The organism is Amycolatopsis sp. NPDC049688 (genome assembly GCF_040674975.1).
Taxonomy (GTDB): Bacteria; Actinomycetota; Actinomycetes; order Mycobacteriales; family Pseudonocardiaceae; genus Amycolatopsis.
This window is the reverse complement of record NZ_JBFANY010000003.1, coordinates 851,331-906,774: the sequence shown is the minus strand read 5'-3', so window position 1 is coordinate 906,774 and position 55,444 is coordinate 851,331. Positions and strand designations below refer to the sequence as shown.

The 55,444-nt window shown below is 72.1% G+C and carries 51 protein-coding genes (2 of these 51 only partly in view); 22 read left to right on the top strand and 29 right to left on the bottom strand.

The features are described from left to right. From AB0J55_RS15255 to AB0J55_RS15245, 3 genes are all read right to left on the bottom strand, one after another. Positions 1 to 844: the 5' portion of a glycosyl hydrolase gene (locus AB0J55_RS15255; RefSeq protein ID WP_364248155.1), read on the bottom strand. 329 nt of this gene lie to the left of the window's left edge; the window shows 844 of its 1,173 coding nt (coding positions 1–844); its start codon is at positions 842 to 844; its stop codon lies off the left edge, out of view. A 168-nt stretch (positions 845 to 1,012) separates the two neighbouring features. After that, entirely contained in the window at positions 1,013 to 1,387 is a 375-nt protein-coding gene (locus AB0J55_RS15250) for a VOC family protein (protein WP_364248153.1), read from the bottom strand. Continuing rightward, positions 1,384 to 2,106: an ArsR family transcriptional regulator gene (locus AB0J55_RS15245; protein WP_364248151.1), complete on the bottom strand. Its 723-nt coding sequence runs from the start codon at positions 2,104 to 2,106 to the stop codon at positions 1,384 to 1,386. The genes AB0J55_RS15250 and AB0J55_RS15245 overlap by 4 nt, the downstream gene beginning before the upstream one ends. 53 nt (positions 2,107 to 2,159) lie before the next feature. Here AB0J55_RS15245 and AB0J55_RS15240 point away from each other — a divergent pair, with 53 nt between their 5' ends. Beyond that, on the top strand, positions 2,160 to 3,311 hold the full coding sequence (locus AB0J55_RS15240; RefSeq protein WP_364248149.1) for an acyl-CoA dehydrogenase family protein: 1,152 nt from the start codon (positions 2,160 to 2,162) through the stop codon (positions 3,309 to 3,311). 364 nt (positions 3,312 to 3,675) lie between these two features. On the opposite strand, the gene AB0J55_RS15235 is transcribed toward AB0J55_RS15240, so the two are convergent. Beyond that, complete coding sequence (locus tag AB0J55_RS15235; protein ID WP_364248147.1) at positions 3,676 to 5,961, bottom strand: LuxR C-terminal-related transcriptional regulator; 2,286 nt, start codon at positions 5,959 to 5,961, stop codon at positions 3,676 to 3,678. Positions 5,962 to 6,109: 148 nt separating this feature from the next. Between AB0J55_RS15235 and AB0J55_RS15230 the strand changes: the two genes are divergently transcribed. The 3 genes from AB0J55_RS15230 to AB0J55_RS15220 are packed head-to-tail and all read left to right on the top strand — an operon-like array spanning position 6,110 to position 9,396. Continuing rightward, positions 6,110 to 7,135, top strand: a complete 1,026-nt coding sequence (locus AB0J55_RS15230; RefSeq protein WP_364248145.1) for an amidohydrolase family protein — start codon at positions 6,110 to 6,112, stop codon at positions 7,133 to 7,135. Then, positions 7,132 to 8,025 carry an amidohydrolase family protein gene (locus AB0J55_RS15225; RefSeq protein ID WP_364248143.1) on the top strand — a complete coding sequence of 298 codons (894 nt, stop codon included), beginning with the start codon at positions 7,132 to 7,134 and terminating at the stop codon, positions 8,023 to 8,025. Before AB0J55_RS15230 ends, AB0J55_RS15225 begins: the two co-directional genes overlap by 4 nt. 18 nt (positions 8,026 to 8,043) lie before the next feature. Continuing rightward, positions 8,044 to 9,396, top strand: coding sequence for an MFS transporter (locus AB0J55_RS15220; protein ID WP_364248141.1), 1,353 nt, complete (start codon positions 8,044 to 8,046; stop codon positions 9,394 to 9,396). Here AB0J55_RS15220 and AB0J55_RS15215 read toward each other — a convergent pair. After that, positions 9,393 to 10,196, bottom strand: coding sequence for a spore photoproduct lyase family protein (locus tag AB0J55_RS15215; protein ID WP_364248139.1), 804 nt, complete (start codon positions 10,194 to 10,196; stop codon positions 9,393 to 9,395). The two genes, AB0J55_RS15220 and AB0J55_RS15215, sit on opposite strands and share 4 nt — an antisense overlap. 301 nt (positions 10,197 to 10,497) lie before the next feature. After that, entirely contained in the window at positions 10,498 to 11,268 is a 771-nt protein-coding gene (locus tag AB0J55_RS15210; protein WP_364248137.1) for a DUF1932 domain-containing protein, read from the bottom strand. A 78-nt stretch (positions 11,269 to 11,346) separates the two neighbouring features. Here AB0J55_RS15210 and AB0J55_RS15205 point away from each other — a divergent pair, with 78 nt between their 5' ends. The 3 genes from AB0J55_RS15205 (at position 11,347) to AB0J55_RS15195 (ending at position 14,168) form a co-directional block, all read left to right on the top strand. Further along, a complete protein-coding gene (locus AB0J55_RS15205) occupies positions 11,347 to 12,021 on the top strand; it encodes a GntR family transcriptional regulator (protein WP_364248135.1) in 675 nt (224 codons plus the stop codon). Positions 12,022 to 12,423: 402 nt separating this feature from the next. Further along, on the top strand, positions 12,424 to 13,128 hold the full coding sequence (locus tag AB0J55_RS15200) for a 4-carboxy-4-hydroxy-2-oxoadipate aldolase/oxaloacetate decarboxylase (protein WP_364248133.1): 705 nt from the start codon (positions 12,424 to 12,426) through the stop codon (positions 13,126 to 13,128). Continuing rightward, on the top strand, positions 13,125 to 14,168 hold the full coding sequence (locus AB0J55_RS15195) for a 4-oxalomesaconate tautomerase (protein ID WP_364248131.1): 1,044 nt from the start codon (positions 13,125 to 13,127) through the stop codon (positions 14,166 to 14,168). The genes AB0J55_RS15200 and AB0J55_RS15195 overlap by 4 nt, the downstream gene beginning before the upstream one ends. Positions 14,169 to 14,301: 133 nt before the next feature. Here the strand turns inward: AB0J55_RS15195 and AB0J55_RS15190 are convergent, their stop codons facing one another. Next, entirely contained in the window at positions 14,302 to 15,297 is a 996-nt protein-coding gene (locus tag AB0J55_RS15190; protein ID WP_364248129.1) for a LacI family DNA-binding transcriptional regulator, read from the bottom strand. An 83-nt stretch (positions 15,298 to 15,380) separates the two neighbouring features. Here AB0J55_RS15190 and AB0J55_RS15185 point away from each other — a divergent pair, with 83 nt between their 5' ends. Both AB0J55_RS15185 and AB0J55_RS15180 read left to right on the top strand, forming a co-directional pair. After that, complete coding sequence (locus AB0J55_RS15185) at positions 15,381 to 16,238, top strand: phytanoyl-CoA dioxygenase family protein (RefSeq protein ID WP_364248127.1); 858 nt, start codon at positions 15,381 to 15,383, stop codon at positions 16,236 to 16,238. Between the two features lie 41 nt (positions 16,239 to 16,279). Next, positions 16,280 to 16,420, top strand: a complete 141-nt coding sequence (locus AB0J55_RS15180) for a hypothetical protein (protein ID WP_364248125.1) — start codon at positions 16,280 to 16,282, stop codon at positions 16,418 to 16,420. Between the two features lie 61 nt (positions 16,421 to 16,481). Here the strand turns inward: AB0J55_RS15180 and AB0J55_RS15175 are convergent, their stop codons facing one another. Further along, positions 16,482 to 16,604: a hypothetical protein gene (locus tag AB0J55_RS15175; protein ID WP_255410324.1), complete on the bottom strand. Its 123-nt coding sequence runs from the start codon at positions 16,602 to 16,604 to the stop codon at positions 16,482 to 16,484. Between the two features lie 182 nt (positions 16,605 to 16,786). Between AB0J55_RS15175 and AB0J55_RS15170 the strand changes: the two genes are divergently transcribed. After that, complete coding sequence (locus AB0J55_RS15170) at positions 16,787 to 17,539, top strand: ZIP family zinc transporter (RefSeq protein WP_364248123.1); 753 nt, start codon at positions 16,787 to 16,789, stop codon at positions 17,537 to 17,539. Positions 17,540 to 17,657: 118 nt separating this feature from the next. On the opposite strand, the gene AB0J55_RS15165 is transcribed toward AB0J55_RS15170, so the two are convergent. From AB0J55_RS15165 to AB0J55_RS15135, 7 genes are all read right to left on the bottom strand, one after another. Next, the gene (locus AB0J55_RS15165; RefSeq protein WP_364248121.1) at positions 17,658 to 18,473 is read right to left on the bottom strand and encodes a trypsin-like serine protease; all 816 of its coding nucleotides are present in this window, start codon (positions 18,471 to 18,473) and stop codon (positions 17,658 to 17,660) included. A gap of 111 nt (positions 18,474 to 18,584) precedes the next feature. After that, on the bottom strand, positions 18,585 to 19,463 hold the full coding sequence (locus tag AB0J55_RS15160) for a CU044_5270 family protein (RefSeq protein ID WP_364248119.1): 879 nt from the start codon (positions 19,461 to 19,463) through the stop codon (positions 18,585 to 18,587). Further along, complete coding sequence (locus AB0J55_RS15155; protein ID WP_364248117.1) at positions 19,456 to 20,046, bottom strand: RNA polymerase sigma factor; 591 nt, start codon at positions 20,044 to 20,046, stop codon at positions 19,456 to 19,458. The genes AB0J55_RS15160 and AB0J55_RS15155 overlap by 8 nt, the downstream gene beginning before the upstream one ends. A 102-nt stretch (positions 20,047 to 20,148) precedes the next feature. Further along, entirely contained in the window at positions 20,149 to 20,622 is a 474-nt protein-coding gene (locus tag AB0J55_RS15150) for a MarR family transcriptional regulator (protein ID WP_364248115.1), read from the bottom strand. A gap of 143 nt (positions 20,623 to 20,765) precedes the next feature. Beyond that, positions 20,766 to 21,110, bottom strand: a complete 345-nt coding sequence (locus tag AB0J55_RS15145) for a hypothetical protein (protein ID WP_364248113.1) — start codon at positions 21,108 to 21,110, stop codon at positions 20,766 to 20,768. A 116-nt stretch (positions 21,111 to 21,226) separates the two neighbouring features. Then, positions 21,227 to 24,370 (bottom strand): family 43 glycosylhydrolase, encoded by a 3,144-nt coding sequence (locus AB0J55_RS15140; protein WP_364248111.1) that lies wholly within the window; start codon positions 24,368 to 24,370, stop codon positions 21,227 to 21,229. Between the two features lie 461 nt (positions 24,371 to 24,831). Continuing rightward, positions 24,832 to 26,073, bottom strand: coding sequence for a hypothetical protein (locus AB0J55_RS15135; protein ID WP_364248109.1), 1,242 nt, complete (start codon positions 26,071 to 26,073; stop codon positions 24,832 to 24,834). A gap of 270 nt (positions 26,074 to 26,343) precedes the next feature. Here AB0J55_RS15135 and AB0J55_RS15130 point away from each other — a divergent pair, with 270 nt between their 5' ends. After that, complete coding sequence (locus AB0J55_RS15130) at positions 26,344 to 26,541, top strand: hypothetical protein (RefSeq protein WP_364248107.1); 198 nt, start codon at positions 26,344 to 26,346, stop codon at positions 26,539 to 26,541. A 13-nt stretch (positions 26,542 to 26,554) separates the two neighbouring features. Here AB0J55_RS15130 and AB0J55_RS15125 read toward each other — a convergent pair whose 3' ends face one another. Further along, complete coding sequence (locus AB0J55_RS15125) at positions 26,555 to 27,544, bottom strand: hypothetical protein (protein ID WP_364248105.1); 990 nt, start codon at positions 27,542 to 27,544, stop codon at positions 26,555 to 26,557. Between the two features lie 13 nt (positions 27,545 to 27,557). Then, positions 27,558 to 28,619, bottom strand: coding sequence for a zinc-binding alcohol dehydrogenase family protein (locus tag AB0J55_RS15120; protein WP_364248103.1), 1,062 nt, complete (start codon positions 28,617 to 28,619; stop codon positions 27,558 to 27,560). 82 nt (positions 28,620 to 28,701) lie between these two features. Here AB0J55_RS15120 and AB0J55_RS15115 point away from each other — a divergent pair, with 82 nt between their 5' ends. Next, positions 28,702 to 29,481 (top strand): helix-turn-helix transcriptional regulator, encoded by a 780-nt coding sequence (locus AB0J55_RS15115; RefSeq protein ID WP_364248102.1) that lies wholly within the window; start codon positions 28,702 to 28,704, stop codon positions 29,479 to 29,481. On the opposite strand, the gene AB0J55_RS15110 is transcribed toward AB0J55_RS15115, so the two are convergent. Continuing rightward, the gene (locus AB0J55_RS15110) at positions 29,457 to 30,032 is read right to left on the bottom strand and encodes a TetR/AcrR family transcriptional regulator (RefSeq protein WP_364248100.1); all 576 of its coding nucleotides are present in this window, start codon (positions 30,030 to 30,032) and stop codon (positions 29,457 to 29,459) included. The genes AB0J55_RS15115 and AB0J55_RS15110 overlap by 25 nt on opposite strands. 52 nt (positions 30,033 to 30,084) lie before the next feature. Here AB0J55_RS15110 and AB0J55_RS15105 point away from each other — a divergent pair, with 52 nt between their 5' ends. Beyond that, positions 30,085 to 31,080 (top strand): hypothetical protein, encoded by a 996-nt coding sequence (locus AB0J55_RS15105; protein ID WP_364248098.1) that lies wholly within the window; start codon positions 30,085 to 30,087, stop codon positions 31,078 to 31,080. Here the strand turns inward: AB0J55_RS15105 and AB0J55_RS15100 are convergent. Further along, positions 31,071 to 31,793 carry an alpha/beta fold hydrolase gene (locus tag AB0J55_RS15100; RefSeq protein WP_364248096.1) on the bottom strand — a complete coding sequence of 241 codons (723 nt, stop codon included), beginning with the start codon at positions 31,791 to 31,793 and terminating at the stop codon, positions 31,071 to 31,073. The genes AB0J55_RS15105 and AB0J55_RS15100 overlap by 10 nt on opposite strands. 183 nt (positions 31,794 to 31,976) lie before the next feature. Between AB0J55_RS15100 and AB0J55_RS15095 the strand changes: the two genes are divergently transcribed. The 3 genes from AB0J55_RS15095 to AB0J55_RS15085 all read left to right on the top strand — a co-directional run bounded on the left by AB0J55_RS15095 (position 31,977) and on the right by AB0J55_RS15085 (position 35,054). Further along, positions 31,977 to 32,771, top strand: coding sequence for a hypothetical protein (locus AB0J55_RS15095; protein ID WP_364248094.1), 795 nt, complete (start codon positions 31,977 to 31,979; stop codon positions 32,769 to 32,771). Between the two features lie 39 nt (positions 32,772 to 32,810). Beyond that, complete coding sequence (locus AB0J55_RS15090; protein ID WP_364248092.1) at positions 32,811 to 34,109, top strand: alpha/beta hydrolase fold domain-containing protein; 1,299 nt, start codon at positions 32,811 to 32,813, stop codon at positions 34,107 to 34,109. A 69-nt stretch (positions 34,110 to 34,178) separates the two neighbouring features. Further along, positions 34,179 to 35,054 (top strand): LLM class F420-dependent oxidoreductase, encoded by an 876-nt coding sequence (locus tag AB0J55_RS15085; RefSeq protein WP_364248090.1) that lies wholly within the window; start codon positions 34,179 to 34,181, stop codon positions 35,052 to 35,054. On the opposite strand, the gene AB0J55_RS15080 is transcribed toward AB0J55_RS15085, so the two are convergent. Further along, positions 35,051 to 35,860, bottom strand: coding sequence for an alpha/beta fold hydrolase (locus AB0J55_RS15080; RefSeq protein WP_364248088.1), 810 nt, complete (start codon positions 35,858 to 35,860; stop codon positions 35,051 to 35,053). The genes AB0J55_RS15085 and AB0J55_RS15080 overlap by 4 nt on opposite strands. Before the next feature lie 72 nt (positions 35,861 to 35,932). On the opposite strand from AB0J55_RS15080, the gene AB0J55_RS15075 reads away from it, so the two are divergent. From AB0J55_RS15075 to AB0J55_RS15065, 3 genes are all read left to right on the top strand, one after another. Continuing rightward, on the top strand, positions 35,933 to 36,532 hold the full coding sequence (locus tag AB0J55_RS15075) for a TetR family transcriptional regulator (RefSeq protein WP_364248086.1): 600 nt from the start codon (positions 35,933 to 35,935) through the stop codon (positions 36,530 to 36,532). Positions 36,533 to 36,600: 68 nt separating this feature from the next. Next, the gene (locus AB0J55_RS15070; protein ID WP_364248084.1) at positions 36,601 to 37,920 is read left to right on the top strand and encodes a hypothetical protein; all 1,320 of its coding nucleotides are present in this window, start codon (positions 36,601 to 36,603) and stop codon (positions 37,918 to 37,920) included. A gap of 158 nt (positions 37,921 to 38,078) precedes the next feature. Beyond that, entirely contained in the window at positions 38,079 to 38,732 is a 654-nt protein-coding gene (locus AB0J55_RS15065) for a GTP pyrophosphokinase family protein (RefSeq protein ID WP_364248082.1), read from the top strand. Here AB0J55_RS15065 and AB0J55_RS15060 read toward each other — a convergent pair. Genes AB0J55_RS15060 through AB0J55_RS15045 form a run of 4 tightly spaced genes read right to left on the bottom strand, consistent with a single transcriptional unit; the run spans position 38,729 to position 43,538 of the window. Then, positions 38,729 to 39,355 carry a TetR/AcrR family transcriptional regulator C-terminal domain-containing protein gene (locus tag AB0J55_RS15060; protein ID WP_364248078.1) on the bottom strand — a complete coding sequence of 209 codons (627 nt, stop codon included), beginning with the start codon at positions 39,353 to 39,355 and terminating at the stop codon, positions 38,729 to 38,731. The two genes, AB0J55_RS15065 and AB0J55_RS15060, sit on opposite strands and share 4 nt — an antisense overlap. Beyond that, positions 39,352 to 40,653 carry a cytochrome P450 gene (locus tag AB0J55_RS15055; protein WP_364248073.1) on the bottom strand — a complete coding sequence of 434 codons (1,302 nt, stop codon included), beginning with the start codon at positions 40,651 to 40,653 and terminating at the stop codon, positions 39,352 to 39,354. The genes AB0J55_RS15060 and AB0J55_RS15055 overlap by 4 nt, the downstream gene beginning before the upstream one ends. Positions 40,654 to 40,698: 45 nt before the next feature. Beyond that, positions 40,699 to 42,882: a hypothetical protein gene (locus AB0J55_RS15050; protein WP_364248071.1), complete on the bottom strand. Its 2,184-nt coding sequence runs from the start codon at positions 42,880 to 42,882 to the stop codon at positions 40,699 to 40,701. After that, complete coding sequence (locus tag AB0J55_RS15045; RefSeq protein ID WP_364248069.1) at positions 42,879 to 43,538, bottom strand: DUF998 domain-containing protein; 660 nt, start codon at positions 43,536 to 43,538, stop codon at positions 42,879 to 42,881. The genes AB0J55_RS15050 and AB0J55_RS15045 overlap by 4 nt, the downstream gene beginning before the upstream one ends. Before the next feature lie 182 nt (positions 43,539 to 43,720). On the opposite strand from AB0J55_RS15045, the gene AB0J55_RS15040 reads away from it, so the two are divergent. Beyond that, positions 43,721 to 46,177, top strand: coding sequence for a M14 family zinc carboxypeptidase (locus AB0J55_RS15040; protein ID WP_364248199.1), 2,457 nt, complete (start codon positions 43,721 to 43,723; stop codon positions 46,175 to 46,177). A gap of 46 nt (positions 46,178 to 46,223) precedes the next feature. On the opposite strand, the gene AB0J55_RS15035 is transcribed toward AB0J55_RS15040, so the two are convergent. From AB0J55_RS15035 to AB0J55_RS15020, 4 genes are all read right to left on the bottom strand, one after another. Further along, complete coding sequence (locus tag AB0J55_RS15035; protein ID WP_364248067.1) at positions 46,224 to 46,829, bottom strand: LysE family transporter; 606 nt, start codon at positions 46,827 to 46,829, stop codon at positions 46,224 to 46,226. A 100-nt stretch (positions 46,830 to 46,929) separates the two neighbouring features. Beyond that, positions 46,930 to 48,021, bottom strand: coding sequence for a DnaJ domain-containing protein (locus tag AB0J55_RS15030; RefSeq protein WP_364248065.1), 1,092 nt, complete (start codon positions 48,019 to 48,021; stop codon positions 46,930 to 46,932). Positions 48,022 to 48,436: 415 nt separating this feature from the next. Then, a complete protein-coding gene (locus AB0J55_RS15025) occupies positions 48,437 to 50,020 on the bottom strand; it encodes an AMP-binding protein (protein WP_364248062.1) in 1,584 nt (527 codons plus the stop codon). A 135-nt stretch (positions 50,021 to 50,155) separates the two neighbouring features. Next, positions 50,156 to 53,356 carry a hypothetical protein gene (locus tag AB0J55_RS15020; protein WP_364248059.1) on the bottom strand — a complete coding sequence of 1,067 codons (3,201 nt, stop codon included), beginning with the start codon at positions 53,354 to 53,356 and terminating at the stop codon, positions 50,156 to 50,158. Positions 53,357 to 53,472: 116 nt separating this feature from the next. Here AB0J55_RS15020 and AB0J55_RS15015 point away from each other — a divergent pair, with 116 nt between their 5' ends. After that, on the top strand, positions 53,473 to 54,426 hold the full coding sequence (locus AB0J55_RS15015) for a TIGR03557 family F420-dependent LLM class oxidoreductase (protein ID WP_364248057.1): 954 nt from the start codon (positions 53,473 to 53,475) through the stop codon (positions 54,424 to 54,426). A 57-nt stretch (positions 54,427 to 54,483) separates the two neighbouring features. Next, positions 54,484 to 54,993: a DinB family protein gene (locus AB0J55_RS15010; protein ID WP_364248055.1), complete on the top strand. Its 510-nt coding sequence runs from the start codon at positions 54,484 to 54,486 to the stop codon at positions 54,991 to 54,993. A gap of 2 nt (positions 54,994 to 54,995) precedes the next feature. On the opposite strand, the gene AB0J55_RS15005 is transcribed toward AB0J55_RS15010, so the two are convergent. Further along, on the bottom strand, positions 54,996 to 55,444 hold the 3' portion of the coding sequence (locus tag AB0J55_RS15005; RefSeq protein WP_364248053.1) for a transporter substrate-binding domain-containing protein. It continues 271 nt past the right edge of the window; only the last 449 of its 720 coding nucleotides appear in the window; its start codon lies off the right edge, out of view — the gene reads right to left on this strand; the stop codon is at positions 54,996 to 54,998.

Here is a 55,444-nt window from a genome sequence, read left to right as displayed (position 1 = left end):
CCGCGTAGTACGTCCAGTCGACCTGTTCGGTGTAGACGCTGTTCCCGCTCGTGTGCCCGGCGGTGTCGATGAACCACATGTTGTAGTTGATCGACATCGGGGTGCGCGGGTACACCGGGTTGCCCTGCGCGTCGGTCGTGTGGTCCGCGGTGAGGACGCCGTCGAGGTAGTACTTCACGTGGCCGCCCGACACCTGCGTGACGATGTCGTGCCAGCCGGCGAAGCTGCGGTTCTGCGCGGTGGACGTGCGCAGGCCGTCCCACGACGGGTTGTTCCAGTAGGTGTACCAGCTGGTCTGGTAGTCGGCCTGGGGGCCGCCCCAGCCGCCGTTGGGCAGGTACTCGGAGAAGTCGAGCTCGCTGTAGAGCGGGTCGCGGTCGTACCGCAGCGGGGAGATCGTGAAGTACGTTTCGTTGACGTGGTCGCCGTCGGGGCCGCTGTCCGGCGCGTCGGTGAAGCGGACCCGGCTGGCGTACGTGCCGTTCAGGAACCGCAGCTGGTTCTGGTACAGCTCGGCGTGCGTGGTGCCCGCCGCGCTGCCGTCCGTGGTCGCGGTGAGCTGGGCGACGCGCTCGCCGCCGACGCTCGGGAAGCTGATGTTGCTGCTCAGCCAGCGCGCGCCGGGCACCCCGGGGCTGCCGACGTCGTTGCGGGTGGTCCAGCCGGCTCCGCCGAACGCGGGATCGGCGGGCGAGGCGTAGTGGAAGTCGTCGAACAGCACGCCGCAGTCGGCGGCCGCGGCCGCCGGGCTGGCGTCGGCCCCGCCGGAGAGGAGCAGGGCGGTCGCGGCCACGGTCGCGACGCTCGTCAGGACTGCAGTGGTGGTTCGGGTTCTGCGGGACATGGGTCTCCTCCTGGGGATGCCGTCCGCGGGGAGCGCCGATTGGTCTAGACGAATCAGGTGGCCAGTACCTTCCTCTTGACCATTGGTAAAGTCAAGAAGGCAGCAGAACTTACCTTTGGTAAGGCATGGCGAAGGGCCCCGCGGACCTCGGGGCGGGGTGGAGTGTGGTCAGCGCGCCGGCTGGAACAGCTCGACGAGGTTGCCCGCCGGATCGGCCAGGAGGATCTGCCGCCCGCCGGGGCCGGAGACCACCTCCGTGCGGAAGGTCAGCCCCGCGCCGGACAGCCGCGCGATCTCGGCGTCGAGGTCGGCGACGACCAGGTGGATGCGGTTGCGCCCGGCGGCGGCGGAGTCCGCGGGCGTGGCCCGGGCGCCCGAGCTGGCCGGCCCGGACAACAGCAGGCGCAGCGGGCCGCGCACGACGTCGGCGAACGCGGGCGCGGCGCTCATCCGCACCTCGAACCCCAGGTGGGTCGTGTAGAACTCGAGGGCCGCCGGGACGTCGTCGACGATGTACCGCACGCTCGCGTACTGCTCGCTCATGACCGGGCCTCCTGGCCGAGGGCCGGCACCAGGTGCCGGACGCGGGTGTCGAGTTCCGCCGCGGTCCTGGCGAACGAGCCGGGGTCCCCCGCGGGTTCGGGAATGCTCCAGTGGCGGCGCCGCGGGTGGTGCGGGAACTCCGGGCAGACCTCGCGGACCTTGTCGCACACCGTGATGACGTGGTCGAACCGGTCCCCGGCGACGGTGTCCAGGTGCCGCGGCCGCTGCCCGGCGACGTCGATGCCGAACTTCTCGCTCAGCACCAGCACCGCGCCCGGGTGCAGGGCGGCCTTCGGGTGGCTGCCCGCGCTGGTCACCGTCACCTGCCCCGCGGTGCGCCGGCGCAGCAGGGCTTCGGCGATCGGGGAGCGGGCGCTGTTGCCGGTGCAGACGAACAGCACGGCGATCCGCCCGGCCGGCGGCGGCGTTTCCGGGCGCAGCGCGGGGTGCAGAGCCGCGCCGGCCGCGGCCAGCGCGCCCGCGCAGCGGTCGAGATCGAGGTGGTAGTAGCTGTCCCGGCCGTCGAAGGTGCTGCGGGAGGCCGTCACGAGACCGCCTTCGCGCAGCAGCCGCAGGTGGTAGGAGACCAGGTTCTGCGGCTCGCCGGCCTGCGCGACGAGTTCCCGGACCCGCAGGTCGCCGCCGGCGAGCGCGGTCAGCAGCGCCCACCGCAGCGGGTGGGCGGCCAGGCGGACGAACGCGGGCGGCTCCGGGGCCATCCGGCGAGATTACATCAAATCGGTTTGATGGAGAAGGCCGTCATGATGAGCGCATGGAGCTGACGGAGGAAGAAGCCGGGATCGTCGCGGTCGTGCGGGACTTCGTGGACCGCGACGTCCGGCCGGTGGCGCGGGAGCTGGAGCACGCCGACACCTACCCCGAAGCGCTCATCGAGCGGATGAAGGAACTCGGCGTCTTCGGCCTCGCCGTTCCCGAAGCGTGGGGCGGGACGCCGGTGTCGGCCCGGTGCTACGCCGAGGTCACCGAGGAGCTGGCGCGCGGCTGGATGAGCCTGGCCGGCGCCATGGGCGGGCACACCGTCGTCGCCGAACTGCTCGCCGGGCACGGAACCGCCGAGCAGCAGGCGCGTTACCTGCCGCGGATGGCCACCGGCGAGGTCCGCGCGACGATGGCGCTGACCGAACCGGGCGGCGGGTCCGACCTGCAGGCCCTGCGCACCACCGCCCGCCGCGACGGCGAGTCCTTCGTGGTCGACGGCGCGAAGACCTGGATCACCAACGCCCGGCGGTCGCAGCTGGTCGCCCTGCTGTGCAAGACCGATCCGCACGCGGAACCCGCGCACGCGGGCATCAGCATCCTGCTCGTCGAGCACGGCCCGGGCTTCGAAGTCTCCCGCGACCTGCCGAAGCTGGGCTACAAGGGCGTGGAAAGCTGCGAACTGTCCTTCTCCGGGTTCCGGGTGCCGTCGAGCGCACTGCTCGGCGGCGAAACCGGCCGCGGATTCGCGCAGATGATGCGCGGGCTGGAGCTCGGCCGCATCCAGGTGGCCGCCCGCGCCCTCGGCGTCGGGCGGGCCGCGCTCGAGGATTCCCTGCGGTACGCCCAGGAGCGCGAGACGTTCGGCAAGCCGATCTGGCAGCACCAGTCGGTCGGCAACCACCTCGCCGACATGGCCACCAAGCTGGAGGCGGCGCGCCAGCTCGTCCACCACGCCGCCCGCCGCTACGACTCCGGCGAGCGCGCCGACCTCGAGGCCGGGATGGCGAAGCTGTTCGCCTCCGAGACGGCGATGGAGGTCGCGCTGAACGCCGTCCGGATCCACGGCGGTTACGGCTATTCCACGGAGTTCGACGTCGAACGCTACTTCCGGGACGCGCCGCTGATGATCGTCGGCGAAGGCACCAACGAGATCCAGCGCACCGTCATCACCCGGCAGCTGATCCGGCGCCACCGCGCCGGCTGAGGCGGGGATCGAGCGTGGCGGGGCCGTGCCGACTTGGGGGGAGGGGAAGGCACGGCCCCGCCACGCTCTGCCGGGCGACGCGAGGTGGCGCCGCGTGCCCGGCTGGTCCGAAGTGCCCTAGCGGGTCCGGTTCGTTCCCGTGTGGACAGTCCAGGGTGGATTGCCGCATTGCGGGCGCCAGGTGCCGACGTGCACCCATTGGCGGCCCCACGCGTGGGACATGAGGACGGTCGGGCGCCGGCACCGGGGGCAGGTCTGCGGGGCCGAGTCGATGGACACTCGTCCTCCTCCGGGCGGTGGCTGGTGGCGGGGAAAAGGATCGTCCGAACGAGACGGGAGCGGACCGGGGAAACTACCCGGATCGCTACCCGGCCCGGCCCGCCAGCCACGACGCCACCTGGGTGCGGGAGGTGAGGCCGAGCTTCACCAGGATGTTCTCGACGTGCCCCTCCACGGTCCGTCCGCTGAGGACGAGGGCGGCCGCGATCTCCTTGTTGGTCATGCCCCGCGCCACCAGCTCGGCGATCTCCCGCTGCCGCCGTGTCAGCCCACCGGGCGGGGCCGCCTCGGCGGCCGGTGCCGCGGGCGGCCGCTCGCCCAGTGCACACCGGACGACCTCGTCGAGGCCGGAGCCGGCCGCCTCGGCGAAGGCCGCGTCGAACGCCTCGGCCCCGAGCGCCTGGCGGGCCAGGGCCGCGCACTGCTCGTCGACGCCCTGGTAGGGACTCATCTCGCCGACTCGGGCGCCGCTGAGCCGCCACACCGAAGCCGCGCACCCGAGCAGCCGGGCCACCCGGTCGTGCGCCCCCTCGGCGGAGCGGCACCACGCGAGCGCCTCCACGAGGAACGCGAGCAGCGTGCGGTCCGGCAGCCGCAGGGCGACGGCCTCGCGCAGCAGCTCCGCCGCCGCCCCGGGTGCGTCCGCTCGCCACCGGTGGATCGCGACCGCCCACAGCGCGTAGCCCCGCGACCACTGGGCCTGGTGCCGGTCGGCCAGGGCGAGCGCCTCCTCGGCGACGGCCGCGCCGCGCGGGTCGCCGAGGAAGAACCGCACCGCGGCGAGCAGGATGAGCGTGTCGAACACCAGCAGGGCGTCCCCGGCCGTGCGGTACCCGGCGAGCGCCCGTTCCAGCAGCGCGGCGCCGCCGGTCAGGTCGCCGGCGAAGAACGTGGCCATGCCGGCGCATTCCGCGTGGCCGGCCCGGAGCCGGTCGTCGGCGAGCTCCTCGGCGAGCTCGGCCAGCTCCGCCAGCAGTTCCGCGTGCGGCGCCCCGGTCTGGATCGCGAGGAATGCCATCGCGTACAGCCCGCGCGCCCGGACCAGCGTGCGCCCGGCACACAGCTCGAGGCCGCGCCGCAGGTGGGCGCAGCCCTCCGGGACGAGGCCGCCGCCGTACCAGAAGTTCCACAGCGACGCGGCGATGTCCAGCGCCTGGCTCGCCCGCCCGGGATCGGCGAGGCAGTGTTCGAGCACGGCCCGGAGGTTGGCGTTTTCGCGCCGGAGCCGGCCGAGCCACTCCGCCTGCCGCGGGCCGAACCCTTCCGCCCGGTAGCGCCGCGCGAGGTCCGCGTAGTACGCGGCCTGCCGGGCCCGCACGCCGGCCTCGCCGCCGCCTCCGGCCAGTTTGGCGCCGCCGTATTCGCGGACGGTCTCCAGCATGCGGTACCAGGCGTGCCGTCCGAAGGTGCCGTTCCGGCGGCTGAGGACGGACTTGTCCACCAGTCCCGTGACGACGTCCAGCGTGCTGCCGCCACCGGCTTCCGCGGGCGCGCAGACCTGCTCGGCGGCGTCGAGGTCGAAGCCGCCGGGGAACACCGACGCCTGCGCCCACAGCCGTTGTTCCGCGGGCGTGCAGAGCTCGAAGCTCCAGCCGATCGCCGCTTCGAGGGTCCGGCGGCGGGGCCGGGCGGCGCGGGGGCCCGCGGTGAGCAGGCCGAGCCGGTCGTCGAGCCGCTCGAGGACCTGGTCGGCCGACAGCACGCGGACCCGGACGGCGGCCAGTTCGATGGCCAGCGGGATGCCCTCCAGCCGGCGGCAGATCCGGCTCACCGCGGCCCGGTTGCCCGGGGTGAGTTCGAACCCGGGCGAGACGGCGGCCGCACGCTCGGCGAACAGCGTCACCGCCTCGGCGGGCCCGCCGTCGTCGTCGTCCGGCGGGACGGGCAGCGGCTCGACGTGCAGGATGTGCTCGCCCTCCACGTGCAGCGTGTGCCGGCTGGTGGCCAGCACCCGCAGCCCGCCGGAGCCCGCGAGCAGCTTCGCGGCCAGCGTCGCGCACTCGTCCGCGACGTGCTCGCAGTTGTCCAGCACCAGCAGCAGCTGCCGGTCTTCGAGGTATTCGGCGAGCCCGGCCGCCTGATCGCTGGTGCCGCGCAGGCCGAGCGCCGCCGCCACGGCGTTCGGCACCAGGCGGGGGTCGCCCAGGTCGGCCAGCTCGACCAGCCACACGCCGTCCGGGAAGGCCCGGCGCACGTCGGCGGCGACCCGCAGGGCCAGCCGCGTCTTGCCGACGCCGCCGGCACCGGTAAGCGTGACGAGCCTGGCCGCCGCCAGCAGCCGTTTCACGGCCCCGACCTCCTGCCGCCTGCCGACGAAGCTGGTCAGCTCCGCGGGCAGATTGCCGGTGCTGCGGCGGGATCGGGCACCCATGCGGAGAGTGTAGGTCCGGACGGGCGAGGCTCAAGCCGGACCGGCGGACGGCCGGAGCCTGCGCGAACTACTTCGTCGCAGATATTGTTAACAATCTCATCGACGATTAGGGTGCGGGTATCGAGACCCGAAGTGACGAGGAACCAGCGTGATCATCGACTGCCACGGCCACTACACCACCGCGCCACCTGCCCTCGCGGCGTGGCGCGACCGGCAGGTCGCCGCCCTGGACGGCGCCTGCCCCGCGCCCACCCGCGCCGGCCTGCGGATCAGCGACGACGAACTGCGCGAGACGATCGAGCCGAACCAGCTGCGGCTGATGGACGAACGCGGGATCGACCTGACGATCTTCTCGCCCCGCGCCTCCTTCATGGCCCACCACGTCGGCGGCTTCGAGACCTCGGCGGCGTGGGCGGCGATCTGCAACGAGCTCTGCCACCGCGTCGCCACGCTCTACCCGGAGCGGTTCGCGCCGGCGGCGATGCTCCCGCAGTCCCCGGGCGCCGACCCGGCGACGTGCATTCCGGAGCTGACCCGCTGCGTCGAGGAGTACGGCGCCGTCGCGCTGAACCTCAACCCCGACCCGAGCGGCGGCCACTGGACGGCCCCGCCGCTCACCGACCGGTCGTGGTACCCGATCTACGAAAAGATGGTGGCCTACGACATCCCGGCGATGGTGCACGTCAGCACCAGCGTCAACCCCGCCTTCCACACCACCGGCGCGCACTACCTCAACGCCGACACGACCGCGTTCATGCAGCTCGTGCAGGGCGACCTGTTCACCGACTTCCCCACGCTGCGGCTGGTCATCCCGCACGGCGGCGGCGCGGTGCCCTACCACTGGGGCCGGTTCCGCGGCCTGGCGATGGCACTGGGCAAGCCGGAACTGGAGGAGCACGTGCTGAACAACGTCTTCTTCGACACCTGCGTCTACCACCAGCCGGGCTCCGACCTGCTCTTCGACGTCATCCCGGCCCGCAACATCCTGTTCGCCTCGGAGATGATCGGCGCGGTCCGCAGCGTGGACCCGCGCACCGGCCACCACTTCGACGACACCCGCCGCTACGCCGAAGCCGCGAAACTGTCCGAAAAGGACTGGGCGGCGATCCGGGAGCACAACGCCCGCGCCGTCTACCCGCGCCTGGACGCGCTCCTGAAGGGCCAGGGCCGGTGACCGCGGCCAAGACACCGGGCTGGCTGGACTGGTGCGCCGAACCGTCCACACCGGACTTCCGGCTGCCGCCCGGCGCGGTCGACGCCCACTGCCACGTCTTCGGCCCGCAGGCGGAGTTCCCGTTCGCGCCGGAACGCAAGTACACCCCGTGCGACGCGGGCAAGGACCGGCTCTTCGCGCTGCGCGACCACCTCGGCGTCTCGCGGAACGTCGTCGTGCAGGCCACCTGCCACGGCGCCGACAACTCCGCGATGGTCGACGCCGTCCGGGCGTCCGGCGGCCGGGCGCGGGGCGTCGCCACCGTCCGGCCCGACGTCGGCCAGGCCGAACTGCGCGAGCTGCACGCGGCCGGTGTCCGCGGCGTGCGGTTCAACTTCGTCAAGAGGCTGGTCGACACCGCACCCCACGACGACCTGGCCGCGATCGCGAAGAAGATCGCCCCGCTCGGCTGGCACGTCGTACTGTACTTCGAGGCCGCCGACCTGCCCGAGCTGGAAGGCTTCTTCGGCACGCTGCCGGTGCCGCTGGTGATCGACCACCTGGGACGGCCGGACGTCACGAAATCTGTGGGAGGCCCGGAATTCGGCCGGTTCCTGGAGTTCGCCGCCCGCCACGACGTCTGGGTGAAGGTGAGCTGCCCCGAGCGGCTCACCGTCACCGGGCCCCCGGCCTACGCCGACGTCGTGCCGTTCGCCCGCCGCGTCGTCGCCGCGTTCCCGGACCGGGTGCTGTGGGGGACCGACTGGCCGCACCCGAACCTGAAGCACCACATGCCCGACGACGGCCTGCTCGTCGACCACGTCCCGCGGATCGCGGACACCCCCGAAGCGCAGCGCAAGCTGCTCGTCGACAACCCGATGCGCCTCTACTGGCCCGGCGAAACCGCCTGAACCCCCGAAGGGCATGCAATGCAGCACGCCAACGCGCTCAACCGGCTGAACCGCCTGCCGATCGCGCGGTTCCACAAGTACACCCTGTTCGCCGTCTCGTTCGCCTACTTCTTCGAGTTCGCCGACATCAACAGCTTCGCCACCACCGCACCCAAGCTGATCAAGCTCTGGGGCGTGACGGTGGACCAGGTCGCTTACGTGACGTCGCTGTCGTTCGTCGGGATGTTCTTCGGCTCGATCATCGCGAGCACCATCGCCGACCGCTGGGGCCGGAAGAACGCGCTCGTGCTGACGACCGTGTGGTTCGGCGTCTTTTCGTTCGCCGCGGTGTTCTCGTGGGACATCGTGTCGCTGGGCGTGTTCCGGGTGCTGACCTCGGCGGGCCTGTCGGCGATGACCGTGGTCGCGGTGATCTACGTCAACGAGCTGTACCCCGCGGCGAACCGCGGCAAGTACCAGGCGTACGCGATCGTGATCGGCATCTGCGGCACGCCGGTGACCAACCTGATCGCGAGCGTCGTGGTCCCGCTGGGCGACTGGGCGTGGCGGCTGGTCTACCTGTGGGGCGCGCTCGGCGTCCTGCTCGTGCTGTTCACGCGGCGGCTGAAGGAGTCGCCGCGCTGGCACGAAAGCCGCGGCGAGCACGCCAAGGCCGATGCGGTGCTGCGGGAAATCGAGGCGCAGGTCGCGGCGGAGAAGGGCCCGCTGCCGGAACCCGCGCCGCCGGCCGGGGAAGCCCCGGTGGCGAAGGCGCCGCTGCGGTTGCTGCTGCGCAAGAAGTACCTGCTGCCGACGCTGTTGCTCACGGTCCTGTGGGTGACGCAGACGATCGGGTTCTTCGGCTATTCGAGCTGGGCGCCGACACTGCTGGCCAAGGAGGGCTTCAGCGTCGAGAAGTCGGTGTTCTACGTGGCCCTCACGACGGTCGGCGCGCCGCTGGGCTCGTACCTGGCGGCCCTCGTCACCGACCGCTTCGAGCGCAAGTGGTGCCTGGTCGCGTTCGGCGCGGTGATCGCGCTGTGCGGGCTGTTGTACGGGCTCACGTTCAACCCCGTGCTGATCGTGGTGTTCGGCTTCCTGGTCAACATGTTCGAACGCGGCTACACGGCGCTGGGGTACGCGTATTCGCCGGAGCTATTCGACACCCGCGGCCGGTCGCTGGGCACGGGCGTGTCGTACGGCCTCGGGCGGCTGTCCAACGCGGCGGGCCCGCTGATCGTCGCCGCGTTGTACACCGGCAGCGGCTACCGGAGCGTGTTCTTCTTCATCGCCGGCACGTGGCTAGCCGGTGCGGTGGTGCTGGCGGTCTTCGGGCCGCGGACGCGGCAGGCGCGGCTCGCGCGCGCCACCGCGGAGCCGGCCGGCGTCTAGAAGGCGTACCGGACGCGCAGGTAGGGCGCGTGGACGGCGATGAGGTCGAGCAGCTCGTCCAGCAGGGCCCGCTTGTGGCCGGCGCGGTAGCGGACGTTCACGCCGCCGCCCTCGCTGCGCTTGGTCTCCTGCAGGTCGGGCCGCCACAGGACCTGCTCCGCCTTCGGGTGCCAGCCGAGGTTGACCTCGTGCAGGCCGCGGTTGTGCGTCAGCATGATCACCTCCGCGGCCAGCTGGGCCTTGGTGGCGTCGTTCGTGGCGTCGCCGAGGTCCTGCAGCAGCCGGGTCCAGTCCTCGAGCCAGCCGTCGTAGACGACGACGGGGCTGAAGTTGACGTGCACCTCGTACCCCGCGGCGACGAAGTCGTCCAGGGCGCGCAGCCGGTCGGCGATCGGGCTGGTGCGCAGGTCCAGCAGCTTGGCGGGCCGCTCGGGCATCAGCGAGAACCGGATCCGGGTGCGGCCGCGCGGGGCGGGCTCCAGCAGCCCGCGGTGGACGTACTTGGTGGCGAAGGACGCCTTCGCCGCCGGTTGCCCGGCGAACAGGCCGATCAGGTCCGCGACGTTGTCGCTGACGAGGGCGTCGACCGAGCAGTCCGAGTTCTCGCCGATGTCGTACACCCACGCGGCGGGGTCGCACTGGTTCGGCTCGCCCTTGCGGCGGGGGACGTAGCAGTAGGCGCACGCCATCGCGCAGCCGTGGGACGTCGACGGGGCGATGAAGTCGGCCGAGCGCCCGTTGGGCCGGGCGGTCATCGACTTCTTGATCCCCACGACGAGGGCTTCGCGTTTGATGCGCACCCAGCGGCGGACGTTGGTTTCGTCGCCGTGCAGCTCGGGGATGCGCCAGTGGCTGCCGACCCGACCTCGACGACGGTCGCGCCGGGGAAGCGGTCCAGCACCTGGCGGCCGCGGGGGAGCTCGGCGGCGGCGGGCTCGACGTAGATGCGCGACGGGGCGAGCAGCTTCTCCCGCTCGAGGGCCGCGTCTGTCAAGGGAGGTTCACCTGCGCAGTCTCGGGGCTGCCGAGTCTACCCGTGCTGCCGGCCGGGGCAGGGGGTCGCACCACCGCGCGAAGTCCGTGACAGTCCACTGGCGACGGTCAACAATCCTGCCGGAGGTGCTGGAGCTGATCGCGGGCGGCGGTGGCGACGTCGGCACGGACGCCGAGCTCGCCGAGCATTTCGGCAGCGGCCGCCATCTCGGCCGTGCGGCGGACCGCGTGCCGGTGGGAGCCGTCGACCAGCCGGTCCACGGTGGCCGCGTCGGCAGCGGTGAGCTCGCCGACGATGATCTTGCGGAGCCAGTCTTCGCAGCCCGCGGCCCGGGCGGCGCGCAGGGCCTCGACCACGGCGGCGGACATGCCTTTGAAGAAGACGCTGCGCAGCAGCTTGCGTTCGGCGGCGAGCCCGGCCTCGCCCGGCATGACCTCGACGGCCGCGCCGAGGGGGTTCAGGAGTGCGGCGACGGTGCCGGCGGCGGGCCCGGTGGCCAGCATCGGCACCCGCAGCCCGCGGCCGGGAACGGGGGCCATGATCGCGACGTCGGCGAAGGCGGCGCCCCGGTCGGCGGCGAGGGTGGCGAGCTGCCGTTTGGTGCCGGGGGAGGCGGTGTTCAGGTCGGCCCACACTGCTCCGGGTCCCAGCCCGGCAACCCCGGCCGCCAGGGCATCGAGGGCGGCCGACGCGCTGTTGACGCTGAGCACGAGGCCGGCCCCGCGGGCGGCGTCGGCTTCGGAGGCGGCGGGCACCACGCCGCCGGGGGCCGCGACGGCCGGGTCGTACCCCCGGACGGTGACCCCGGCCGCCACCAAATCGCGGGCGAACGCGCTCCCCGCTTCGCCGAGTCCGAGTACCGCGACGGTTCCGGTCATAGCAGAATCCTCCTCGCCAGCTACGATCGAGTACACGAAGTGCTCGACAAAATTGTCAACAATAACGGAGCCCAGGTTATGACGGAGAGTGCTGCGGACCGGCAGCCGGGGGAGCGTTCCGTGGTGGCGGCGATCCGCGACGCCATCGTCCGCGGCGAGTTCGTGCCCAACCAGCGGCTGGTGGAGGCTGATTTGTCGGCCCAGTTCGGGGCGAGCCGGGCGACCGTGCGGGCGGCGCTGATCGAGCTGACGAACGAGGGGCTCGTGGAGCGGGTGCAGAACCGGGGCGCCCGGGTGCGGGCGGTGTCGCTGGCGGAGGCCGTCGAGATTTCCGAGGTCCGCATGATGCTGGAGTCCCTGTGCGCGGCCAAGGCGGCGGAGCGCATCTCGGACGCCGAGGTGGGCGAGCTGCGCGAGCTGGGGGAGCGCATGCAGATGGCGGTCGCGGGCGGGGACGTGGTCGGGTATTCGGGCTTGAACCAGCGGCTGCACCGGAGGATCCGCGAAATCAGCGGCCAGCGGACGGCGGCGCAGGTGCTGGAGCGGCTGCGCGGGCAGAGCGTGCGGCACCAGTTCCGCCTGGCGATGCGCCCCGGCCGCCCGCAGGTCTCGCTCCCGGAGCACCTGGCGATCATCGACGCGATCTGCGCGAACAACCCGGAGAAGGCGGCCGAGGCGGCGCGGGTTCACCTGGCGAGTGTGATCGAGGCGCTGAAGGCGGCTGACGCCGAGGTTTCGCCGCTTCACGCCTGACTCGCGCCCGGCAACTCCCCTTTCGCGCCACCTGGTCTTGCTGCGCCCGGTGCCCGGTGCCCGGTGCCCGGCGCCCGACGCGCCCGGCGCCCGACGCCCTGCGCCCGACGCCCTGCGGCCTGCGCCCGGCGCCCGGCGCGCGGTGCCCGGCGCCCGATGCCCGCGGCCCGATGCCCGCGGCCCTGCGCCGGCCGGCCGGCGCAGGGCACCGGCCGCCCGCCCGCCCCGCCTTCGCCTCGCCTCGCCCTCCCGCACCGCTGGGCTCGTGCCCAGAGGGTCGGCTCACGTATCCCGAGGGTCAGTTCGCGTACCTGGAGCGTCGGTTGCCGAGCCTTCAGGCATCCACCAACCTCGCCGCCAAAATTGTTGACAATTTCGTCTACCGGATCGTACGGTGGCCGTATGAAGCCCGTCATCGTCACCGATCCGCCGCGTGCCGACCTCGGTCAGGTTGCCCGTCTCGCGGACTACGGCGTCGCCACCGTTCACGAGGCTCTCGGCCGGTCCGGGCTGCTCGGGCCGGAGCTGCGGCCGATCCAGGCGGGCGCGCGGGTCGGTGGTACCGCCGTCACCGTGCTCTGCTGGCCCGGGGACAACCTGATGATCCACGCGGCCGTCGAACAGTGCCGCGAAGGCGACCTGCTCGTCGTCACCACCACCTCGCCCAACCGGGACGGTCTCTTCGGCGAGCTCTTCGCCACCGCGCTGCGCCGCCGCGGGGTGCGGGGGCTGGTCACCACCACCGGGGTCCGGGACGTCGCCGATCTGCGGGCGCTCGGCTTTCCCGTCTGGTCCGCCGCCGTCAGCGCCCAGGGCACCGTCAAGGCCACCGCCGGTGCCGTCAACGTGCCCGTCGTCGTCGGCGGGCAGCTCGTCCGGCCCGGTGACGCCGTCCTGGCCGACGACGACGGTGTCCTCCGCGTCCGGCGCGAAGACGTCCAAAATGGACTGGAACGAGCCCAGGCCAGGCTGGAAAAGGAAGCCGAGGCCAGGGAAGCCTTCGCGAACGGCCAGCTGGGCCTCGACCGCTACGGCCTGCGCGAAAAGCTCGAAGCCCTCGGCGTCCGCTACCTGACCGCCGAGGAATACGAAAAGGAGCAGGCATGACCGGCGTGCGCTGCATGCTCATGCGCGGTGGCACCTCCAAGGGGGCCTACTTCCTCGCCGACGACCTGCCCGCCGACCCCGCCGCCCGCGACGACCTGCTCCTGCGGATCATGGGCACCCCCGACCCGCGCCAGATCGACGGCCTCGGCGGCGCCCAGCCGGTCACCAGCAAGGTCGCGATCGTCTCGGAGGCCACCGATCCCGGCCACGACGTCGACTACCTCTTCCTGCAGCTCGGCGTGGAGGAGTCCACCGTCTCCGACCGCCAGACGTGCGGCAACCTCCTGGCCGGCGTCGGGCAGTTCGCCGTCGAACGCGGGCTCGTGCCCGCCGGCCCCGAACGCACCACCGTCCGCGTGCGGCTGCTCAACACCGGTTCGATCGCCGTGGCGACTTTCGCGACACCCCACGGCGAAGTCGACTACCGCGGCAGCACAGTCATCTCCGGCGTCCCCGGCACCGCCGCCCCGGTCGAGCTGGACTTCACCGGGACCGAAGGATCCGTCTGCGGCAGCCTCCTGCCCACCGGCCACGTCCGCGACGACGTCGGCGGCGTCGAAGTGTCCTGTGTGGACAACGGGATGCCGGTCGTCGTCGCGCGCGCGGAAGACCTCGGCATCACCGGGTACGAGCCGGTCGAGGAGCTCGCCGGCCCCCGGCTCGCCGAACGGATCGACGCCCTGCGCGTCGAAGCCGGGAAGCTGATGGGCCTCGGCGACGTCCGCGGCAGCTCGGTCCCGAAGACCACGCTGGTCGCCGCGCCTCGCGACGGCGGCGCCATCTGCACCCGCACCTTCATCCCGGTCAAGCCGCACCCCTCGATCGGCGTGCTCGGGGGCGTCAGCGTCGTCACGGCCTTGCTGCTCGACGGCGCCGTCGGCCACGAGCTGCTCGAAACCGGTCGCGGACCCGTGCAGATCGAGCACCCGAGCGGCAAGCTCGCCGTGGCGATCGAATTCGACGGGTCCCGCGTCCGCCGGTCGGTCGTGATCCGCACCGCCCGGAAACTGTTCGACGGCACCGTTTTCCCCCGTTCCTGAGGGGCCGGCCTTGCCCGCACGCCGCCGGTGGCCGAGCCGGGTCGCCTTGTCGACACGGGGACGTTGCGGCCGGGCCGCGGTGGTTCTGCCGGCCCGGCCCGGGCGGCTACCCGGTGAAGCCTGAGCCGCACACTCAGCTCGTCTCGCGCACTTCCAGGTGGTGCGGCGCGACGATGGACCGCGGGGGTGCCGGCTCCGCCGCCTGGCGCGCCAGGCGGTCGAGGGCGAGTTCGGCGATGCCGTCCTTGTCCGGTGACACCGTGGTCAGGGCCGGCACGCTGTAGCGGCCGTCTTCGATGTCGTCGAAGCCCACCAATGCCACCGACTCCGGCACCGCGACGCCGCGGTCGGCCGCGGCCCGCAGCGCTCCCAGTGCCAGCTCGTCGGTGAAGCAGAAGACCGCGTCGGGCGGGGCGCCGGCGTCCAGCAGCCGCAGCATCGCCGCGTGGCCGTCGGCCCGGTGCAGGCGCCCGACCGGCACTTCGAGCTCCGGCTCGGCGGGCAGCCCGGCTTCGGCCAGTGCCTGCCGGTAGCCCGCGAGCCGCTGGCGGGCGGTCGCGTTCAGCGAGCGCGGCTGGATGCCCAGCGCCGCGACGCGACGGCGGCCCGACGCCAGCAAGTGCGCGGTGGCCTCGCGCGCGGCGGCGACGTTGTCGATGGCGACGTGGTCGACGCCGGCCGTGCCGTCGTGCTCGCCGAGCAGCACCAGCGGGACCGGGTCCGTCCGCGCGGCCAGCTCCGCGGGCGCCACCGCCCACGGGCTGAACAGGACGCCGTCGACGAGCTGGCTGCGCTTGCCGTGCAGCAGCTCCTTCTCGCGCTCGGCGTCGCCGTCGGTCTGGTCGATGAGCACCGTCAGGCCGCGGGCGCCGGCCACGCGCACGGTCCGCGCGGCGAGCTCGGCGAAGTACGGCGAGTCGATCTCCGGGATCACCAGCGCGACCAGCCCGGTCCGGCCCTGGCGCAGCGTCCGGGCGGCCAGGTTGGGCCGGTAGCCCAGCGCGTCGATGCTCGCCTGCACCCGCTGCCGGGTCGCCGGGGCCACGTAGCGGAACCCGTTGACCACGTTGGACACCGTGCGCACCGACACGCCGGCGTGCTCGGCGACGTCGCGCAGTTTCGGGTTCACCGCCGCATCGTACCTCTTGCAACGTGGCATGCCACGTTGCAAACTGGCGTCGCCACGCCGTCGTTCCCACGTTGGAGGTCAGGATGACCGCGCACCAGACCGTCCCCGCCCCGCTGCCCGCGGCCGAACTCGCGGCGCTGACCGGCCGCCTGTACGCCGACGGCATCATCGGCCTGCCCGGCGCGTTCACCCGCGACTGGGTGCGGCGGCTCGGCGAAGACATCGACACGGCGTTCGCCGAGGCCCGCGCCCGGCCGGACGGCGCCGTCGGCCGCGGCCCGAACCGCTTCTACGTCGAGATCCACCCGGAGCAGCTGCGCGGGTTCACCGACCTCGTCACCCACCCGTGGATCACCGCGGTCGCCGAGTCGGTGCTGGGGCCGGCGTACCGGATCGTCGAGGTCGGCTTCGACGTCCCGCTCGCGGGCGCGGTCGACCAGCCGTGGCACCGGGACTTCCCGATGCCCGCCGAAACCGCGCGCGACCGCAGGCTGACGTCGCTGGCGGTCAACGTGACCGCGGTCGACACCGAGCCGGACATGGGGCCCTTCGAGATCGCGCCCGGCACCCACTGGGACGACGGCAGCGCGTTCGAGCACGGCATGTTCCCGCCGAGGGACACCTACCCGCGCTACCGCGAGCTCGCCACCCGCAAGTTCCCGAAGATGGGGGACATCTCGATCCGCTCGGCGCTGACGGTCCACCGCGGCACCGCCAACCACTCGGCCCGGTCGCGCCCGGTCCTGGTCCTGGGCCTCGACGCGCCCGGCGCCGGCAACGACGCCCGCCACGACACGGCGGTGACCCACGGGTTCTGGGCGGCACTGCCGGACTCCGTGCGCGCCCACCTGGACTGCCCGGTCGTCGACGTCCTCCGGCCGATCACGCAGAAGCACACGATCGAGGGTCTCGTGATGGGTGAATCGGGGGACGCGGGCTGACCCCGATGTTTGCGTCGCGCGGACGAGGGCATCACGGGGCCATGGCTGAAGCGGGAATCACCGAGATGTCAGGCCGGGCCGGGGTCACCGCCGCCCTGCGACGCGTACTGCTCGCCTTCGGGGTCGGGGGTGCGCTGGCGTGCCTCGCCTGGATGGCGTTGTGGCTGGCCATGCACGTGTAGGTCCCCACCTCCGGTGCTCAGGCTCCGGCCACGTGCGCTGACGCCGTGGCCGGAGCCTGTTTCACTGGCAGGCTTCGCAGTCCGGGTCGTCGATGCGGCACGCGGCACCGTCGGTGAGCGGGAAGTCGAAGTCCTCCAGCACGGGCACGGTGGCGGACTCTTCCGGAGTGGTGGTGGCGGACATGGCCCTCCCTTGTGGACGAACGCTTACTCCTGTGTGTAGCGCCGAAGATCGCCGGGCATTCCGTGACGCGCGCCACACCCTCTCGAAATGTCCGCGCACCTCAGGACCCTGCGTGTTCGGCCGTGGCCACAGTGGGTAGTCCGTTCGTCGGTGACTTCCGGTGCCGGTGAAAGGTGGTTTTCGTGCCGCAGTGGGTGGAGGCGGGGCTGTGGGGCCTCGTCGGCGGGGCCGCGCTCGTGGTCGGCGCCGCCGTGGCGTGGTGGGTGCGCGTCTCGCGGCGGGTGGTCGCCGGGATCATGGCCTTCGGGGCCGGGGTGCTGATCTCCGCGCTCGCCTTCGACCTGGTCGACGAGGCGCAGCAGGCCGGCGGGCTCGGCCCCACCGCGGGTGGTTTCCTCGGCGGCGCGGCCGTGTACGTCCTGATCAACGTGCTCCTCGCGCGCCGCGGCGCCCGGCACCGCAAGCGTTCCGGCGACCAGCAGCCGTCCGAGCAGGACACCGCGGGCAGCGGGGCGGCGATCGCGGTCGGCGCGCTGCTCGACGGCATCCCGGAATCCGTGGTGCTCGGCGTGTCCCTGCTCGGCGGCGGCGGGATCGGCGTCACCGTGCTCGCGGCCGTGTTCATCTCGAACGTCCCGGAAGGGCTCTCCAGCGCGGCCGGCATGAAGGCCGCCGGGCGCAGTGCCCGTTACGTCTTCGGCGTGTGGACCGGCATCGCGGTGGCCAGCGGGATCGCCGCCCTGGTCGGCAACCTGCTGCTGCGGACCGCGTCTCCCGCGACCGTCGCCGCGATCACGGCGGTGGCCGCGGGGGCGATCCTGGCCATGATCGCCGACACGATGATCCCCGAGGCGTTCGAACGGACCGAGCTCTACACCGGCCTCCTGGCCACCATCGGCTTCCTGACGGCATTCGTCATCGGGCACGCCGGCTGAGCGCGACCGCGACGACGACCCCCCAGCTGCCAGGCGGTGCGGGCCGGCGCCCTCGATGTGCTCTCGCTCGAGCCGGCCGGCCACTTCACCGGCATGGGGTTCGACCCGGACCTGCCGATCACCCGGTCTGTTCGCGGATCCAGTCCGCCACGACGTCGACCCTGGCGATCGTCTCGGGCCCCGGCTGGGGGCACGGCGGCCCGGTGTTGACGATGCCCACCAGCGTCCCGCCGCGGTCGTCGTCCGACACGAAGAACGGGCCGCCGGAGTCCTCCGGGCACGGGCCGTTCTCCACCGTGCGGGTGCCGACCGGCTGGGCCTCCAGGGTCGCCTGGCCGAGGCCCGACACCCGGAACCGCCCGCGTTTGAGGTGGTCGGACGGGCCGAGCACGGTCGCCGAATGCGAACCCCAGCCGGCGAACTGCAGCTGCTGGCCGATCGCCGGACGCCGGTCGGCCAGCGTCACCGGGGCGATGTCCTCGATCGGGCGGCCGAGCTTCGCCACCGCGAGGTCGTTCACCGGCGACTGCCGGACGTCGACGACCTCGGTCGTGTACCCGCCGGGATCGGTGTCCTTCAGCCGCCCGACGGTCACGGTCATCGTGTACGGCGGCTTCCCGCCGATCCGGGCGTCCTTCAGGTCGTGGAAGCAGTGCCCGGCGGTGACGATCCACTGCGGCGCGACCAGCGAGCCGCTGCAGGCGCCGCTGCGCACACCGCCGCCCGGGACGGGGATGTCCTCGGACGTCAGCTTCGCGTTGAAGGGCAGGACCGGGTTCGGCGCCGGTGGTGGGGGAGTGGTGGTCACCGGCGCCGTCGTGCCGCCCACGCCGTACCCGCCGGTCGCCGCGGCCAGCACGGGTCCTGCGGCCGGAACGCCGGTCACGGTGTGGGCGAACGCGAGCCCGGCCCCGGCCAGGAGCCCGGTAGTCATGGCTCGCGCGCGGAAGAGCCGCCGTCGATCCGAAGGTGTCCTCACACCTGAATGCACGGATGGGAGCGCGGAATGGTTGAGTGCCCGGCGGCCGGGCACTCAACCGGCCCGTCAGGGACGCTGACCCACCTCGTCGACGAACGTCTTCACCGTCACGGCGGTTTCGGGCGTGCCCAGGAACTGGTACGTCTTCGCGTCGAAGACCAGCACGACCGGCGTCGCCTTCGGGCTCGAGCCGGGGGACACCGGCCACGTGATCCCGACGCCGGGGCGGCCGGCGGCGTCGGTGACGTGGTCGAGCGCCGTCAGGCCCGGCACCCGCGCGGCCGCCTCGAACAGCGCCGCGTAGGACGCCGGTGGGAGAACCTGCTCGTAAGCCAGGTGGTAGACGTCCTTGCCCATGGAGTTGACGTCGCCCTTCCGGTCGCCGGCCTGGGCCTCGAGGTAGGCGAGCATCGCGTCGGCGGTCGTCGGCAGGTCCGTCCGGTAGACCGACCGGGGCGCGCAGTCCTCGAGCATTCCTTCCTTGCGCGGATCGTTCGTGCCGTACATCGGCGCCTTGCCGTTGCGGCAGCCTCCTTCCTTGAAGCCGCCGATCAGGCTGTCGCGGGTGCCGTCGACCGAAAACCAGACCTCGCGGACGTGGTGTTCCGGCTCCTCCGTCCGCACGTACAGGAACTGGTCGGGCCGCGGCGGCTTGGCCGGCTCCTTCAGCGCCGCGCTCGCCGCTTCGGTCAGCACCTTCACCGGGTCCGCGTGCGCGACGCCGGCCCCGATGCCGACCTGCTCGGCGGGGGCGAGCGCGACGACGCCGGTGATCGCGGCGGCCAGGCCGATCGACGCACCGGCAGCCCAGAACAGCCGGCCCGGCCGGCGCCGCCGTTCACCGCGGGCCGCGGCCAGCAGCCGCTCCCGGGCCGGGGTGAGGTGCTCCGGCGACGCGAAGCCGACGGTTTCCGCGCGCTCGCGGATCAGGTCCAGGTCATCCATGAGCGGAGGTCTCCTTCACGAGGTCGAGGCGGCCGAGCTCGGCGCGGACGCGGCCGCGGGCCCGGTTGAGGCGGGACTTGACGGTGCCGACGGGAATGGCCAGCGCGTCGGCGACTTCCTGGTAGCCGAGTCCCTCGGCGGCGACGAGCAGCAGCACGTCCCGCTCCCGGGGCCGCAGCGCGGCCAGGGCCCGGTCGAGCCGCTGCCCGAGGGCCTGCGCGCTGACCTGGTCGGCGACCCGGTCGGCGTGTCCCTCTTCGGCGGGCGGCGGCCCGACAGCGAGGCGGAGCTTCAGTTCGCGCACCTCGGTCCGCCGCTGCCGGGCGACGAGGTTGGTGGCGATCCCGTAGAGCCACGGCCGGGCGTCGGACCGGGCGAGGTCGAACTTCGCCCGCTTGTCGAACGCGATCAGGAAGGTGTCCGCCAGGACGTCGTCGGCGGTCGTCGGGCCGAGCCGCCGGGCCAGGTAGCGGTGGATGTGCCGCGAGTGCCGGTCGAAGATGACGGCGAACAGGCTCGGCTGCTGCCGCGACCGCGCGATCACGCTCGCGTCGTCGTCGGCATCGGTGTCTTCCGGGGTCATCGCCCGCCTTTCGCTCCGGCCAGTGTCATCGGCTCTTCACGGGCCGGGCGGAACGGGTTCGGCGAATCACCGGGATTCGGCGGCGAAAGTGACGCAGTTCACTCAGGAGCAGGGATCGCCTTCGGCGAGCATGCGGCGGTTCGCCTCGCCGAGCCCGTTGGCCAGCGCGTCCAGCTGCTCCGGCGTGAGGACGTCGATCAGCAGCTCGCGGACCAGGGCGACGTGCCCGGGGGCGGCTCGCTCCAGCAGGGCCGCGCCCTCGTCGGTGAGCACGGCGTAGACGGCCCGGACGTCGCTCTCGCAGGCGCGGCGGCGCACCAGCCCGGCCTGTTCCAGCTGCCCGATCTGGTAGGTGAGCCCGCTCTTGGAGTTGGACACGGCGCAGGCGAGCTCGGCCATCCGCAGCTCGCGGTCCGGGGCGCCGGCCAGCCGGGCGAGGATTTCGTACTGCAGGTGGGACAGGCCGGCGTCCCGCTTGAGCTGCTGGTCCATCCGCTGGTGGAGCAGGGTGTAGGTGGTGCGGAAAGCGGTCCAGGCGCGCTGTTCCCCGTCGCTCAGCCACCGTGGACGACCCATGCCACCACGGTACCCGGTGTTCAAATTCGAACGGGCCTACCGCCGGGCCGCGGCGGCCGCCAGCTGCTCGGTGATCTCGGCCAGCAGTTCGCTCGCCGCCTTCTCGAGCGCGGCGAGGTCGGCCAAGGTCGTTTCGGTGGTCGTCACGGGCACAGCTCCTCCTCCACGGCGTCGTGCCGGGCGATGACGGCGGCGGCGAAAGCGGCGTGCACGCGCAGGTACTCGTCGAGGCCCACCGCGGTGTCCGCCCAGGTGTGCCAGCGGACGTGGGCCTCGGCGACGTCGATCTTCGCGGCCGCGGCCACCGCCGCGGGGCTGGTGCCGGTGAGGATCGCCTGGTGCATGAGCGACGGCGACACGGTGTGGGCGAGCTCGGCCAGCGCGGCGAGGCGGGCGAGCTCGGCGAGGGCGTCGTGCGAGACCGGACGGCGCCGCGGCCGGGGGACCGGGCGGGAGTTCTCGAGGCCGTCGGTCAGGACGCTGGTCATCAAACGACTCCTGAGGCGGAAGCAGCTGAAGCAACCCGAACGGCGGATGTTTACCCCGGCCAAGCTGGGGTAAACACCGCCGCTCGTGATCTCCGTCTCATCAGGTGGGGTGACGCTCAGCTGAAGCGGACACCTCCGCAGTGCCAGGGGATGCGTTGCGGCCGCACGCTTTCCAGGGTCGGGACGACGGGGGCGATCGTCCCGTCGCGACGGAAGGTCAGCTTGTCGATCGTCGTTTCGCGGTGGGTGCCGTCGCCGCCCGGGATGCCGAAGCGGTGGTACGCGAGGTACCAGTCGTCGGTGCCGGGCACCTGCAGCATCGAGCTGTGCCCGGTGCCGAGGACGCCCAGGTGGGCGTCCTTGCTCAGGAGCACGCCGCGGTTGGTGAACGGCCCGGTGGGGCTGGGCGCGGTGGCGTAGCCGACGCGGTAGTCCGGGCTGCGGGTGTCGTCGATGGACCAGCTGAGGTAGTACGTGCCCTTCCGTTCCACCGTGAACAGGCCTTCGCGGAAGCCGTCGAGGCCGGTCAGGCGGGTGATCTTCGCCGGGTCGTAGGACACCATGTCGTCGTTCAGCGGGACCACGTAGGCGTTGCCGTTGCCCCAGTACAGGTACGGCTGTCCCGTGTGGTCGATGAACACCGCCGGGTCGATGGCCTGGCCGCCGTCGGGGTTCTTCGCGATCAGCGGCTTGCCGGAGTCGACGAACGGCCCGGTCGGGGAGTCGCTCACCGCGACGCCGATCTTGGCCTCGGCGCAGAAGTAGAAGTAGTACTTGCCGTTGTGCTGGGCGATGGTCGGCGCCCAGGCGTTCTTGTCCGCCCAGCCGACGTCCTTGCCGAGGTCGAGGATGACGCCCTCGTCCTTCCAGTCGACGAGGTTCTTCGACGACCACGCGGAGAACTTCGTGCCGCTCCAGCCGTCGAAGCCGTCGGTGGTCGGGTACAGGTAGTAGGTGTCGCCGAACGCGACGATGTTCGGGTCGGCGTTGTAGCCCGGCAGCACCGGGCTGCGGGTCTCGTGCGCCTCGACCGTCCACACGCGACGGTCGCCGCCCGCGCCGGTGACCGTGAACTGCTTGGGCGAGCTGAGGTTCACCGGCTTTCCGTTGTCCGGCTTGATGGTCGCGCCCGGCGCGAGGGTGAATTTCGGCGCGAGCCGCCGCAGGTCGGTGCCCGGCTTGACCGGTAGCACGACCGTCCCGGCGCCCGAGTCGACCACGGCCGGCGTCTTGAGCGCGTCGAGCTGCACCGAGCGGATCGCGGTGCTGTTCGACGGGAGCGTGGCGACCTCGGTCCCGGACAGCGCCCGGGCGTAGAGCCGCACGTCCTTCATCTTGCCGGTCAGCGTCTTGTCGCTCGCGTACACCGACCGGCCGAGGTAGTTCGCCGCGGTGACGCCGCCGCCGAGGTCCGACGGTTTGATGGTGGCGTTCGCGTTGCGGCCCACTTCGACGCCGTCCAGGTAGAGCACCTCGACGCCGTCGCCGACGGTCAGGGTCACGTTCTTCCACACCCCGCGCGGCAGCCCGCCGCCGGCGTCCGCCCCCTGCTCGGTGGTCCAGTTGCCGGTCGCGATGGCGCCGCGGAACCCGCCGCTCGCGGTGCCCCCGGTGGTGAACAGGTAGCCGTTGCCGGTGCCGTCCTTCGCCGTGTTGCCCAGGCCCCACAGGAAGTACGGCGTCTGCTGGTTCGGATCGACCAGGACGTCGGCCGACACGGTCGCCGCCGGCGCGCCGGTCAGCAGATTGTTCGGCAGCTGGACATGCCCGTTCTTGCCGCCGAAGGCCAGCGAGCCGTCGCTCCAGCTGACGTCGCCGGCCAGGGCGCCGTCGTAGCCGTGGCCGGTGGTGTCGGTCGCGACCGTGCCCGACTTCGCGTCGAGCGGCCAGTGCGCGACCAGGCCCTTCGCGTCGGCCTTGACCGGCGCCGGGGGCGCGCTCAGCCGGTTCATCTCGGCCTGCGTGACCGGCAGGACGGTGCCGTGCCGCGGCGACGCGGGCAGGTGCGCGCCGGCCGACATCGTCCAGTGGCCCGAGTTCAGGTCGGTGGTCTCGAACGGGACGTAGCCGCGGCCGCCGAACTCGTCGATGAACAGGTACCACTTGTTCTCGGTGTTCGACTTGAACCCGGTGGGTCCTTCGCCTGCGGAGAGGCCGGGGCTGGTCGCGGTGGCCTTGCCGATGCAGTCGGCGACGAAGCCGTAGTGCGGGTCGAGCAGGTCGGTGGCTTTTTCCTCGGTGATGAACTTGCTGCACGGCGTCGACGAGGTGTTGTTGCGCTCGTCCTTGGTGAAGCGGTAGTAGGTGTCCTGGTTCTTGATGACCGTCGAGTCGATCACCGAGTAGCCCGGGTCGATCCACACCTGCGGCGCGCTGAAGGTGACGAAGTCGCGCGTGGTCGCGTACATCATCCGGTTGTAGGAGTCACCGGTGTGGTTCGGGTCGTTCTCGGCGTAGAGCTTCGACGCCCAGTAGACGACGTAGGTGCCGCGCTTGGCGTCCCAGAACGCTTCCGGCGCCCAGGTGTTGCCGGCGGTCGGCGGCGAGACCTGCACGCTGCGCTGGCGCGACCAGTGGGCCAGGTCGGTGGACTCCCAGACCATGATCGACCGGCTCCCGGTCCGCTGCGCGGCGTCCCACCCGCGGCCGGCGTAGATCCGCAGATCGGTGGCCAGCAGGTAGAACTTGTCGCCGTCGGGCGAGCGCAGGATGAACGGGTCGCGCACGCCCAGTTCGCCGAGGCTCGACTTGAGGACGGGCTGGCCGTTGTTGAGCTCGCTCCAGTTCAGCGGGTCGTTGCCCTTGCTGAGGGCGGAGTAGATCTGCTCGCCGTTGGAGGTGCCCTCGCCGGTGAAGTAGAAGAAGCTGTAGCCGGCCAAGGGTTCCTGGACCGGCTTGGGGACGACGGTGGCGGTGAACTTCCGCGTGGTGCTTTCGCGGTCCCGGCTGAGTTTCGCGGTCAGGACGACTTTCGCGGGCGCGGCGCCGGTCGGCGGCCGGGTCACCTCACCCGTCGGCGTGATGACCCCGGGAGCGGACGACGTCCAGCTGACTTTCGTCCCGTCCGGCCCGGCGCCCGGCAGCGTGAGATTGCCGCGGACATCGTCGATATCGGGCACGGAGAGGGCGCTGGCGGCGGCGCGCAGAGCGGTGCCGGTGTCGGAGGGCGGCGCGGCACCGGCACCGGTGCTGCCCAGGGGCACGAGTGCGGCCGCGACGGCCAGCACAACGCCGAAACGGCGCGGGGAGAACAACTTCATCGTTGTCGGTTCCTTCGGGGGCGCGTCGGGGACCAGCGCATGTTAACGTTAACATGATCCGGGGTACGCTGACTTTAGGTCGGTCTCGCCCGGTGGTCAAGGGCCGGAAGACCGGTCGCGGCGGGCTCGATGCTTCGCGGTCACGAGGTGGATTGAGATGACAACGGTGTCGTCCAGCGGTGTCCGGGGTGATTCCCTGCGGCTGGCGGCAAGTCGGCGACATCGATCCGGCATGGCGGATATTCGCCATCCGATCGATCGGCCGGCGGCTCATGTTCGAGTTGTTTCCCGCTGTGATCCTGTCATTGACAAAGACCACCCCGCAGCTTCTCCGGGGTGGCCTTTGCGGTCTTGTGTCGACTTGCGGCTAGTTTCCGGTGTTGCCGCCGCCGCTGCTGCTCGTGCCTTTGTCATTCATGATTGATTGAGGTCCTCTCTGGGCGCGAGCGCCCCTGTTCGAATCAAGAAGCCGGCCAGGAGAAAGCGACGCCGTAGTTGTCGCGGGGGTGGCAACGTCCCGTAAAAGTGTGTTCCACGTTGCCATCGGCGATCGGCAGCCTACGCGGGTCACCCCGAGGGGGTGGTGTGAGTCGCTGTCGCTCGGTTTGTTCGGCATACCACCAGCACGCCGCAGGCAGTTCCGCGTCGTCGAATCTGATCCGGATGGTCAGGCCGGAAACGGGAACGTGCCCGTGGAGAAGGCGTCCCGGTGCGATGCCGTGGTGATCCACCTCGACGTTGACCCAGCGCCGTTCCTCCGTGATGTGATCATCGATTGCCTCGGAGACGAAGAAATGACTTTCGTTCCGCAGCAAAGGCCGAGGGAATCGCAGTTTTGTGACCAGCGATTCCCCGGTGCGAGAGAGTACCGGGTCGTCCAGGCGGCAGTTCCAGAGGGGTCGGACTGGGATGTTGGAAGGATGATCGGACCAACCGGTGAGGGCCCGGGCGAAGTACCCGTCGACACCGTCTTCCCGTGCGGTCACCAGTCGTTCGGTGATGCGCCGGTAAGCGGTCTTGTGCCGCATGAAGACGGTGGTGACGAACAGTATCAAAAACACCGGCTGGGCGCCGTCGGTGGGCGAACGGAAGCCGGCCGTCGGGTCCGCCGACCATGTATCGGCCGCTGGAGCTTTGTCATCGAAGCCGGCTTCCCTTGAGCGGGCGAGGGCCAGGTAAGGCTCCCAGCCGCCGGGATCTCCGGCGAGCCGGACGAGGTGGTCCCGGATCATCGGGGCCAGCTTCTGTGCCACGCCGTCTCGCCAGGCACGATGCATCGGTGTCGTCGTGGTCGGTCGCGGATCGCCGAAGACACCCGGCAACGCCAGTAGTTGGCTGAACCGGGCTTCCAGTGTCGACTTCCACGGTTCGGTGATTTCGGCCCGTCGCTCCAGGCGGAATGCGGCGTGGAGGGCGTTCCGGCGTCGCGATTCCCCGTTCGAGCCGATCCGGTTCACCGTGTGGATGATCAGGCCCCAGACGGCGAGGGCCCGCACCTCCGGCGCGCTCCCGCCCAGCGCAGCGGTGGGCGCGATCAGGGGCTCGAGCCGTACCGCCGATTCGCTTCTCGGGTCTCTGACGGCGTGCTGCAGGAGGGCGAGTGGCTGGGCGTGCCGTCTGGTCGCCAGCCAGCGCAGCGCTGCTTCGATCTCCGTCGCCGCGGTGGATGAAGGGTCGTGCCGCGAGCCTGACGGGTCGGTCACGGTTCCTCCGGTGGTGAAGCCGGGCGGCTTCGGCGGCCAGGGCCGACGACGTTGGGCAAGCCCAGGCGACGGTCGGCGAGCGTCGGCCGGGCTCCGGCGGAGAGAAACCACACATGGCCACGAAAGGTTCCAGGTGGCCGGGCGGTTCCGTGTCCTGCCGTCCTTACCGTGAAGTACGCACAGTACCGGAAGAGTCGACCGGCCGACCGGAGTTGTTACGGGGTTTTCTGGGACCGGTGGCCGCCGCGAGGGACGAGAGGACCCGTTGAGATGAGCAAGAGCGCCAATCCGTCCAAGGCCAACGGGTCACGTCAGCCGGGGAAGAACCGGATCACGGTCGCGCTGGACGTGATCAAGGGGATCATGGTCGGCACCGGGACGCTGTACCTGACCACCGGCTCGATCGTCGTGACGGCGATCGGTGCGGTCATCGCCGTTCTGGGCGGCCTGTACCTGGTGGCACGGTGAACGAAGCCCCGGTCTACCCCGCGTCGGCGAGCCGCCGGGCGATCTCCCCGGCCGGGTAAGGCGTCTTCCGGCTTTCCCCGTGCAGTGCCACGTAGAACTCGTTCACCACGGCCGCGACCGGCGCATACCGGCTCAGCAGTTCCGCCTCCGCCGGCGGGAGGCCGGGCACCACCCGGCCCGCGGCGCACTCCCGGACGAAGGCGTGCCGGAGGCGGTAGTCCGGCTCCTCGACGAGCTTCCGGACGATCGTGTTGACGAGGTGGGTCAGCACGTACGCCCGGTCATGGGTTGCGTGGGTGGCGAGGAACTCCGCCTCCGCGGCCGACAGCTCGAATTCCGGGAACACCGCCAGGCCGAAGTCGGTGAGGTACAGCCGTTCGCCGTCGGTGAGGGTGTTCGTGAAGTGTGCGTCGAAGTGCTGGATGCCCTGGGCCGCCAGGAACTCCGTGATCCCGCGGAGGTCCCGGTGGGCCAGGCCGAGGTCGCCCGGGCGGTCGTCGAGCCACTGCGCGAGGGTGTGCGGGATGTGCTCCAGGAACAGCACCAGGTCCGCGGTCGCGCTGTCGAGGGCTTCGAGCCGGCGGCGCACGCCCGGGTCGTCGTGCCAGAACGCGATGTCCCGCGCCCGGTCCGTGCGAGGGCGCGGCAGGCCCGGCAGGACGCGCCAGTGGTGCAGCAGCGGGAAGTTCTCGCACTGTCCTGTTCGGACCCAGTCGTTCGCGCGGCGGTGCGCGGCCAGCTCGCGCCACGCCCCGCCGCCCGCCGAACCGACGCCGTAGTGGAACCACGGGGGCAGGCCGTACAGGTCGGCCGTCGACCCCTCGTGGCGCCGCTCGACGTCGGTGAGGGCGACCCGCTTGACGAAGACGGGCTCGCCGGCCACCGCGAGCTCCCAGGTCGACCCGCCGATTCCGCGGCCGAGCGGGCGGGCGGCGGTCAGGACGTCGTCGGATGCCCCGGCGAGGGCTGCGGCGATCCGGTCGTGGCGGGCCAGCCTGGTCATACCCCGACCGTACTCAGGGGCGGACCACCGTGAGGGCCAGGCGCCTCGGGCCGGTCGCCGCGTGGTCGAGCGCGGCGGCGATGTCGTCGAGCGGAAACTCCGTCACGGCGAACTGGCCGAGGTCGAGCAGGCCCGCGCGGGCCAGGGCGATCAGGCCCGCGGGCGCCGTTCGCGGGTGCATCCACTGGCCGCGCAGCGTGATGCTGTTGCGCATGAGCCAGCGGTACGGCACGGCGAGGTCGTCGCCGACGCCGCCCATCAGCACGATCCGGCCCCGCTCGCGGACCGTCATCGCCGCCGCGAGCACCGGGGCGGGGCCCGCCGACGGTGGCAGCAGGTCGAGGACGACGTCGATCGGGCCGGGGGCACCGCGGCGCAGGCTGTCGCCGCCGGTCAGGGGCACCGTCCGGACGCGGCTGCCGAACCGGCTTTCCAGGTCCGCCAACGCGGCCGCGTCGCGGCCGGGCGCCACCACGCACGCCGCGCCCATGGCCAGCGCAACCGCGACGGCCGCGCTGCCGAAGTGCCCGGTCGCCCCGCTCACCAGCACCGTCTCCCCGGCGCGGAGACCGGCCGCCAGGAGGCCGCCGTACGGAACCAGGCACACGGTGAGAGCGGCCCAGCGAGCGGCTTCGGCCGGGTCGACGGGCCCGAGCGGGACCGCGTTCTCCGTCGGGACGAGCACCTGCTCGGCGTACGCGCCGTGGCCGTAGTGCCGCTGCAGGAAAAGACCGCCGTCGCCGCGGCCGCTGAGCCCCTGGAGGGTGATGTCCGGGGTCAGCGCGTCGTCGCGGGACCGGATCGCCGGATCGCAGAGCACCCAGTCGCCGGGGGCCAGCCGGGTCGCGTCAGGTCCGGTCGCGCGCACCCGGCCGACCGCGCCGGCGCCGGGGACGACCGGCAGCGTCAGCTGGTAGTTGCGCTCCCCGCGGAACACCTCCGCCGCGTACGGCAGCACCGGTGCCGCGACGACGTCGACGAGTACTTCGCCCGTGCCCAGCACCGGCGCCGGAACGGTGTGCAGGGCCAGTGGTTTGCCGAATTCTTCGAGGACCGCGGCCTTCATTTCGCTCATGACCATGATCGTCGGACGAACCGGGGACCGCATCCAGCCCTGGTATCATCCTGGGATCGGAGAGTGCCACGCGGAGGTCGTCATGCCGGACGCGGCCCGGGCCGGGCTGGGGGAGTTCCTGCGGTCCCGGCGCGAACGGCTGAGCCCCGCCGCGCTCGGGCTGCCGGACCGGCGACGGCGGCGGACGCCCGGGCTGCGCCGCGAAGAGGTCGCCGAACTGGCCGGCATCGGCGTCGACTGGTACATCCGGCTCGAACAGGGCCGCACGGTCAGCCCGTCGTCCGAAACGGTCGAGGCCCTGGCGAGCGCCCTGCGCCTCGACGCCACCGAGCGGGCCCACCTGCGCGAGCTGGCGCTGAACCCGGCCCGGACGGCGTTCACCCTCGAGCGGGTCCCCGAGGCCACCCGGCGGCTCGTCGAAAGCCTGGCCGAGCCCGCGTACGTCACGGGCCGCCGCTGGGACGTGCTGGCCTGGAACCGCGCGGCGGACGAGCTGTTCGGCGATCTCGGCGCCCAACCGGAAGCCGACCGGAACATCCTGGTCTGGCTGCTGCTCGGCGAGCGGGCCCGGCGCTTGTTCGGCGACGGCTGGGCCGCGCAGGCCCGGCACGTGGTCGCGCAGTTCCGCGCCGCGCACGACCTGTGGGCCGGTGATCCCGCGTTCACCGGGCTGGCGGCCCGGCTGCAGGCCGGCTGCCCGGAATTCGCAACCTGGTGGGGCCGGCACGACGTCGGCCACAGTGGACCCGGCCGCAAGACGCTGTACCTGCCGGAGTCGCGGGAGTTCGACTACGCGACCTTCCAGGCCGCCGAGGATCCGGCGCTGCGCTTGACGATCTACGCGCCCACCAGGGGCAGGTAGACCTCGTCGACGAGCTCGACGAGCACGTCGTCGTCCACTGTGGTCAGTCCGCGGGTGAGGAACTCGTTGCGCAGCAGCACGAGCGCCACGGTGGCGACGCGGGGGTGGCGGGCCCCGGGGCGTGCTTCGCCACGCGCGACGGCTCGTTCGACGATCGCGAGCCAGGGTTTCGTGCCGCCTTCGGCAGCCTGCTGGTGCAGCTGTTCCCGCAGCTGCGGCTCGTCGCCGACACCGGTCAGGAGCCCGCGCAGGACCCGGGCGGCAGGGGAGGTCTGGCCGCAGTTGATCGCCCGCAGCAGGCCCAGTGCGTCGTCGCGGAGGTTCCCGGTGTCGGGCGGTTCGAGGGTGTCCGCGGCCAGGTGCCGGTAGGCGGCGACGCCGAGCGCGGCGCGGTTCGGCCAGCGGCGGTAGATCGCGTTCTTGTTGGTGCCGGCGCGCTGGGCGACCCGTTCCATGGTCAGGCCGGGGTAGCCCGCTTCGGCGAGCTCGTCCGCGGCCGCACGCAGGATCGCCTCCTCCAGTTCGGTGCCCCGGCGCCGGGTCTTCGTCATGGGACCACTCTACGGTACGGTACGGACCGTACCTTAATGACTGGAGGAGACCATGCGAGCCAAGGGCATCGGCTACGACACGGGACTGGCACGCGGCGGCCAGTTCAACCGCCCGTTCGACCCGGACCTGGTCCGCCGCGAGCTGACGATCATCCGCGACGAGCTGCACTGCACGGCCGTCCGGCTGATCGGCACCGACCTCGACCGCATCGAATCCGCCGCCGGCGCGGCCGCGGCACTCGGGCTGGAGGTGTGGTTCTCGCCGTTCCCGTGGGACCGCACGCCGGAGGAGATCCTGGACCTCCTCGCCGACGGCGCGGCCCGGGCCGAACGCCTGCGCGCCGCGGGTGCCGAGGTCGTGTTCGTCACCGGCGCCGAGCTGAGCCTGTTCAACCACGGCTTCCTGCCCGGTGACGACATCCCCGCGCGGGTCTCGCACCTCATCGCGTCACCGGAGCTGCGCGAGAGCCTTCCGTTGCGGGTCAACGAGTTCCTCGCTCGCGCGGTCGAGGCGGTGCGCGCCCGCTTCGGCGGCCGCGTCACGTACGCGGCGGTTCCCCTGGAGCAGGTCGACTGGGCGCCCTTCGACATCGTTTCGGTGGACGCCCATCGCTCCAAGGAGGTCGAGCACCTCTACCGCGAGGGTGTCCGGAGCCTGGTCGCGGCGGGCAAGCCGGTCGCGATCACGGAGTTCGGCGTGACGCCGTACCGCGGCGCGGCGGACCTGGGCGCCCGCTGCGGCGAAATCCTCGAGTACGAAGGCGACACCCCGGTCCGGCTGAACGGCGAGTACGTCCGGGACGAGGAGGAGCAGGCCCGCTACCTGCGCGAACTCGTCGCGATCTTCACGGAAGAGGGCGTCGACGCGGCCTTCGCCTGCACGTTCGTGTGCTATGGGCTGGTGCACCGGGCCGATCCCCGGGCCGACCTGGACATGGCGAGCTGGGGGGTGGTGAAGGTGCTGGAGGACGGGACGGGGCAGACGTACCCGGGCGTTCCGTGGGAACCCAAGGCGGCCTTCGGCGCGCTGGCGGACTGCTACGCCTGAGCCAGGAACTCCGCCATCGCGTCCGTCAGTTCCGGGCTGCTCATGGCCGTGAAGTGGTCGCCCGGCACCCGGGCGAACCGGCTGTCCGGGAGGGCCGCGGCGAGGGCGTCGGCGGTGGCGTGGCCGTCGTCCTCGTCGCCGACGAGGACCAGGGTGGGCGTCGTGATCCGGTGCAGGTCCGGCGTCGGCACGTGGGTGCCGAGGACGTGCCGCAGGGCCACCGGATCCCCGCCGCCCTGCCGGAGCCAGTACGCGGGCGACCCGGGTTCGACGGGCTCGCCGTCGGTCAGCGCGCGGTGGTAGGTGCCGGTGCGGGACGTCGTGCGCTGCACGGCGTCGAGCCCCTGGCCCGCCACGATCGCGCGGCCGGGGCGGGCCCCGCGGGCGAGCAGGCGCAGCACCACCCGGCCGCCGTACGAGTAGCCGCCCAGGTCGTACTCGCCTTCCTCGACGCCGAGGTGGCCGAGCAGGGCGAGGCCGTCGTCGGCCAGGATGTCGGGAGGGTACGCCGACGGGTCGTGCGGGGCCGCGCTCGCGCCGTGGCCGCGCAGGTCCGGGAGGATCACCCGGTGCCCGCGGTCCGCGAGCGCCGCCGCCGGGCCGAGCCAGTCGCGGCCGGAGCCGGTGAACCCGTGGAACAGCACCAGTGCCCGCCCGCGGCCGAGTTCGCGGTAGGCGAGCTCCCGGCCGTCGCCGGCCCGGAAGTTTTCCATGCCGCCCAGCCTACAGCCGTCTGATGATTTCTTGGCGAACCACGGTGCTAACTGGGTCGGCATTGACATCGAGCGGTTGGCCTTCTAACTTCATAGCGCAAGACATCGGATGTCCAGCCCGGTTTGCCGGGTCCGTCCGCCGGCCGATGTGCACCCCTGCTCGCCAGGAAGGACACACCGACGATGCCGGAATTCCCCCGCCGGACGGCCCTGCGTTCGCTCGCCGTCTCGGTCCTCGCCGTCCCGATCGTGCTGGGCACGGCCGTGCCCGCCCACGCGGCCCCGCTGTGGCACCCCGACCCCGCCACCGACGGCCTGAAAGCCTTCGAGGGCATCGAAGCCGACCGCGGCAACCACCACCCCGACCGCAAGTACGTCGTCGTCGAAGGCGACCACTACCGGTTCAACATCTGGAAGGACGACCGCGACACCACCGGTGGCGGCGACCGCCAGCGCACCGAGTCGAAAGGCATGGTGCAGAACGGTTCCACGCTGAAGATGCACAATGGCGAGACGTGGACGATCTCCTACGAGATGTACATCCCGGCGTCGCTGCACGGCACCAGCAAGTTCACCCACATCTTCCAGACGAAGACGCCGTCGACCAACGGCGGCCCGTGGGTGACGCTGGACCTGACCCGCAGCGGCAGCAAGGAGATGCTCAACGCGCGCGCCTACGCCAACTCGGGTTCCCCGAGCATCGCGGCCACGGACCTGTCCCCGCTGCGGGACAAGTGGATCACGATCGAGTGGACGTTCACGCCGGGCTCGAAGGGCAAGGCCGCGTGCGTCATCCGCAACGGCACGGGATCCGGCGCGCCGGTCGCCGCGCAGGGCAGCATGAGCAACGTGAACATCCCCGACCAAGGCGACTACGTCCGCCCGAAGTGGGGGATCTACCGGTCGGTCGAGAGCGCGTCGTCCGACATCCTCGACACCTACCTGCTGTTCCGGAACTACACGGCGGCGCGCAAGTAGCCGTGGCGAAGGCCGCCGGTCCGGGGTGACACTGGCGGGATGAAGGTCGTCGGCGGGCAGTGGAGCACCTCCCGCCCGTCGACGGCCTCACCGCCCCCCGTGCGCCGCGGCCCGCTGCTGGTCACGGCCGTTTTCGCCGCGCTCGGCGGCGCCCTGATCCCGGCGGCCGCGGTCCCCGCCCTCTGGCGGATCTGGCAGCTGTACGCGATGTTGTTCGGCGCCGTCGCGGCCGTCGAGCTCGTCGCCGTCGTCGCGGTGACCGGGTGGCCGACACGCAGGACGGCGCACTTCGCCGCCCTCACGGCGTTCGCCGGGCTCGCTCTCTGGGTGCTCAGCAGGCCGCTGGGGCTGCTGACGCGGTTCGACCCCTGGCAGCCCGCGGACACGGTGGCCGGGTTCACCGACTGGGTGGCCGCCGGGCTGCAGGTCGTCGCGGTGCTCGGGTTCCTGTTCGTGGCCCGGCGCCGGGCGCACCCGCGCCCGTCGGCGCTGCGGCGGGTTTCGGCGTGGATCGCGCTGTTCCCGGTGCTCGTGCTGGTCATCGTGACCGGCGCGGCGGGCACGCTCGCCGCGGGGGACGGCCTCACCGGCACCAGCGCCTCGACGCTGCTCGACAGCGGCCCGGGCACGGTCGAATACTGCCGTCCCGACGGGATCCCGCTGGCGATGGACATCTCCCGGCGGCCGGGCGGGCCGCCGGCTCCGGTGGTGCTCTTCCTGCACGGCGGCGGGCTGGTCTTCGGCAACCGCAAGCCCACCGGCCCCGGCGCCCTGCTCGGCGGCGCACGCTCCGGCCCGCTGCGCGACGAGCTGACGGCCCGCGGGTTCGCGGTCGCCGCGATCGACGTCCGGCTCACCCCCGCGGCACCGTGGCCGGCCCCGCTCGCCGACGCCCGGTGCGCAGTGCGGTTCCTCAAGGCCAACGCGGCCGCCCTGGACGTCGACCCCGCCCGGATCGCGGTGTGGGGCACCGGCACCGGCGGCACCCTGGCGTCCCTGCTCGGCGTCGACCGCGGTCCGGACACCGGCCAGTATCCGGGCCGGGACAGCACGGTCCGCGCGGTGGCCGCGGTCGCGGCCCCCGCGGACTTCGGCCTCGCGGGCCTGGACCCGCTCACCCGCGCCTCGATCCTGCTCGCGCTCGGCCGGTCACCCGCCACCCTGCAGGCGGCGAGCCCGCTGGCGCACGCCGGCCCGGGTGCCCCGCCGTTCCTGCTCGACGGCGGCCGGAAGTCAGGCGAGTTCGCGGCCCGGCTGCGCGCGGCCGGGGTTCCGGTGACCGAGGGCCCGGTGTCCGATCGCGACACCGCCGCGTTCTTCGCCGCGGCCCTGCGCTGAGGACTTGCGCTGGAGCGCGCTCCAGGTCCTAGCGTGGGGGCACGCCGACCACGTCAGGAGCACGTTCCCATGGAACTCGGTTTCCACCTTCCCATCTTCGACATCGACGGCGGGACCACCGCCATCGCCGGTGAGCTCGCCCGCGTGGGCGCCGCGGCGGAAGAGGCCGGGGCGACCTGGCTGTCCTTCATGGACCACTACTTCCAGATCGAGCCCACCGGCCTGCCCGCCGAGGCGCACATGCTGGAGGGCTACACCACGCTCGGCTACCTCGCCGCGCACACGTCCCGGATCGACCTGGGCCTGCTCGTCACCGGGGTGACCTACCGGCACCCGGGGCTGCTCGCGAAGATCGTCACCACGCTCGACGTCCTTTCCGGCGGCCGGGCCACCCTCGGCATCGGGGCCGCCTGGTTCGAGCGCGAGCACCGGGGGATGGGCGTGCCGTTCCCGCCGGTCGCCGAGCGGTTCGAGCGGCTGGAGGAGACCCTGCGCATCTGCCGGCAGATGTGGGACCCGGCGGACAACGGCCCGTTCGAGGGCAAGCACTACCAGCTGGCCGAGACGCTCTGCTCGCCACAGCCGATCAACCGGCCCAAGGTGCTCATCGGCGGCGCCGGCGAACGCAAGACGCTGCGCCTGGTCGCCCAGTACGGCGATGCGTGCAACCTCTTCGCCAGCTCGCCGTCGGACGTCGAGCACAAGCTGGACGTGCTGCGCCGCCACTGCGACGACGCCGGCCGCGACTACGACAGCATCCGCAAGACGATCCTCGCCAACAACCCGCGTCCGACGCCGGAAACCCGCGACGAGTTCGTCCGCTCGATGGCGGACTACGCGAAGCTCGGCGTGCAGGCGGCGATCGTCACGCCGACGACCGGCTCGCCCGCGGCGTGGATCGAGGGCATGGCCCCGGCGGTGCCGCAGCTGGCCGAACTCGGCTAACCGGCCAGGATCCGCGCGGTGACCAGCTCCGGTCGCTGCAGCGGCAGGGCGTGCGTCGTCCGCGGCACGATTTCGACGTCGAACAGCGGGTTGAGCTCCCGCACCCGCTGTTCGACGTCCCGCACGGCGTGGAGCACGCTGCGTTCGGCCAGGACGAGCCGGACGGGGACGGTGATCGCGCGCAGCTGCTCGTCGGTGAACAGGTACTCCCGCGGGTGGTGGGCGCGGTACTTCAGGCCGCCGAACAGCAGCGGACGGAAGGTGCGCCGGACCGCCGCGCGGGGGCGGGGGTCGAACCAGGTGGCGATTTCCCGCACGCTCCACCGGATGAAGCTCCACCCGATCGGCGCGAAGCCGGGTGGCTCGATGGCGACCACGCTCGCGATCCGGCCGGGGCTGCGGGCGGCCAGGGTGAGGGCCAGCCACGCGCCGCGGGACACCCCGGCGAGCAGGAACTTCTCGTGGCCGAGGCCGTCGAGGACGTCCTGGAGCCAGTCGGCGCAGTCGTCGCCGGTCTCGGTCGGCCGCGTCTGGCGTGACCGCCCGGGTTCGCCGATCGTGTCGACGGCGTACACCCGGTGGTGCGCGGCCAGGTCGGCGACGTGCGGGTACCACGACAGCGACGTGCCCATGGCGCCGGACAGCAGCACGATCGGCGGGCCTTCGCCGCTCGCCCGGACGTGGGTCGGCCCGTAGCGCGTGCCGACGTCGAGATCTCGGGCCGGCACCGGCCAGCGGGCGGCGATCCGGTCGTAAGCGGCCAGGTACCGCTCTTCGCTGCGGGCGTTCTTGAAACTGCCGATCATGAATCCCTCCCCAGGTTTTCATAGTGCAGATGCACGATAACAGATCGTGGTCGGGTGTGGCAGGGTGAACCCGTGCCGAAACGCGTGGACCACCAGCAGCGCCGTCGGGAGATCGCGGAGGCGCTGTTCCGGGTCGCCGCCCGGGGCGGGGTGCCGGCGGTGACGCTGCGTGCCGTCGCCGCGGAGGCCGGGATCTCGATGAACCTGGTGCAATACTACTTCCCGGCCAAGGACGACATGCTGCGGTTCGCCTGGCGGCGGATGGTGGAGCTGAGCGTCGAACGGGCGACGGCCGAGGTCGGCCGCGCGCTGGAGAGCGGCGACGAGCGTGCGGTGGTGCGGGCGTACCTGGCGGCGGTGCTGCCGTCCGACGAGCGCACCCGGCTGCTGGCCGCGGTCCAGATCGCGTACTTCGCCGCCGACGTCACCCGCGGCGGCCCGCATCCGGACGAGGAAGCGTTGCTGCCCCATCTGGTGCGCGGGCTGGCGGAGCAGATCTCCTTGGCGCAGCGGGGAAACCGCGTCAACCCAGCGCTGGATGCGGACATGGAGGCCGGCGCGCTCGCCACGATGGCCGCCGGCCTGGTGACCGGAATCCTCGGGGGAGCTTACACCGCCGAAGCGGCTTTCGCTCTCGTCGACTACCGGATCGCGCAGCTGTTCCGTCCATAAAGGACTGTGAACCACCCGGCCCGCGGGGCCGTGTGCCCGGGTGAGGTGGCGACCGAAAGGAGGGGCTGATGCCCCACGTGCGCACGGCAGGACGACACCGCAAACCCGCGACGATCGGGCTGGCGGCGCTGCTGGGAGTCGCAGGCGCAACCGCGACGGCCATTGCGTTGACCAGCCCGGCGGGCAACGCGGCGACGGAGAGCTGTGGTGGCCTGGACACGGCGTTGCAGAACAATCTGAGTTTCATCGCGGGCCAGCAGGCCGCCCCGGACGCCCAGTCGCCGGCCCGCATCGCCAACCGCCAGGCGGTGGTCACCCAGCTCCAGCAACGCCGCGAGGCGGCGGGCTGCGCGGGCCAGGTGAAGGCGAACGAGGTGGTGGCCCAGTGCGCGGCCATCGCCGAAGCGGCCGAAGCGGCGGACGCCAAGGCGGAACAGGACGGCGGGATGGCCGCCGGGAAGAGCGCGGCCGGCCGGCAGAAGGGCATGGCGGGCAAGAAGAACGCGGCGGCCGGCAACGGCGCGGCCGACGAGAACGGCATGGCAGGCAAGAAGAACGCGGCATCCGACGAGAACGGCATGGGTGCCGAGAAGAACGCGGCGGCCGACGAGAACGGCATGGCCGACGAGAACGGCATGGCCGCGCAGAATGGCATGGCCGCGCAGAACGGCGCGGCCAAGAACGGCGTGGCAGCGAAGAAGGGCGCGGCGGCCGAGAAGGGTGCCGCCGACGAGAACGCCATGGCCGGCCAGCAGAACGCGGCCGATCAGGACGCCGCGGCCGCCTGCGCGGTGGTCCAGAAGTGCCTGGCCCAGGCCGCCGGCATGGCCGACGCCAACGGGATGGCGAACAAGAACGGCAAGGCCGAGGAGAATGGCGCCGCCGACGAGAACGGCATGGCCAACGGGAACGGCATGGGCGGCAAGAACAACGCTTCCGGCCAGAACGGGATGGCCGACGAGAACGGCATGGGCGGCAAGAACAAGGCTGCCGACCAGAACGGGATGGCCAACGGGAACGGCATGGCCGACCAGAACGGCATGGCCGCTCAGGAAGGCGCCGCGGATCAGAACGGCATGGCCGCCCAGAACAAGGCGTCCGACCAGAACGGCATGGCTGCCGAGAACCAGGCCGCCGGCAAGAAGGGCAAGGCCGGCAAGCAGGAAGCCGCCCAAGCGGAGCAGAACGGCATGGCCGCCCAGCAGAACGCGGCCGATCTCTCCGCGCAGGACTGCGCGGCCGTCCTGGACTGCGTCTCCCAGGCCGCCGAGCCCGCTGCCGCGGCGCAGCAGCAGGGCATGGCCGCCGAGGACGACAAGCAGGCCGAGAACAAGCAGGCCGGTGCGGTCGCCGCCCAGTGCGTCGCCGCCGCCGGAACCGGGCGCTGAGCTGCGTTTCCGGCCCGGACCGGGAGACCCCGGTCCGGGCCGGAGCTGCCCCGATCCGGTGACCGGCGGGAACTCCGGCCCGTCGCCGTTCGTTGACCACGGAGAGCGCAGTACCCTGGCGCTCGGAAAACGACCGACGACAGCACGACGAGGCTTCAGTGACCACCGACCCGGCGGCCGAGGACGCTTCCCTGCGCGAGGCGGCCGACGAGCTCGCCGTCGCCGGGCAGCTTCCGCGGTTCCTCCTGATGTACAAGTTCGCCATCGAAGAGCTGATGACGAAGCTGCGGATCCTCAGCGAGGAGTTCGACTTCGTCCACCAGCACGACCCGATCGAGCACATCACGAGCCGGGTGAAGCGGCCCGAGGCGATCAAGGAAAAGGTGCACCGCCGAGGGCTCGGCGGCGACTGGGTCTCCGCCGCCCACGTGCTCGACGACATCGCCGGGATCCGGGTGGTCTGCCCGTTCGTGTCCGACGTCTACGAGGTCGCGCGCATGCTCACCGCGCAGGACGACGTCGAGCTGCTGCGCACCAAGGACTACATCACGAGCCCGAAGGCGAACGGCTACCGCAGCCTGCACCTCATCGTCCGCATCCCGGTGTTCCTCTCCGACCGCGTCGAAAAGGTCAAGGTCGAGGTGCAGCTGCGCACGATCGCCATGGACTTCTGGGCGGCGGTCGAGCACAAGCTGTCGTACAAGTACCGCGACAGCGTCCCGCCCGACTTCGCGGGCGAGCTGGCCGCAGCGGCGCGGACGGCGGCCGACCTCGACAGCCGGATGGCCGCCCTGCACGAGCGGATCCGCTAAGGCTCAAGAGCGTCGAGCAGGATCCCCAGCCCGAATTCGAACTCCGCTTCGTGGTCGCACACGGCCAGGAACGGCGCGGCCGCCGCGACAGCGGGCAGCCCGGAGCCTTCGAGCTCGGCGAGCCGGTGCGCGCCGCTGAACGTCGGCGCCGCCTCGACCTCGCGCATCAACGTGCCGAAGAGGAACGCCAGCACCGCGCGCAGCCCGTGCACCGCGCGGTCGGGCGGGAAACCCGCCGCGAGCAGCGGCGCGAGCACCGCCTCCACCGGCGTCAGCGCCGTCATCGACGCCAGGCGGCGGCTGAGCACGAGCGGCGCGGCCCGCGGGTGGCCGAGCATCGCGGCCCGGAAGCCGTGGGCCAGCGCGGACATCGTCTCCCGCAGGCCCGCGTCCGGCGGCGGCGCCGGGATCGCGGCGAGCAGCACCTCGGCGATCCCGTCCAGCAACGCGTCCTTGCCGTCGACGTGGTTGTACAGGCTCATCGGGTCGACGCCGAGCCGGCGCGCGAGCTTGCGCATGCTCACCGCGGCCAAGCCCTCTTCGTCGACCAGGGCGAGCCCGGCGAGCAGGATCCGTTCGCGCGACAGGACGCTCCGGGGTGGCCGTCCGCGCCGGGTCGTCACGGCGCGAGAACGGCCGGCAGGTTCTCGTACCCGCGCAGGATCCGCGTCGACCGGCGGCGGCCGCCGGGTAGCACGCGCAGCCCGGGGAACCGGTCGAAGATCGTGCGCAGCCCGATTTCGCCCTCCATCCGCGCCAGCGAGGCACCCAGGCAGTGGTGGCGGCCGGCGCCGAACGACACGTGGTCGCGCGCGCCGTCGCGGGTGACGTCGAAGACACCCGGGTCGGCGAACACCCCGGGGTCGCGGTTCGCGCCGGCCAGCACGGTGGTCACCAGCGCCCCGCGCGGCAGCGGAACGCCGGCGACCTCGGTGTCGCGCGTGGCCAGGCGCCCGGTCAGCAGGACCGGCGGGTCGTAGCGGAGCACCTCCTCGACGGCGTTGCCCCACAGTTCGGGCCGTTCGCGCAGCACGGCGAGCTGCCCGGGGTCGCCGGCGAGCAGGGCGATCCCGCTGCCGAGCAGGTTGACGGTCGTCTCGAAGCCGGCCGCCAGCACCAGGCCGGCGGTGGACTTCAGCTCGGTTTCGGTGAGCCCGACCCCGCCGTCGCGGGCGGCGACGAGCTTGCTGAACAGATCGTCGCCGGGGTGCCGGCGCAGGTGGTCGAGGTGTTCGCCGAGCCAGGTGTCGAACTCGGCGAGCGCGGTTTCGACGTCGCGGAAGGTCCGCCAGCCGAGCCCGAGGTCGAGGCTGGGGGCGGCGGCCGCGCCGAGGGACAGCACCTTGCCCAGGTCGGACGGCGGCACGCCGAGGATCTCGCTGATGACCGTCACCGGCAGCAGGCCGCAGTAGGACTCGACGAGGTCCAGCGGGCGCGCGGGATCGAGCCCGTCGAGCAGGCTGTCGGCGATTTCCTGCACGCGGCCGCGCAGCTGTTCGACGGCGCGGACGGTGAACACGCCGGTGACGAGCTTGCGGTAGCGGGTGTGTTCGGGCGGGTTGACGGCGAGCAGCGACGGCGGCCGCACGGGGTGCAGGTGCTCCCCGGACGCCCATTCGGCGAGCCGCCCGAGCGCGGAGCCGTCGGACCCGATGATCCCGACCCGGAAATCGTCGCTGGAGAGCACTTCCCGCACGGCGGCGTGCGTGGTGGTCATCCACCCGAACCGAGTCCGCGCAAGCGGCCCGGCGGCCCGGATTTCCTCGAACAGCCCGAGGAGATCCCGCCCTTCGGCCGCGTCGACGACCATGCGTCCCTGCAGGTCCCCGCGCCGGGCTTCCCGCCGCAGGACGGTCCGGGGCAGCGCGTGGCCGAGGCTCCAGCGCACGACGGGTTTCGTCCAGGCCAGGGCTCCGGTCATGACAGTCCCTCCGGTCGGCGTACCTACAGTGTAGGTTATCGCCGGTCAGGCGGGTTTCCGGATGAGCCCGGTGTACCCGGCGAGGGCGAGGGTGGCGAGCCCCCAGACCGCGGCCTGGATGAGCCAGATCAGCAGGGTGAGCCACTGGCCGGCGGTGGTTTCGGTGTTGAGATCGCACCGGCTACGGACACCGGTGGGGGAGAGCGGAAGGCCCCGGTCGAGTCCGACGCCGATGAGTTCGACGGTGGTGCAGGGGTGTCCTGCGGGTTCGGCGAAGCTGGTCACGCGTTCGGCGGCGTGGTGGGTGCCGTCGGTGATGTGGCCGGCGAGAAGGCCGACGGTGACGGCGGCGAGGAGGGCGATGGCGAGGGCAGCGGCGGTGCGCCGGGCTCGGTAGCCGTAGCCGGCGAGGACGCCCCAGGAGCGGTGGAAGAAGCGGGTGAGACGGCCGCCGATGGCGGCTGAGTCGCGGCGTTGGAGGTCTTGCTGCTGGGTGATGAGGATGTGGCGGGCATTGCCGTCGTGCCCTGCTGCTCGCTCGGCGGCGGCGAGCTTCTGGTATGGCGATGGGGTGTACCACATCGTGTGGAAGCGGATCAGGTGGAGCCACTCCCGCCAGGTGAGGGAAGCCAGCGATCCGAAAGTGAAGTCATCTACGGCGATCCTGGCAGGCCAGAGGCAAGAACGGCCGGTTGGCTGCGGGCAGACGAGTTGCCATGGCAGGAAGACCGGGCTGTCGGTTCGAGCGCCGTTGAGGACGATGGTGATACCGCGGGCGTTGTGGATCCGCTTGGCGGTCAGATCGAGTTGGCCCGTGATCTTCGCTGCGGGCAGGCGAAAAGCCCCGAGTTCGCCGTCGCCCGTGATTCGCGCTCCTTCGAAGGTCAAGTTGTTCCCTACGGTCAGCCGGTCCGCCACGAACCCGGGACCGGATTTGTTCGTGATCAGAACGTTGGTGCAGGTGAGCTGGCTTTCCAGGCGGGCGTTGATCAAGCGAGCTGTCCCCAAGGGGCCGGCGCCGGTGAACCGGGCCCCGCTCAGGAAGGTGTTGTCTTCGACGTGGACACTGTCCGCGGTGAGCGCAGGACCGGATCCGTTGACGACCCAGGCGCCTTCGGCGGTGAACTGGCCCCCGACGCTCGCGCTCGGGATGCGGAGCGTGCCGTCTTCGCCGGCACCGGTGAGCCGGGCGTTCCTCAAGTTCAAGTCATTGCTCACCCGCAGGCCATCCGCCACGACTGCCGGCCCGGACAGATTGGTGATATCAAGTTCGTTGCCGTGCCACTGGCCGTTGATTGTCGCTCCTGACAGACGAAGTGCCCCGTCTTCACCGGCGCCGACGATGCGCGTCTTGGTGAGCAACAGGCTGCTGCCGGTACTGATGTTGTCAGCTGCAATGGCCGGACCGGAGAGGTTGCTGATCACACAGCCTGCGAGTTGGGCTTGGTCGCCGATTCTCGCAGCCAGGATGCGTATCGCACCGTGTCGGCCGGTGCCATCGAACCGTGCGTTCGCCAGCTGCAGGTCGCTGTCGACCTGCAGCCCTTCGGCTTGGAAAGCGGGCCCCGAACTGCTCGACATTCGCGAACCGGTGGCGATCAGCTGTCCGCCGACGTGGGCGTCCAACAGCCGGAGTGCCCCGAGTCCACCGGTTCCATGGATGCGTGCGCGCCGGAGGAGAAGGTCACCGTCGACGTGCAAACGGTCGGCATCGATGGCGGGGCCGAAATCATTGTGCACTCTGAGATCGGTGCAGTCGAGTGCACCGATGTGGGCGCTCCGCAGGAGCAGAGGGCTGAAGGCGCCCCTGTTGACGGCATGCGTCCGGGCCAGGTTCAGCACGCCCTCGATACGGGTCCGGTTCGCGTAAACGTGGTCGATCCGGCATTCGATGCAGGCCAGGTTGGGAATGCGCGCATCGATGGCGGAGAACGAGCCTTTGATCGTGCACCGCGCCAGGTACAGTCCGCACACAGCCTTGACGTGCGACAGATCCAGCTCGCCGCTGATCCGCGCCCCGACCAGCCGCACACCCCGCGGATCCAGCTCCCCGTGCCGCCCCAGCAGCAGCTCCCGGATGAACCGCCCCCGCACCTCCGGCCCGGCGACCACCACCAGGTGCACCGGCAACGCGCTGACCTGCGCAGTCACCCCGCGCCGCGCGCAGTCAAGCAACTCCAGCTCAGGCGCGGTCAGATCACTCAGAACCGGCAGGGGATCTCCACTCACTCCCGCCTAGTCGCGAACCGCCCATCCGCAGTTACCGGCGCCAACAACACCGCCAGCGCCACCAGCTCCGTCAACGCCATCCCGCGCTCCACCAGCCCGAGCGGGATCAACGTCCACCACCGCCCGCCCGACACCGCCGCCACCACGACCGCGCCCAGGATCACCGCGAACCACCCCAGGGACGCCACCGCCAGCACTCGAGCCAGCCAACGGCGTCCCGGCGACGACGGGAACGCCGTCCGCGCCGCCACCAGGACCGCCAGGGGCAACGCCACGAACGCCACCACGCTCGCGATCCGGTGCAGCGTGCCGCCGAAGTCCGCGCGGGAGACCGTGGCCCAGTCCGGCTTGGGGAACGCCACGATGACCAGCAACCCGACCGTCCACAGTGTCCCCAGGATCGCCGCCGGTGCCGGTAATCGCCCTTGGCGGTGCAAAACCGACAGGCCCGCTGCCGAGCCCAGGGCGACCAGGACCACCGCCAGGTCGAACACCCACTTGTGGTCGGACAGGCCGTACTCGCTGATCGTGCGGCGGGTCGCGCTGATCTCGTCCGTCGGCGGGATGACCTGCAGCAGGAGCACCAGGCCCGCGCCGACCACCAGCGCCGCGATGCCGGCCAGGGAGACCGCTCGTCGCGCAGGGATGGTGACCATGGACCGACAGTAGCCGACCGGTGGTTGAACTCCCCGTGAAAAGCCTGGTCAACGTGTACGACTTACGGCGGTTACCGCAGCCGGATTTCCTCCATTATGGTCCCTCGCTACCGGTAGGTCCGTCCTGCCGGCCTCGGTCAAGGAGGTCGCTTCCTGTGGGGAATTCACCAAGACGGCTGGTGATGCTGGCTTCGGCCGTCGCACTGGCCGCAACGTTCGTCGCGCTGCCGGCCGGGACCGCCGGCGCCGCGCAGAACATCCTGCGTGCCGACAAGTCCGTCGCCCGCTCGTGCTTTGCCCAAGTGCTGCCGAAGGGCACTGCGGGCACCGATCGCCGTGAGGTCACGTCCACCGTGGACGGTCTCGTCCAGGCGCGGCTCAAGCCCGCCCAGGGCACCGAAGGCGACTGGGACGTCGCCGTGTTCGACAAGGCCACCGGTGCGGTGGTCGCCGCCTCGGCGGCGTTGCGCACCCACGAACTCGCCGAAAGCTTCGTGAAAAAGGGGCAGGAACTCGTCGTCCAGGGCTGCCGGTACGGCGGCCCGGCCGACCGGGCCCAGCTGGGGATCGACTTCCTGGCGCTGACGCCGCAGGGCACGCCGACCGGCACCCAGCGCGCGGAACTCGTCCGCGTCGAGACGCCGACGCGCGCCGACAAGAACAAGCTGACCGGCCTCGGCCTCGACGTCACCGAAAAGGGCGACGCGACCGGTGTCGAGGTCGTGCTCGCCGGCGACGCCGACCGCAAGACGCTGAAGGACAGCGGCTTCAAGTCGAAGGTCATCGAAGCGGACCTGTCGGCCAAATCGGTCCAGGACGCCAAGACCGACCGCGCGTACGCCGCGACGACGGCCGCGTCGGCGCTGCCGTCCGGGCGCACCAGCTACCGGCACCTCTACGAGTACAACTTCGAAATGAAGGAACTCGCCCGCAAGCACCCGAACCTGGTTTCGGCGTTCACCATGCCGGAATCGACGTGGGAGGGCCGGGACGTCGTCGGCGTCGAGATCGCCACCGACGTCAAGAACACCACCGACGGCAAGCCGGTGAACTTCACCATGGGCGTGCACCACGCCCGCGAGTGGCCGGCCGGCGAGCACGTCATGGAATGGGCGTACGAGCTGGTCAACGGCTACTCGCGCGACGCGGCCATCCGGTCGCTGGTCGGCAAGACGCGCAACATCGTCGTGCCGATCATCAACCCGGACGGCTTCGAGATCTCCCGCGAGGCGGAGCCCAAGGGCGACTTCACCCGCTTCGACTACGAGATGAAGCGCAAGAACTGCAACGTCAGCGACTCGCCGCCGCAGTACGCCACCGGCGTGTGCAAGGCGAACCCGGGCGGCCGCCTGCGCGGCACCGACCCGAACCGCAACTACGCGGGCTTCTGGGGCGGCAACGGCGCCGAGCTGACCTGGAGCGGCGACACCTTCCGCGGGTCCGGGCCGTTCAGCGAGCCCGAGGTGCGGAACGTGCGCTCGATCGTGGCCTCGCGCCAGGTGACCAACCTGCTGACGATGCACACCGTCGCGGCGCTGGTGCTGCGCCCGCCGGGCGTGGCGGACGTCCGCCCGCCGCTGGAGGAGCCGCAGTACAAGGCCCTCGGCGACAAGCTGGCTTCGCGCAACGGCTACACGAGCGAGCCGAGCTGGGCGCTCTACGACACGACCGGCACCACCGAGGACTGGTCGTACTGGGCCACCGGCGGCTGGGGCTTCACCATCGAGGTCGGCGGCAACGGCTTCCACGGCCCGTTCGCCGACAGCGTCGTGGCCGAGTACGCCGGTCTCGCCCCCGCGGCGGGCGCCGGCAAGGGCGGCAACCGCCAGGCGTTCCTGGACATGCTGGGCAACGCGGCCGACCCGCAGCAGCACTCGACGCTGATCGGCTCGGCGCCCAAGGGCTACCAGCTCAAGCTGCACAAGACGTTCCAGACGCCGACGTCGCCGGTGATCCAGCCGGACGGCTCGACCAAGCCGCCGATCTACTACACCGACGACCTGAACTCGAAGTTCACCGCCACCGGCGGGCGCTTCGCCTGGTCGGTCAACCCGTCGACGCGGCCGTACGTGGCCGGCCGGTACGGGCGCGACCCGCAGGGCCCGGCGCAGCAGGGCTTCCCGGTGGCCAACCCGGCGGGCGTGCCGCCGATCAACCAGAACTACCCGGTCGACACCGCGGGTGACTCGTTCACCTTCCACGTCGACGGCCTGCCGAAGGTCGACAACGGGAAGTTCAGCGTCAACATCAACTGGAAGAACACCACGACCGACTGGGACCTCTACGTCTACGACGCGGCGGGCAACCTGGTCAGCTCGTCGGCGAACGGCGGCACGACGTCCGAGCACGCCGTGCTGTTCGACCCGCCCGCCGGCGACTACAAGGCCGTGGTGGTCAACTACGACCAGACCGACCCGAACGCGGTCGACGACTGGACCGGTGACGTGTCGTTCACGTCGCCGATCCCGCCGACGTACGGGACGAAGGAGGCGTACCAGCTGACGTGCTCGTCGCCGAACGGCAAGCTCGTCGGCGTGGCGGACGTCTTCGCCGACCGCGGCCAGACGGTCGACGTCGGCGAGGTCTGCACCCGGTCCGCGCACGCGCAGAAGCAGCGCGCGTCGGGCGGCGCCCGGTAGTTCCCGGTTCGTTCGTGAAGGCCTCCTCGCTCGCGCGAGGGGGCCTTCACGGCGTTACGGCGAGGGTGACACCCAGGACGACGAGAACGGTGCCCACGACGCGGTTCAGGGCCGGTTTCGCGTGGGCGTACCAGCGCCGGGTGGCGGGGGAGGAGAACAGCAGGGCGACGCTCAGGTGCCACGCGGCCGACGCGGCGACGATCAGCGCGACCGCGGCGGCCTTGACGGCGGTGGGTTCGGTGGGCGGGAGCGCCGCGGTGAGAACGCTGCCGAAGAACGCCGCGGCCTTGGGATTGGTGAGATTGCTGAGCACGCCGCGGCGGAACGCGTTGCCGCGGGCGTCGGGCGGCGCGGTTTCGGGGCTTTTCGCGGTCAGCCAGAGGCGAAGACCCAGCCAGGCCAGGTAGGCGCCGCAGACGATCCGCAGGGCGGTGGCCAGCCACGGTTCCCGCGCGAGCAGGGCGCCCAGCCCGAAGACGGCCACGGCGGCCAGCAGCCCGCCGGCGGCGACGACCCCGAGCGCGACGGCGACCGCGGCTCGGCGGGTGCCCGCGGCGGCGGTGTGGGCGATGAGGACGAAGTTGGGGCCGGGGGAGATCGCGGCCGGGAGGTAGGCCAGGAGAACGGTGCCGAGGGCGGCCGCCGGACTCATCGCGCCGGGCTGTGGACGGCCGCCGCCGGGCTGTGGACGGACCCCGCGCGGAGCCCCGAAACCGTCGGTGCCCTCCGGTAGCGTGGAAAACGGGGGCTGCTCACGCGGCCCGGCCGCCTCCGCCGACGACCTGGTCGCGCATCGTCCGCAGCGTCTCGTGGTCCACAGTGGACGGATCGGCGGCCAGCCACCCGCCGATCTTGTGCAGGAACTCCTCCGGCGTCATCGGCGCCACGGGCAGGTCGCCGGGGTCGGCCGTGGTCAGGTCGCCGCTGCGGCTCGGGTACACGATCATCGCCCCGCGCAGCGCCACGCCCGGCAGCAGCTCGCGGTACGCCGCCAGGCTCTCCGCGAGCCGGCTGCCGCCGCCGCGGAACGGCCTTCCGTTGCGCAGGAGCCGGCCGTCCGCCGCCGTCTCGTAGTGCCCGGGCAGCCACAGCTTCGACTCGATCAGCACCAGCCGCTTGCCGCACAGCACCGCGTGGTCCACGTCGGCGAACACCGAGCCCGGCCAGGCGAGGCCGTGGAAGATCCGGGCGCCCGGCAGCCGGGTCAGGTAGCCCTCGAGCAGGTCGGCCGTGAGCCGCTCGGCCAGTTCGTCGCGCTCGGTGCCCGGCGCGCCGAAGACGGTGCGCCCGCCGAACTCCGCGGCGTACGCCTCGCGGGCTTTCGCGGCCCGCAGGTACCCGCGCGCCAGGCGCTGGACCAGCAGCGCGGTGCCGGCGGTGAGCAGCAGCCAGACGATGAGCACCGGCGTGCTGAACCCGACGCCGGTGACCAGGGGCAGCAGCACCAGCACCATCCCGGCCACGGCGACGACCACCGGCGTGTGCCCCGGCCCGCGGTGGCGGCCGTGCCGCATCCGGGTGTCCTCCGCGGCGAAGTGCCACCAGCTCAGGTCTTCGGCGTCGAGTTCGGGCAGGTCGGGGACGAACCCGGGCTCGTCGCCGAACCGCCGCCGGGGGCGCGGCCGGACCGGCACCGGCACCACGGTCGTGCCGCCGTCGTAGCGCGCGCGGGCCGCCGGGTCGCTCAGGACGTCGTAGGCCTCGCGCAGCAGCCGGAACGTGCCGACCGTGCCGCCGCCGTCCGGGTGCATGGTCTTGGCCAGCCGGCGGTAGGCCGTCTTGACGTCGGCCGCCGTGGCGTCCCGGCGGACGCCGAGCACCTCGTAGTAGTCGACCTCGGGCACGCGGGCGTTCACCTCCGGATGGCTGCGCGAAGACTTTATGGGGTCGGGTTCCGGGGCTTGTCACCGCCTCGGCGGCGCGCCCGGGTGATGGTCCCGCGGCGCAGGTCAGGGGCGTGTCAGGAGTTTTGCCGTTGACGGCGTGGGGTGGGCAGGGCCCGGCGGTGGGGCCCGGGGGCGGCGTCCTGCCGGGTGTGCGCGGTGGCCCGTGAGTGTCCATTATGGACTTCGTGTCACCCGGAAGTGTTGCTGCGGCGGAGAAAGCGGCACTCGAGGTGACGTTTGGTAGTCGGATTCCACTCGAATGGCCGTGAACATGTGTTCGAATATCCGGCTAGTCTTGAGGCATGTCCCCGACACCCCTCAGACGTGACGGGCCCAGCGCCACCCCACCTCGGCAGCGGGCCCGTCACCCTCGTCAGCGCTCGCGCAGCAGGTACCGCTGCAGCTTGCCGCTGGCGTTGCGCGGCAGCGCGTCCAGGAACCGCACCCGGCGCGGGTACTTGTACGGCGCGGCAACGGCTTTGGCGTGCTCCTGCAGGGCGTGCACGACGTCCGGGCCCGGGGCGACGCCGGGCCGCAGCACGACGAACGCGGTGACCACGGCGCCCCGGTCCGGGTCGGGTGTGCCGACCACCGCGCATTCGTCGACGTCCGGATGCGTCAGCAGCACCTCTTCGACCTCGGGAGCCGCGATGTTGTAACCGGAAGAGACGATCATGTCGTCGCTGCGCGCCACGAACCGGAAGTACCCGCCGGGCTCGCGGACGTAGGTGTCACCGGTGATGTTCCAGCCGTCGCGCACGTAGCCGCTCTGCCGCGGGTCGCCGAGGTAACGGCAGCCGGTGGGGCCCTGGACCGCGAGCAGCCCCGGTGTGCCGTCCGGCGCGGGACGGCCGTCGAGGTCCAGGACGGCGGCGCGGAAGCCGGGCACCACCTTGCCGGTCCGGCCGGGGCGCACGTCGTCGTCGGCGGCGGAGATGAACACGTGCAGCATCTCCGTGCTGCCGATGCCGTCGATGAGCGGCCGTCCGACGACCTCGCGGTACTGCTCGGCCACGGCGGCGGGCAGCGCTTCCCCGGCGGAGACGGCCCGGCGGACCCCGGCCAGGAGGGGGCCGTCGCCGGCGCCGAGGATCGCGCGGTAGGCGGTGGGTGCGGTGAACAGCACGGTCACCGCCTGCTCGGCGACGGCCGACGCCAGTTCCTTGGGCGTCGCGCGTTCCAGCAGGAGCACCGACGCGCCGGCGTGCAGCGGGAACACCAGCAGGCCGCCCAGTCCGAAGGTGAAGGCCAGCGGCGGCGTACCGCAGAAGACGTCGTCGGCGGTGGGGCGCAGCACGTGCCGGGAGAAGGTGTCGGCGATGGCGAGCAGGTCGCGGTGGAAGTGCATGGTGGCCTTCGGCGTCCCGGTGGTGCCGGAGGTGAAGGCGAGCAGGGCGACGTCGTCGGCGGCGGTCGGCACGTCGGCGAAGGTCGCCGGGTGGCGGGCGCAGCGTCCGGCCAGTTCGGTGCCGTAGGAGACCACGGGCAGGCCGGGCGGCAGCTCGTCGAGGAGGCGCTCGTCGCACAGGGCGACCGTGGGCTGCGCGCGTTCGGTGATCTTGTCGAGCTCACCGCGGCGCAGCATCGGCATCGTCGTGACGGCGACGGCCCCGGCCTTGAGCACGCCGAGCCAGCACGCCGCGAGCCACGGCGTGTTGGTGCCGCGCAGCAGCACGCGGTTCCCGGGCACGACCCCGAGTTCGGCGCTGAGGACGTGCGCGACCCGGTTGGCGCGCGCCAGGACGTCGCCGTAGGTCCAGGTCTCGTGCGGCGAGCGCAGGCAGGGACGGTCCGGCCCGAGGCGGGCGGCGGTGCCGTCGAGCAACACCGTCGCGGCGTTGAGCCGTTCGGGGTAGCGCAGCTCCGGCAGCTCGAACAGAAGCCGCGGCCACTGCTCGGCGGGCGGCAGCCGGTCGCGGCAGAACGAGTCGGTGTGAGCGCTGGGAGTAAGCCTCATCGCAGCCCCTTTGCCTCGGCTGTCCCGCCCGCAGGATCGCCCTGCCCCGGGCAATGTAACACTCGTTGCGACCGTCGAGAAGGCGCAATGTCGCCTCCCTGACGGCGGCTACCCGGGGGCGATGTGGCGTGACGCTCAGTCGGCAGTCAGCGTGTCGAGCTCGGCGATGATGGCCGGGTAGGCCTCCGGGCAGCGGTCGACGAGGTCTTCGACGACGTAGGCCCAGTCGTCCTCGGTCAGCTCCTTGAGCAGCGCCTCCTCGGGGGACAGGCCCTTGGTGGGCGGTCCGAAATAGCGGGCGGGGACCACGGAGATCGCCGTCTCGTACCGCCGTTCCCCGATGAGGGTGCCTGCGCCGGAGGTTTCCTGGCCGACCTCGGTCAGGCTCCGGATCCGGGTGGAGCACAGCTTCACCACGCGTCGTGCCTGCCCGGCCACCAGCCTGGATCCGGCTTTGAGGTCTTCCTCGGCCGGTTGGGCGACGGCCGCGAGGCGGCTGATCAGGTCGCGCGTGCGGGCGCGGTCACCCCAGTCCGCCGTGACCGCGATCATCCGGAGCAGGCCGCTCATCGTGTCGATGGGATCGGTGAAGGCCTCGACGAGCTGCCCGGTCTCGTCCAGCAGATCCCCGTCACGCGTGTCGCGGGCCACCAGCAGGACCGCGCCCGCGCGGTCCCGGAGGTCGGCAGCCTTCCGGGCGACGGCTCGCGCGCGTTCGGGGAGGCCGGCGGCCAAGGCGGCTCGGATGAGGTCGAGCCGCGGCCGCCATTCCAGGGCCGGGTCGGCCACCCGGGACAGCGCACGCTCGGCGCGGTCGAGGTCACCGGCCGCCACCGCGCCTTCGGTGACGGCAGCCCACGCGGAGGCTCGCGCTTTCGGATCGGTCAACCGGGCGGCTTGGTGTTCCGCCCGGTCGAAATCCCCGTGGTCGGCCATGGTCCTGATCCACAGCACGGAAACGCGCTGGTCGTTCTCGCCGACGAGCCCGCGGGCCACCCGTTCGGTCAGCCGGAGTACTTCGGTGCCTTCGTCCAGCTTGCGGTTCCGCAGGAGTGCTGCTGCCACGGAGAAGACCGCATTCGCGTCCCGGCCGCATTCGGCGTACTTGCGGGCGATCGTCACGGCCTGCTGCGGGTCTCCGGTTTCCGCGATCGCCGACGCGATGGCGATCAAAGCTTCCTGGTGCCGGGCGGGCTCCGACTCCGCCTGGGCAATGCCGAGTGCCTCGTCCGTCAGGCGGTTCGCCGTGGCCGGATCGTCGGTGCCGATCGACCAGGCGACCTCCGCCAGCCTGACGCTGAGCACCAGCGGTTCCGAGGTCATCCGGGCGATGGCTTCGGCACGGTGGCTGTCCCGCCTGGCCGTGATCCGGATGACCGATTTCAACCATTTTTCGCGCTTTTTCGCGTCCTCCATCGTGTCCAGAATTCGCAGCGCCCGCTCTTCGTCTCCGGTTTGCGCGGCGGCGGCCGCCACGGGGCCGGGGGACGTGGTCATTCTGGCGAGGCGGTCCGCCGACAGCGCGGTTTCCGCGTTCTCCAGCCACTTTTCGGTGTCGGCCTGCCGATCCAGTTCGGCGGCGGCCACGGCCATTGCGCCCCACGCCTGAGCACGTCCGTGCGACTCGGTGCCGTCCAGCAGTTGTCCGGCCTCGGTCAGGAGCGAGTCCGCTCGATCGGGTGCGTCCGCGGCGGCCGCGACGGCCAGTTGAGCGAAGGCTTCCGCGCGCCCGGCAGGGTGCTGGACGAGCGCGGCCACGCGACGGGCCCGGTCGTGGTCGCCGGCTCGCGCGATGGCTCTGGCGACCGAAACGACCGGGCCGGCGCCCCAGAACTGGTTGAACGCCGCCGCGAGCTCTTCCGCCCGGTGCAGCAAGCGTGCTGTGTCGCGGGGGTTGCCTTCGGCGCGGCAGACATCCGCGGTGCTGATCAGGGCCTGGATGCGCTCATACGGCTGCCGGATCGCATCGATCATGGCTTCCGCCTGGTCCAGCCGGCCGAGCAGCGCCCACCCCGACGGCAGGCCCAGCGGCAGCCGGCTGTTGCCCCGGAGCAGGTGCACCCGGTGGACCGCGAGCCGGGCCAGCGCGACGAGATCCGGCTTCGGCGCCGCAAGGATCAGGTTCTGCGTCGAACGGATCTCGCCCAGGGCGACACCGTCGCCGCCGACGCGGAGGAGGGCGAGGCGGTGGCGGTGCGGGTTCGTGGCGCACGCCAGCATGCGGAGGAGGTCCTGCTCCGCCAGCAGCACCGCGAAATAGCCTCGGACGAGGTACTCGGGCGTGTCCGTCGGCCACCGCCGGGCGGCGTAGCCGTCGGCCCAGTCGTGCAGGCGCTGCCGGTAACCGGCCAGCCGGGCGCCCAGCATCTCCCGCGCCGTGACCAGGAGCTGTTCGTGGGCCAGGACGAGGACGTCCGCGAGGCCGGGGCGCTCCGGTGGGCGGCGGGCGAAGCTGCGTCCCGTCGCGGTGCTCAGGCAGTCCTCGATCTCCCACTCCGAGGTGCCGGTCAGCTCGGCCAGGTCCGGGGTGGTGAGGCCCCCGCCTGCCGCGGTGAGGAGGCCCAGCATGTCCTGCTCCGCCGTAGACCCGCGGAGGAGGCGTTTCAGGTCCCGTTCCTTCGCATCGCGCACCGCGCGGGCCTTCGCCGACGGGGCGAGCGGGCGGATGATCGCCGGCGAGCGCAGGGGGTGGTGGTCGGGGACGTCGGTGGGGAGCGGGGGGCTGCTGCGCCCGGACACGATCACGCGCATCCCGGCCGGTGGCTGGACCGGGAGCAGGGCCGCGATGCTGTGGGCGTCCGGGCTGCCGTCGCGGCCCAGGTCCTCGTCCAGCCCGTCCACGACGAGCGCGAACTGCTCCCCGCGCCGGCGGCAGTCCTGTGCCACCTCGGCGAGCAGGCCCCGCAGCTGGGCCTCGCGGGTCGACTCCGTCGACGACGGGAGCGGGGTGCCGCGGACCGCGCAGAGCTGTTCGAGCACGTTGTCGACGAACGCGCGGCGATCGCTCTGGCCGGGCTGGCTTCCCGTGATGAAGAACGCGACCAGCCGGACGCCCGGCGGCGGGTGCAGCACGAAGGTGGTCAGCAGCGCGGACTTCCCCGACCAGGCGTCGGCCTGCCACCAGGCATAGGCGCCCTCGGTGTCCGGAGAAGTGCAGAACCGGGCGAGCTCCGCGAGTTCGTCCTCGCGATCGACCAGGCTCGGGGGCGCGAGGGACTCGACGCGGGTCAGGTAGTGGCTGCGCGCCGGGCCGGGCGCGCCGACGTGGACGCCACCCCGGACCGTCCCGACCTGGAGCACCGGCCCGGTGAAGCGGCCCGAAGCGGAGTTCGTCACCCGGCCATCATCCTGGGGCGGGTGGACGCCGGGCGGCGTTGTCCGGGATCTGTCACGTTCTCCGCGAACGGGTGACGAGCGGGTTTCGGCGGCCACCGCGGTGGTAGCCGAGGGGCATGGTGAGCGTCGGTTACTTCCTGTCCTCCGAAGAGTTCTCCCCGCGTGAGCTGGTCCGGCAGGCCCGGCTCGCCGAGGCCGCCGGGTTCGAGCGGCTGTGGATCTCCGATCACTTCCACCCCTGGCTGGACGAACAGGGGAACAGCCCGTTCGTGTGGTCGGTGATCGGGGCGCTCAGCGAAGTCACCTCGCTGCCGATCTCGACCGCCGTGACCTGCCCGATCATCCGGATGCACCCCGCGCTGGTCGCGCAGGCCGCCGCCACCGCCGCCGTGCAGTGCGAGGGGCGGTTCGTGCTCGGGGTCGGGACCGGGGAGGCGCTCAACGAGCACGTCACCGGGCTGCCTTGGCCGCCGCCGCAGGTGCGGCTGGAGATGCTCGAAGAGGCCATCGACGTCATCCGCGCCCTGCACAGCGGCGAGGAGGTCAACCACCGCGGGCAGTACTACACCGTGGACCACGCCCGGCTCTACACCCTGCCGGACGAACCCGTCCTGATCTACGTCTCCGCGTTCGGTCCCGAGGCCACCGAGCTGGCCGCCCGCACCGGCGACGGCTTCTGCACCGTCATGCCGGACGCCGGCCTGGTGCAGAAGTACCGCGAAGCCGGCGGCGGTGACCGGCCCGTGCAGGGCGGCCTGAAGGTGTGCTGGGCCGCGTCCGAAGCCGAAGGGGTCCGGACGGCGCACCAGCGCTGGCGCAACGAACTGCTGCCCGGCAAGTTGCCCTCGACGCTGCCGACCCCGGCCGACTACGACGCCGCGGCGAGCCTGGTGACCGAGGACATGGTCCGCGAGCAGTTCGCGTGCGGGCCCGACGCCGACCGGCACGTCGAAGCCGTCCGGGAGTTCGCCGACGCCGGGTTCGACGAGGTGTACGTCCAGCAGATCGGGCCGGACCAGGACGCGTTCTTCGACGCCTGGCGCACCCAGGTGCTGCCGCGGCTGTCCTGAGGCGGATCACCCCTGCGTGGCGCGCGGCCGGGGCAGGCGCCCAGTAGCTTTTCGATCATGGTCGAGACGCCCGAACCCCCGCCGACGCTGGCCGATCCGCGCGCCTTGCTGCTGGGCTACCTCGACCACAACGCCACCGCCGTGCTGCGCAAGCTCGACGGCCTCTCCGACCGGGACGCCCGCCGCAGCGTGCTGCCGTCGGGGTGGACGCCGCTGGGCATGGTCAAGCACCTCGCCTGCACCGAACGCTTCTGGATCCGGTACCTGTTCGCCGGCGAGGACGTCGACTTCACCTGGCCGGGGACCGCCGACCGGGAGTGGTTCGCCGCCCCGGCGGAATCGGCCGCGGACATCACGGCCTTCTTCCGCGCCGAGCGCGAAAACTGCGCCCGGCTCGCCGCGGTGACGCCGCTGGAGGGCCGGGCCGCCCGCACCGTCCGCCGCGGCGGCGCCGAAGAGCACCCCACGTTCGCGTGGGTCCTGTTCCACCTGGTGCAGAACTTCGCCCGGCACGCCGGGCACATGGACGTCGGCCGCGAGCTGATCGACGGCGTGACCGGCCGGTGACGTCAGGCCGGGGGCGCGACCGTCGCGTCCGGCTGGTTCGCGCGGCGCAGGGCCTCGGCGACGAACCCGCTCGCCTTCAGCTCTTCGACCAGCCCGCGCAGGAACGCGATCGTCTCCGGACGGCGATCCGGGGTGGTGCCGGCGGCCTGCCGGATTTCCATGAAGCGCTCGGGGAGCACCCGGGTCCCCGGGTGGGCGGCGGCGTAGGCGGTCATCGGCTGCCGGATCCCGGCCGCGACCTCGAGCCCCTGCGCCTCGAACACCGTGACGCCGTCCTCGCCGCGCACGATCGTCGCGTGCCGCAGGGTCCGTGTCAGGTACAGGTCGTAGGCGGAACCCTGCTTGACGCCGACCCGGACGTCCGGGCGGTCGACGTCGGCGGGCGAGGTGAACGGCGAGTCCTCCGCCACGACGTACACGCCTTCGATGAGGACGTACGGCGCCGTGAACG

What these genes read in the sequence shown, in the direction of transcription:
- AB0J55_RS15070 (WP_364248084.1), top strand. Translation starts at nt 36,601, where the DNA reads ATGCCCCACGTGCGCACGGCAGGACGACACCGCAAACCCGCGACGATC.
- AB0J55_RS15125 (WP_364248105.1), bottom strand. Translation starts at nt 27,544, where the DNA reads ATGACCAGGCTGGCCCGCCACGACCGGATCGCCGCAGCCCTCGCCGGG.
- AB0J55_RS15250 (WP_364248153.1), bottom strand. Translation starts at nt 1,387, where the DNA reads ATGAGCGAGCAGTACGCGAGCGTGCGGTACATCGTCGACGACGTCCCG.
- AB0J55_RS15090 (WP_364248092.1), top strand. Translation starts at nt 32,811, where the DNA reads ATGAAGGTCGTCGGCGGGCAGTGGAGCACCTCCCGCCCGTCGACGGCC.
- AB0J55_RS15175 (WP_255410324.1), bottom strand. Translation starts at nt 16,604, where the DNA reads ATGTCCGCCACCACCACTCCGGAAGAGTCCGCCACCGTGCCCGTGCTG.
- AB0J55_RS15185 (WP_364248127.1), top strand. Translation starts at nt 15,381, where the DNA reads ATGACCGCGCACCAGACCGTCCCCGCCCCGCTGCCCGCGGCCGAACTC.
- AB0J55_RS15195 (WP_364248131.1), top strand. Translation starts at nt 13,125, where the DNA reads ATGACCGGCGTGCGCTGCATGCTCATGCGCGGTGGCACCTCCAAGGGG.
- AB0J55_RS15145 (WP_364248113.1), bottom strand. Translation starts at nt 21,110, where the DNA reads ATGACCAGCGTCCTGACCGACGGCCTCGAGAACTCCCGCCCGGTCCCC.
- AB0J55_RS15100 (WP_364248096.1), bottom strand. Translation starts at nt 31,793, where the DNA reads ATGGAAAACTTCCGGGCCGGCGACGGCCGGGAGCTCGCCTACCGCGAA.
- AB0J55_RS15245 (WP_364248151.1), bottom strand. Translation starts at nt 2,106, where the DNA reads ATGGCCCCGGAGCCGCCCGCGTTCGTCCGCCTGGCCGCCCACCCGCTG.
- AB0J55_RS15150 (WP_364248115.1), bottom strand. Translation starts at nt 20,622, where the DNA reads ATGGGTCGTCCACGGTGGCTGAGCGACGGGGAACAGCGCGCCTGGACC.
- AB0J55_RS15105 (WP_364248098.1), top strand. Translation starts at nt 30,085, where the DNA reads ATGCGAGCCAAGGGCATCGGCTACGACACGGGACTGGCACGCGGCGGC.
- AB0J55_RS15180 (WP_364248125.1), top strand. Translation starts at nt 16,280, where the DNA reads ATGGCTGAAGCGGGAATCACCGAGATGTCAGGCCGGGCCGGGGTCACC.
- AB0J55_RS15235 (WP_364248147.1), bottom strand. Translation starts at nt 5,961, where the DNA reads ATGGGTGCCCGATCCCGCCGCAGCACCGGCAATCTGCCCGCGGAGCTG.
- AB0J55_RS15085 (WP_364248090.1), top strand. Translation starts at nt 34,179, where the DNA reads ATGGAACTCGGTTTCCACCTTCCCATCTTCGACATCGACGGCGGGACC.
- AB0J55_RS15130 (WP_364248107.1), top strand. Translation starts at nt 26,344, where the DNA reads ATGAGCAAGAGCGCCAATCCGTCCAAGGCCAACGGGTCACGTCAGCCG.
- AB0J55_RS15035 (WP_364248067.1), bottom strand. Translation starts at nt 46,829, where the DNA reads ATGAGTCCGGCGGCCGCCCTCGGCACCGTTCTCCTGGCCTACCTCCCG.
- AB0J55_RS15040 (WP_364248199.1), top strand. Translation starts at nt 43,721, where the DNA reads ATGCTGGCTTCGGCCGTCGCACTGGCCGCAACGTTCGTCGCGCTGCCG.
- AB0J55_RS15155 (WP_364248117.1), bottom strand. Translation starts at nt 20,046, where the DNA reads ATGACCCCGGAAGACACCGATGCCGACGACGACGCGAGCGTGATCGCG.
- AB0J55_RS15055 (WP_364248073.1), bottom strand. Translation starts at nt 40,653, where the DNA reads ATGACCGGAGCCCTGGCCTGGACGAAACCCGTCGTGCGCTGGAGCCTC.
- AB0J55_RS15210 (WP_364248137.1), bottom strand. Translation starts at nt 11,268, where the DNA reads ATGACCGGAACCGTCGCGGTACTCGGACTCGGCGAAGCGGGGAGCGCG.
- AB0J55_RS15140 (WP_364248111.1), bottom strand. Translation starts at nt 24,370, where the DNA reads ATGAAGTTGTTCTCCCCGCGCCGTTTCGGCGTTGTGCTGGCCGTCGCG.
- AB0J55_RS15120 (WP_364248103.1), bottom strand. Translation starts at nt 28,619, where the DNA reads ATGAGCGAAATGAAGGCCGCGGTCCTCGAAGAATTCGGCAAACCACTG.
- AB0J55_RS15010 (WP_364248055.1), top strand. Translation starts at nt 54,484, where the DNA reads ATGGTCGAGACGCCCGAACCCCCGCCGACGCTGGCCGATCCGCGCGCC.
- AB0J55_RS15220 (WP_364248141.1), top strand. Translation starts at nt 8,044, where the DNA reads ATGCAGCACGCCAACGCGCTCAACCGGCTGAACCGCCTGCCGATCGCG.
- AB0J55_RS15115 (WP_364248102.1), top strand. Translation starts at nt 28,702, where the DNA reads ATGCCGGACGCGGCCCGGGCCGGGCTGGGGGAGTTCCTGCGGTCCCGG.
- AB0J55_RS15025 (WP_364248062.1), bottom strand. Translation starts at nt 50,020, where the DNA reads ATGAGGCTTACTCCCAGCGCTCACACCGACTCGTTCTGCCGCGACCGG.
- AB0J55_RS15015 (WP_364248057.1), top strand. Translation starts at nt 53,473, where the DNA reads ATGGTGAGCGTCGGTTACTTCCTGTCCTCCGAAGAGTTCTCCCCGCGT.
- AB0J55_RS15080 (WP_364248088.1), bottom strand. Translation starts at nt 35,860, where the DNA reads ATGATCGGCAGTTTCAAGAACGCCCGCAGCGAAGAGCGGTACCTGGCC.
- AB0J55_RS15165 (WP_364248121.1), bottom strand. Translation starts at nt 18,473, where the DNA reads ATGACTACCGGGCTCCTGGCCGGGGCCGGGCTCGCGTTCGCCCACACC.
- AB0J55_RS15205 (WP_364248135.1), top strand. Translation starts at nt 11,347, where the DNA reads ATGACGGAGAGTGCTGCGGACCGGCAGCCGGGGGAGCGTTCCGTGGTG.
- AB0J55_RS15110 (WP_364248100.1), bottom strand. Translation starts at nt 30,032, where the DNA reads ATGACGAAGACCCGGCGCCGGGGCACCGAACTGGAGGAGGCGATCCTG.
- AB0J55_RS15240 (WP_364248149.1), top strand. Translation starts at nt 2,160, where the DNA reads ATGGAGCTGACGGAGGAAGAAGCCGGGATCGTCGCGGTCGTGCGGGAC.
- AB0J55_RS15200 (WP_364248133.1), top strand. Translation starts at nt 12,424, where the DNA reads ATGAAGCCCGTCATCGTCACCGATCCGCCGCGTGCCGACCTCGGTCAG.
- AB0J55_RS15095 (WP_364248094.1), top strand. Translation starts at nt 31,977, where the DNA reads ATGCCGGAATTCCCCCGCCGGACGGCCCTGCGTTCGCTCGCCGTCTCG.
- AB0J55_RS15045 (WP_364248069.1), bottom strand. Translation starts at nt 43,538, where the DNA reads ATGGTCACCATCCCTGCGCGACGAGCGGTCTCCCTGGCCGGCATCGCG.
- AB0J55_RS15160 (WP_364248119.1), bottom strand. Translation starts at nt 19,463, where the DNA reads ATGGATGACCTGGACCTGATCCGCGAGCGCGCGGAAACCGTCGGCTTC.